Genomic DNA, 57,671 nt, shown 5'->3' with positions numbered 1-57,671 from the left:
ACGAAAACTCTATCTTGCCTGTGTGCGAGGCACGGGCATGAAAAGTCAGGAACGGATTGGCGGCGATGCCGGGGAAGAACTCGGCTTCAAATATGACATTGCCATCATATGTGCAGCGGAAGCTCTTGATGATGTCTGTTGGAATGATCTCCCCTTTGGAATCGCGGCGATAGCCCGTTTCCATAGGGTGCTGGATCATCGCCTTGAGCTCGATGACCTCACCTTCGAAGGCTGTATCCGGGGCTGAAATGCGGATCATTACAGCTGCGCCTCCTTAACCGATAATGCACGCCGCGAGTGTGACATATGTGCTGCCTGTGCCGGACCAGAGCGTGCCATCGTTCATCTCGGCGACGACGCGAAGGGTCTGGGTGCCTGCCATCCGGACGCGTGTCGAAATCTCGGCGCGCCCGGTATGTGGCCCCAGATGGAACCTCGCGATTGTGGCGATGGGATTACGCGGTGAGAGAACGACAATTTGTTCGACGAAGCTTTCATCCGTCATGGGACTATCTACGGTTATGCCAACCGGAACCGAATTCCCGTTTTCAGCGATCGGGGGCAGGGTGACAGTCACCTTGCCTTTGTTGATTGGCCGATCCCCGAAAATGTCGTGGATCGCCTGGTCGGCGTCTTCCGGTGTTGCGGATGCCAACGGAGAAAGCGCGGACGCGATCGACACAATACCAGTTGAAGCCAGGAAGGCGCGACGTGTCCAGCGGTATGTCGTAGGTGCATGATCGTCGTGTGGCATCAGTTTGTCTGCAATTCCAGAAACGCAACAATGTCTTCGATCTGTTGAGCGCTGAGGGCAGGAGCCCCCTGATATTCATGATCAACCTGACGGAGGCCGCCTGTGCGATAATAGGATGGCATCACAGTGTCTGGCCAAATGCCTTGGGCGTCAACAATGCGATAACGGATCTGTCCGACGGACAGGCGCGCGCCGATGCCAGTGAGCACAGGGCCGACATTTCCCTGGAATTCCGCATCCAGGCGGGCCACCTGGTGGCACAGAACACAGTGCCCTGCTTCGCGTGAAGTGAATATCTGTTCCCCCCGAACAGGATCACCCTGCTTACCGTTCAATGGTTCGATGATTGCATCACCTGATATCTCGACAGGCCCAGCCAGACGGTCCTCCGAAGCCTGCCCACAGGCGGATAGAAAGATGAGAAAGAGCAATGCCGAAGAACGCGCTATTTTCATCCGAAAGTCTGTTTGGTGATTGTACGGAACCAGGTCTTGGCCTGCAGTGCTTCATTCTCACGAACAATGGGATCAGCATTGAGAGGACTCAAGCCGCCCGCACCTTCCACCGAGTGCAAAGAACCACCGTCATTTGTGTAGACGCCCGTGATCGACACGGCTTTCCTGTCGGAGATGTACGAGTAGCAAGTGTTCGTCAGGGTGGTGGGTTCAACTGCTTCTCCCGAGAGGGCTCTGGCAATTTGCATCGCGCATACCTTGGCTTGCAGGTTCGCCGAGAAAGCAGACTTCGGCATTGGCGAAGCAATGGTAGCGTCGCCGATGACGTGAATGTCGGGTTGGAGCGTGGAACGGAAATCAATCGGATCAATCGGACACCATCCCGTCATGTCTGCGACGCCAGCACGATGAGCGATGACGCCGGCGTGCTGTGGCGGGATCACATTGGCGACGTCAGCGCTGACGTCTTCAAATTCTGTCGATAGGGTGCGGGAAGAGGGGGACACGGCAATGACCCGGCCAAACTCATTTGCTCCGTAGCGTTCGATAAGGCCGGGATAGAGGCTGGACCAGGCGTCCTCAAACAAGGGCTGCTTTGAAAATTTCTCCTGGGCATCCAGGATGATGAGTTTTGACTTCGGCTTATGGGTCTTGAGATAGTGCGCGATCAAGCTGGCGCGTTCATACGGACCCGGCGGGCAACGGAATGGCGCAGGCGGGACGGACATGACCACCACGCCGCCATCCTTCATGTCCTGGATTTGTTGCTGCAGCAGTCTGGTTTGGGGGCCAGCTTTCCAGGCATGCGGCAAGACCTCCGCCGCGGCTTCGTCGTAGCCATCGATCGCGTTCCATCTGAAATCAATTCCGGGCGACAGGATCAATTTGTCATAAGTCAGCGCGCGGCCGGATTCGACTGTGACGGTCCGGCTCACCGGATCTACATCGGTCGCGCGTTCCTGAACAAATTCGATTCCCTCGGCCTTTAGGCTGTCGTAGCTGAAACGTTGGGCCGAGAGATCGCGCAGGCCCGCAACGACGAGGTTGCTGAACGGGCAGGCATAGTATTCGGGATTCGCTTCAATGAGCGTAATGGCGGCTTCCGGAAGCAGTCGCTTCAGAAACCGGGCGGCCGTGGCACCGCCGAAGCCTCCGCCAATGATGACGAGACGTGCCCGGACCTGCGCATGGGCTGCCAAAGGTAATGCGGCCAGCAGACCCGTTCCCGACAGGGTAAGGAGCAGGTCGCGACGGTTCGGAACAAGGGTAGTCATTCCGAAACACCTTCGGCCAGATAGGCGCTGATCGTCTCAATATCGGCTTCTGAATACCCTCTCATCATCCGATGCATGACGCTTCCACCGTCGGCATCGGAACGATAGCGCAGCAATGCTTCGCGGAGTTCCGCCGATGAGCGGCCTTCAAGACTGGTAATCGCTCCGCCAGTGGGACCGTGACAGCCCGAGCACGCGACAGAAAGCACTGCCGCGGAACTCGTATCCGCCATCGGACTGAGTTCGATCGAATCTGTTTCGACCGGTGTCGAACCGCATGCGCCCACGAACAGGGCAATGATCGTCAGCGCGCCAAGCTGCCGTGTCATGACTATCTCAGTGCCTGATCCTTGATCGGAAGTTGCCGGATGCGCTTTCCGGTGGCGGCAAAAATGGCGTTCAGAACTGCAGGAGGTGCAACAGCGATGGTTGGCTCACCCACGCCACCCCAGAAACCACCGGAGGGCATCACGAGCGTTTCCACTTCAGGCATCTCGGCGATCCGCATCGAATTGTAGGTATTGAAATTCTTCTGCTGCGTTTCACCGTCTTCGAATGTGATTTCCTGATGCAGCATGGCGGAAAGGCCGTAAACGAACGACCCTGCGACCTGAGCATCGATCTGCTGCGGGTTGACGCCGTAGCCTGGGTCAGTAGCGGCAACGATTCGGTGCATTTTCAGCTCACCGTCATCGCCGACTGTCACTTCTGCACAAGCAGCCGTGTAGCTCCCGAAGGAGTAGAAGCAGCAAAGGCCGCGGGAGAGCCCGTCATCGGCGCCCCATCCGGACTTGTCCGCAACAGCCTGCAGGACAGTTGCCATTTTCGGACTGTCCTTCAGGTGCGCCAGACGGAACTCCAGCGGATCCCGGCCGGCCGCATGGGCAAGCTCGTCCATGAAGCATTCCAGATAGATGGCGTTCTGGTTCGCATTCACCCCGCGCCAGAAACCGGGCCGGACAGGCGGGTTACGCATCGCGTGGTCAACCAGCAGGTTAGGGAAAGTGTACTTGATCGTCTGGTCTTCGACGCGCGCATCCACACCGGATGGAAGCAATCCCTGGAACACGATCATGTCGGCACCATCCGTCAAGGCTTGCGGCATGATGCCGGCAAGGATGGACTGACCGGAAATGCGAATTTTCAGGCCAGTCAAATTGCCGTCGGCATCCAGCGCGCCCTGGCAGTAAGCCTTGGTGATCGGGTGAAAGAAGCCCTGTTCCATGTCCTCTTCGCGAGACCAGAGCAGTTTGATCGGTGTACCTGGCATTTGCTTGGCAATCTTCACCGCCTGAGAAATATAGTCCGAGGCCCCCTTGCGGCCAAAACCGCCACCCAGCAATTGTTTGTAAACCTCACAATTCTGGATAGGCAGATCCGCGGCTTCGGATGTAGCGGCCAATGCGGCTTCACCATTCTGCGTGGGGCACCAGACCTCACACTTCTCTGGCGTCCAGACGGCAATGGCATTCATCGGCTCCATGCAGGCATGGTTCTGATGGGGTGCATTGTATTTTGCTTCAATTACCTGCGCGGCATTGGAAAAAGCGGCATCCACGTCGCCCGCCTGATTGCCGACAAAAGTCTCGCTGGCCGTCAGGCCAGCATCGAGATCTGCTTCGAATGCAGAGCTTGAAAAGTTGGAGCCTTCGCCATCTTCCCATTCGATAGGAAGAGCATCCAGGGCTGTCTTGGCCTGCCACCAATAGTCTGCAACGACGGCTACGGACGTGTCGTCTACCTGGACGACCGCTTTGACGCCCGGCATGGAGCTGACGGCTTCTGCATCGAACGATTTGAGTGATCCGCCACGTTTCGGTGCGGCTTTCACTGCGGCGTTCAGCATGCCGTCCATTTTCATGTCGGTCGTGTACTGTTGCTTGCCGGTGACTTTGTCCACCGTATCCAGCCGCTGAACCGATTGCCCGACAATCTTCCATTCGGACGGGTCTTTCAGCGTCACGCTCTCGGGGGCCGGCAGTTCTGCGGCGTCGGCAACGACTTCTCCGAAGCGCAGAGTCTTGCCGGATGGACTGTGTGTGATGATGCTCTTTGCTGCGGAGCATTCTTCGACTGGCACACCCCAACGATTTGCAGCCGCCTGCACCAGCATCATACGAGCGGCGGCGCCGCCTTCCCGGACATAGTCATGGCTGGTGCGGATACCCCGGCTGCCACCCGTAAGGAAGTCGCCCCATACGCGGTCACGGGCAAGGTTTTGACCAGGCGTGGGGTATTCCGTTTTCACATAGTCCCAATCGCATTCCAATTCCTCGGCGACCAATTGCGCGAGGCCGGTCAGCGTACCCTGACCCATTTCAGAGCGGGCGATGCGAACGGTGACGATATCATCGGTTCCGATATGGACCCATGCATTCACTTCCGGTGGCGGTGGGCCAGCTTCTGCCGGAGCGTCTTTTCCGCCCGGTCCACAAGCAGCAAGAATGCCGATGGTTAGGCCGGTGGCTCCGGTTCCGACAATAAATCCGCGACGGGAAAGACCTGGTACAGTAGTCATTTTTTTCAGTCCTCCTCAGGCTTTCTTCGTCTTGGCAAGGTGAATGCCTTTGCGGACGCGGGTGAACGTTCCGCACCGGCAAATATTTGTGATCGTAGCGTCGATGTCTTCATCCGTGGCATCTGGATTGTCGTTCAGCAGACCGGCGGCGGCCATGATCATGCCCGGCTGGCAGAAGCCGCACTGAGGCACATCAAGCTCGACCCAGGCTTGCTGGACCGGATGACTGCCATCTTCTGACAGGCCTTCGATTGTGGTGATCTCCTCGTCACCCGCAAGCGCGCCTACTGGATAAACACAGGACCGGACGGCCTGACCGTCGATATGGATCGTGCAGGCGCCGCATTCGGCGATGCCGCAACCGTATTTCGTGCCGGTAAGCCCGAGTTGTTCGCGAATGACCCAGAGCAGAGGCGTTGAATCATCAACATCAACTGTCATCACCTGCCCATTGACCTTGAGTGTTGCCATTTGAATGCTCCGAGTTTTCGAGATAGTTCCGCTAGGTGAACACTATTCCAATCACGAACGTATTGCACGCCCCGGTGCTTTTTATTTTTTGGGTGCTGGCCATAAAGGCTGAATGCAGGGTTTGGATTGAGTGGCTTTTGGGGCCTTACCAAAACTCCAACTCGTGATTCCTGCAAAATGCATAAAGTTTTAGAGGCGAAACGCCTGTCTCGAATCACAGGCGATTTTCGTGGGCTTCATCACGATACGAGCCAGGGGTTTTTCCTGCCCATCGTTTGAACGCTCGGGTGAAGGCGCTTTGCTCGGAAAATCCGGTCAGGAAAGCGACCTGGGCGATCGAGTATCGGGTGTCGGTCAGAAACTTTTCGGCGAGTTGCCAGCGCGCCTCGTCAACGAGAGACTGAAATGTGTGCCCCTGATCGGCGAGGCGGCGCTGAAGGGTCCGGGCGCTCATACCCATTCCCGATGCGATATCTGCCAGCGTGGGAATCCCTTCGCTCAGCGTATTGGCGATCTGGACGATGACCTGACGATCCAGTGCTTCCTCATGATCATCATCGAGCATGGTCTCCTCAATATGGGACGTCAGAAAGCGCCAGATACTCTCATCCCCAACGGTATTTTTCCGATCGAGGCGCTCCTCTGGCAAAACGATCGCATCAATTTCCGCACCGAACGTCACGGGGCATCTGAAGTAGGCCTCCAGCGCCTCCAGGGATCCCGCAGGTTCAGGGTGACGAAACTGGACTGCGTGGGGTTTGTTTTCCGGGAAAGTCGTTTCCCGGCACATGGCGACATAGGTTCCCAAGGTGCCTTCAGTTGATAGATACATGCCCAGCCGCTTGGGTTCGAGCCGCTGGTGGGTCCACATGCTGAAACCGTCCTTTTCGACAAGCCGAAAAGTGGCTGTTGTGTTGTAAGCGCGCGCGTACCGGTCCATCCGCTGAAAGGAACGGCGCAGCGTCGGAGCACACTTCCAGGCGAGGCCTACAGCGCCGAAATCAGCGCAGGTCATCGCTGCAGATGTGCGAAGGTGAAAGCTGATGTCCGGTGCTTCCGCCGCCGCAATGGTTTCGAGCAGCGCATAATACTGGGTGTCAAGAACCACCGTATTTGGGTTCGATGCTTCTTCTTCGGTTATGCCCATGCCCGCGAACAGCTCCGCTCGATCAAGCGACTCTGGCGCCTGATCGATCATCTTCTTCACAAACATTGACGCGACGTAGGTCATGTCCCCCAAGTCTCTCATTCGCCGGCTGTGTGATCCCCCGATCCGATCACGATACCTTCCAATAGGCAGTTTTTCGCGAGGCTCAACCCCTCATTCGTCCGGTCTGCGCTGTATTTCTGTCCGACGCGACGCCAACGGACTTCTGGCAAGTTTGAAAGTGACCACCAATATTCTGTGTGAATGCGCCACGCGCGTATTAGGTTCGTGTGGAGACTAAAAGTGTATCGCCCAATTCACTTGCGTTCTGTCTGCGGCAGTGATTTTTTGTATGTCTCGATACGTTGTTTGAGTGTTGGCCGACCCTTTCCGGTTGCGGTGGTATTCAAAATGTAGGCGTAGCCCAGACCGGCAGACGGCAGCAGGGCATTCGTAGGAAGTGCTTCGGTGGCCCAGGAAAGCATGGCGCCTGTCGCGCTGTGGGTCAGGCTGCGCTCCAGCCATTCAATTGATTCTGCCTGATCGAGATAGCCTTCATTCTGGGCTTGCAGAAGAATGGTGCGCCACGCGGCGCGAGTTTCAGCCTGGCGTTCGGGTGGCACAATGCTGGCGTCGCTCTTGCCGCTTGTGTCAAGGAGCGCCCGCCAAAGGGGGCGATAGAATTCCGGGTCTTGCGTATAATAGCTGACAGCAAGTTCGTGCGCAGCAAACACCAGATCGAGCGGGTTCCTGGCTTTCAGTGAAGCAAATCTCTCGATGAAGTTCTGCCGGTCTTCCAGAACGGCCAGGACGACGGCTTGCTTCGATCCAAAAAGATTATAGGCGGTCGCGATGCTTACGCCTGCGCGGCTGGCGATCAGCCGCATTGAAGGATTGGTATCACCTGTCTCCCGAATGAGGTCGCGCACAGCGCGCACAATCCTTTGGCGGCGTTCTTCTTTCGCGCGCTCACGGCGTCCTATGTCCGGTAGTGTTGCGGTGCTTGTCATGATGCGAGATGCTCATCCTGCTTGAGACGGATGATATCGGCTTGGGGGTCGATTTGAAGCGCCGACAGCATGTCGGCTCTCTCCGGACCAGGCGGTGGTGGGTATGCTGTCGCGTTTGCTTTTTTTCCGCGAGCCCAAAAGTAGAGCACTTTTGCAAGATTACCTGGTTTGCCAAGCCACTTATCCGGATGTTCCAGCATGTGGAATCCCCGCATCGCTTCGCGCAACAGGCGGGTATCGGATCGAAGGGCAATCCGCACGCCGTCTTCCGCGAAACTCTCAAGCACGCGCGAACGGACTGATTGTGCCGCATCAGGCATCAGGTTCCGTTGAGCCCGCCGTATCGCGCTCCGGTCCTGTTTTCGTTGGTTGAGGTAATAGGGGCGGAGGTCACTCTGGATGTGCTCATGATATGCAATGGCGCGTTTGGTCGGGTCAGCGGACTCTTCGAGCGTCTGGCGAAGCAGCTGTGCACTGACTGCAGCGAAGGAGCAGCCCCGGCCGTAGAGCGGGTTTGTCCGGACCAATGTGTCGCCGAGCGGAAAATAACCGAGCGCGGCAGGCTTTCCGTCTACAACCGTATCGCGCCAGCGATTGTTCAGGTCCCCCATGCCGAAGACTTTGCTGGTCGCCTCAGACCGGTCCTCGTTGGTCCATGGCCGAAGGCCCGGCAGCATTAGTGTGATGCGGTGGAATATATCCGGGTTGAGGATGTTTTTCCGCAACTCCATCTCGATTTCCGGCAGAGCGATGGTAATGGAGAAGTTTCCGTTGTCTCCGGGGAAGACGCCAAACTTCAGATAACCCAGATCCCCGGAGGCGGGTGGGTTCGATTTGCGATCCGGTTCGGCGCAGCCAGGCAGAAGGCGGTAGTGCCGGGTAAAGTAGAGGATCCCGGCGGTTTCACTTTCTTCACGTATGTTCGCGCCTTCTTGCATCAGCTGTTCCATGGTGAAGCCGCCCTTGCCAGAGGCGTCAACAACAAGCTCTGCCTCGATGGAAGTCTGCGTGTCGTCCTGTTCGCCCTCGACGCCGCTGACTGTGAAGACCCCATCAGCGCCTTTCGCAGTGATGAGTTTACGGACGAAGAATCCGGTCCGCACTTCTACATTCGGCAGAGATTCGACGTATCTGCGGATAACCATTTCCAGCGTTGTGCGCCGGCTGGTGATGATCGTCAGATCACTGTCTTCAGGCTGTGGCCGGTAATTTTGTTGCTGCTGCTCGGTGAGCATCATATCGAAAGTGAGCTCACGAACACCATGAGTCATGAGACTGTCCAGCAAGGCCGGATGCTCATCCTTCAGAATGGTGCGAAGACGGGCCAGGAAGGCGTGGCTCTGCCGGACATGACCGACACCGGTTCTTTTCCAGGTGCGAAACAGGTCGTCGGGTTCAATCTTTCCGATAGGACCGTCCCTTTCGAGCACAAGGATGTCGCGTCCCGTTGGCTGAAGCATCAGCGCAGTACAAAGTCCGCCGATCCCCGCGCCGATTACAATGACTTTTTCGGTCATGTCTGCTTCACTTTCCGGTGTCCACGCTTTTCAGGAACGCCAATATCTGGGCATTGACCTCGTCGGGGGCTTCTTGTTGCGTCCAGTGCCCGATGCCTTCGATCATATGATTGATGCGAAGATCCTTCACGAAGTGCGGCATCATCTTGATGGCCTCGGCCGCCATCATCACCACCCCGTCATTCGTGCCGGCCACGAACATGGCGGGTTGGTGGATCTCTGTCGGCGCACCGTCGGTCATTTCCCATGTCAGGTCATGATTGCGGTAGTAGTTGATTGGACCACGCATAGTGGAGTTGGCAAACTCATTTGTGTAGAAATCAAGATCCGCTTCAGTCAGCCATAGGGGCAGTGTTTTCGGGTCAGGCAGGCCGGACAGCAGATCGTCATCTTCCGCTTTCTGTGGAAGTGCGGTCAGGTCCGTTTCCCCACCAGCCATGCAAAGGAACTTGCGGAGGCTGGTCTTCAGGTCTGCTTCGAATTCCGCTTCAGCGACACCGGGTTCCTGGAAATAAAGCTGATAGAAGAACTGGCCTTTGAACATCTCCCGCATCAAAGGCATCGGCTGTACGGGAGAGCGTGGCATGAATGGCACCGATAGTCCGCCAACGGCGCGTACTTTGTCGGGGTGAAACAGAGCAGTCGCCCAGGCAGTCGGAGCACCCCAGTCATGACCGATCACGATGGCCTCATCATATCCGAGCGCGGGGATGAGGCCGATGATGTCATTTACTACCTCAACCTGATTATAGGCGGTAATCTCTTCAGGCTTGTCGCTTTTGCCATAACCCCGCATGTCCGGAGCGACGACGTGATACCCAGCGGTTGCAAGGGGTTCGAATTGGTGGCGCCAGGAATACCAGGACTCGGGAAACCCGTGCAGAAGCAGGACAAGAGGGCCTTCACCTGCTTCTGCAATATTCAGATTTATGCCGTTCGTCCCAACGCGCCTTCGCGTGACGCCGGGCCGGCTCATGCTGCCTCCATCGGATGTGTGTCAACCTGAGCACCGGGAAGGATAGCACCACGGGTGTCCTGATAACCATCGTCCGCAGACCAGGCGATGCCTCCGCCGACGATGACCGTGTCTACTCCGTGGGATTCGCGGACATAGCGGCTGCCGTCGCCTGGCACGTCCTGAACGTAGATCTCTTCTCCCCGGTCGATTGCGTCCGGATCGAAAATGACAATGTCAGCAACGTAGCCCGTTTGAAGCACGCCGCGGTCCGGAATGCCCCAGATGGCTGCCGTATCGTGGGTAACTTTCTTGACTGCCTCTTCGATGCTCATCGCCTTCAGATCACGAACGAAATGACCGAAAAGGTAACCCGTATCGCCATAGGTCGAGAATGAGAGGATGTGCGCCCCTCCATCGCTCGCGCCAATGTGGACGCGAGGATGTTTCAGCATGCTGGAGACTTTGTCGTCCGAATTGTGCCCCATGCTTGCGGCGATGAAATGCGCATCGAGATCTTCCTCAAGTGATAGGTCGATCATCGCGTCAATTGGAGTCGTTCCCCGCATTTCGGCGATTTCGGCCAGTGTCTTGCCGACATATTTCTGGTTGTCTGCCGTGTTTACGTGACGGAGCCGCAGAAGCGGCCACATATTGCCCTGCTGCGCAGCTTCGGTGACCAGCTTCTTGCGAGTTTCCGCGTCACGGAATGCCGCCATGATCTGATCGTGCGTACCAAAGCGCATGACCCCATACCAGCTCGGCAGGCGGATGAAGAGCAGACTTGGCACAGCGAAGCAGAAGCTGATGTCGATCGGTCGCGTCTGTACCTGCGGCCAGACGCGCGCACCGCGCGCGAACTGTTCGTCCACCCGGCGGATGACCTTGTCGACGGCATCCATATTGTCGGCGTTCACAAAGAGGGGCGAGAAGGTCGTCGGAATGCCATACTTCAGGGAAAGCTCTGCCAGCTGGTCCAGTCGCGCGATCGTCAGGTCCGGATCGTAGAATTCCGGAACGATCTGGAGCACGCGGCCATACTCTCCGAGAACGCTGGCCAATGCATCAACTTCACCGGCATCGGCATGGCGGCTCGGGACCGGCTGCAATTTTTCGTCCATGTCAACATAACTGGTCGACAGTCCGATGGCGCCGGCGTCCAGGCATTCACGCAGGACAGACTGCATGTCGGCAATTTCTGCGTCGGTTGCCGTGCGCTCCATCGCTGCGTCACCCATCACCCACAGGCGCAGGACGCTGTGTCCGACCAGGGGGGCAACGTTGATGGCAAGCCCCTTGCGAATACGTGTGATGTATTCGGAAAAGGTTTCCCAGTCCCAGACGACGCCCTCTTCAAAGGCTTTGAGCGGCATCTCTTCGATCTGGTTGAACATGCCGACCAGTTTCATCCGATGTTCGGCCTTGAGCGGTGCGAGGGACAGTGAGCAATTCCCCGGTACGATGGTTGTCACGCCATGAGAAAGTGCAGGCTTCGCAAAGCCATCCCACAATAGCTGGGCATCAAAATGCGTGTGCGGATCGATGAATCCCGGGGCCACGATCCGTCCATCGGCGTCAATTTCCTTTGCTGCTGCGTTCGAGATACGGCCGATCTTTTCGATCTTGCTCCCGCGCACAGCAATATCGGCCTTGTAGGCTGGTAGCCCGGACCCATCGACGACCGTACCGTTCCTGATGATCAGGTCATACATGTCAACTATCTCCCATTTATTCGTTTGTTGTGTTGTCTGCGTATCGTTCTGAAGAGGCGATGAGGGCATCACGCACGAGCACCCAGTCGGCTCCGATGAGATCATCCGGTCTCTCGGCCTGGCAGCTCGAGAGCAGGGCGCGAGCGGCGAACTCGTCGAGCGTCACCTGCGTCCGGCCGCCATTGGCGTATTCCAGTGTCACCAGAAGTTCCGCTTCACCATCATGGGCAGCGGCAATGTGCACTTCCCGGATCTTGGCGGTGTTCATGCATCGCTCATGGGTGGTTCGACGAAGATGACATCGCTCGGCAAGATGGGGTTGCCCGACTTGGGGCCGCCAACCGCGCCCGATGAGCGCATGAAAACATGCAGGTTCCAGCTTTGCAGGCTGGACACGCCCTCTTCAGTCTTCATGTCCGAAAGTTCGCGACTGGCAATACTTTGCCATGTGTCGCCGGCAGCCGGCAAAATGGACTTGCGGACTCTTGAAAGCTGACTGGTTGGCATGTCGTTGTCTCCCTTTTCGATAAAACTAGAACATGTTCCAATATTTTCAGCAAGCGCCGGATAAGCCCCGATAGGTGTGACGTCGGGGTAGCTCAGATCTCGGTCCGGATATCGGTCAGAGCATTCTGAGAGAGGCGGTCGTTCAATGTTTGTGTTCAGAACGAAAATGGCCATGCCATTCCCTCGAGAATTGGCATGGCCACAATAAGATTATGAGGCAGCGGACAGCTGCTTATGGGAGCTTAGACTTCTGCCGCCATGTGGGCGGCTTGGTTGATAGCCCGCTTCGCATCGAGTTCCGCGGCCTCGAAAGCGCCTCCGACAAGTGCTATATTGTCCGTTGCGCCTTCGAACTCGCTGTACACATCTCGCAGAGGCTCCTGTCCGGCGCACAGGATGATTGTGTCGACTTCCAGTGTCTTGGGTTGTCCGTCGATCAGGCAGTGCAGGCCTTTGTCGTCGATCCGTTCATATGTGACTCCCGGTATCATCTGAACGCCCTTGCGATTGAGCGTCAGGCGGTGTGTCCAACCAGTTGTCTTGCCAAGTCCTCGGCCAACAGCCGTGTTCTTGCGCTGCAGCAGCCAGACTTCCCGCGGAGATTCTTCGACGATCGGCTCAACGCCGGTCACGCCGCCTCGCGGGTGGTTCTTGAAGTCGATGCCCCATTCTTTCGCAAACTTTTCGATGTCGAGCGCCGATGATTTGCCAACATGCGTGATGAGCTCGGCGACGTCGAAGCCGATACCGCCAGCGCCGATAATCGCAACGCGCTTTCCGATAGGCTTGTTGCCCATGATCGCGTCGATGTAGCCGATAACACTTGGGTGATCGATGCCTTCAATCGCTGGCGTTCTCGGGCTGATGCCGGTTGCGAAGATGATTTCGTCATAGCCGCCCGACTTGAGGAAGTTGGAATCGACACGCTTCCCAAGTTTCACATTGACGCCGGTCACTTCGAGCTGCCGCTTGAAGTACCGTAGCGTTTCGTAAAACTCCTCTTTACCCGGAATGCTTTTCGCAAGATTGAATTGGCCGCCGATTTCGGTGGATTGGTCAAACAGGTCGACTTCGTGTCCGCGTTCCGCTGCAATTGTAGAATAGGCGAGACCCGCTGGGCCTGCGCCGACAACGGCAATGCGCTTCGGTGCATTGGTGGGTTTGTACTCCAGTTGGGTCTCGTGACATGCGCGGGGATTGACCAGACAGCTGACTTCCTGGTTTCCGCCAAACGTGTGATCCAGGCACGCCTGGTTGCAGGCGATGCAGGTATTGATCTCGTCTTCCCGTCCTTCAGCCGCCTTCTTCATGAATTGGGAGTCGGCGAGCATCGGGCGAGCCATGGAGACCAGATCGGCATCCCCGCGTTCCAGAACAGCCTCTGCAACATCCGGCATATTGATACGATTGCTCGTAATGACTGGAACGTTGACCGCTTTTTTAAGGCGCCCCGTCACGCTGGTGAATGCTGCGCGGGGAACCATCGTGGCAATGGTTGGGACAGCTGACTCATGCCAGGTAAAATGCGTGGAGATGATGGAAACTCCCGCTTTTTCCAGTTCGTGGGCGAGTTCCACGATCTCTTCCCACGACATACCACCTTGCAGCATGTCCATGGCAGCTATGCGGAAGATGATAATGAAGTCTTCGCCAACGGCCGCTCGGGCCCGGCGCACCACTTCCAGCGGAAAGCGCATGCGGTTTTCGAATGAACCGCCCCAGCGATCCGTGCGAAGGTTGGTTTTCTGGACCAGGAAGGTCGACAGCAGGTATCCGGCGGATCCGATGATTTCAACGCCGTCATAGCCGGCGTCCTTCGCGCACTTGGCGCAGTTGGCGAAATCGGAGAGCTGCTTTTCTATGCCTTCTTCGTCAAGTTCGTTGGGAACGAAGCGCGCGATCCTTGACCTAACGGGTGAGGGGGCGACGCATTTGTCGTGCGGCGCGAGTGGACCGGAATGCAGGATCTGCATACATATCCGCGCGTCTGGCGCGGCCTCATGAACGGCATCCGTAATGACCCGGTGCCGGGCGACTTCCTCGGCGTTTGTGAGTTTCGCGCCCAGTCCACCTTCTTCGTTCGGGGAAATTCCGCCTGTAATGATCAGGCCGATCCCACCGCGTGCCCGTTCTGCGAAAAACTCAGCCATGCGGATGTGACCATCCTCCTGTTCCTCAAGACCGGTATGCATCGATCCCATGATCGCACGGTTCTTGATTGTCGTTTTTCCGACCTGAAGCGGAGAAAAGAGGTGGGGATACTTGGTTGTCGCAATGGTCATCGGGATCTTCGTGGCTCTTTGGCGCTTCTCGCGAATGCGGGCATTTGTCGTTTCGTTTCCGAGGGTGAAGTTACGGGGTGTCTGGTTGGTTCCACAAGCTTTTTTCCGCGTACTTGGGACCAAATATGGGGTGACTTTTGCTTGCCCTTGGGGAATGCTGGTTTGTTGGTTTCCAGCGCGAGATCGTAGGCCTACGGAGCGTCATTCCGCAACGAAAGGCCTTGCGCTGAAGTGCTTCTCCACCTCAGAGTCTGCAGGAGGAAACACGGAGGCCAGACACCATGAAGTCAGATTATCAGGCGCTCATTCTGGAGCAGAAAGACCAGGTCCTTAATATCAAGATGAACCGGCCTGATCGGCTGAATGCCTTGAACCCTCAAATGGTGTCGGAGCTGCGAGAGGTTTTTCAATCCCTCTATTTCGACCGGTCCGTTCGCGTCGTCGTGCTGGAAGGCGCTGGCCGGGCGTTCTGTGCAGGTCTGGATCTCAAGGACTCTTCCGAGAATCGCGGGAGACGCAGCGTCGAGCAGGGCCTCGACAATCAACGCTCCATTGCCGAGATCTACGTCGCAATGCGCCGATGTCCGCAGCCGATTGTCAGCCTTGTTCAGGGCGCTGCGAGCGGCGGCGGATTCGCGCTGGCGCTGGCGTCCGATATCCGGATCCTGTCAGAAGATGCGCGCATGAATGCGGCCTTCATCCGGATTGGCCTCTCTTCCTGCGACATGGGCGTGTCGTACTTCCTGCCGCGTATGGTCGGGATGTCGCTGGCAAGCGAGTACATGCTGACCGGGCGTTTCATTTCGGCGCAGCGCGCAATGGATATTGGTCTGGCTAACCGGGTCGTTCACGGCAGTGAGATGCGTAAAGAAGCGGACGGCTTTGTGGAAGACATGCTTCACGCAACACCGCTCGGACTGCGTCTCACTAAAGACGGTCTGAATATTGCGGTCGATGTGGCAGGTCTTGAAGCTGCAATGGCCATTGAAGATCGTAATCAGATCCTGACCGCCAACGATCCCAATTTCGCGGAAGGCATTGCGGCGTTCTTCGAAAAGCGGAAGCCAAACTACTCCTGATAGGGAGCACCGGGAATAGAAAGAGGATGCCTTGGCGGCATGGCTTGACCTGCGCCGGGTGGACTTGGACACTCCGGATATTCGTAAAACCGGGAGGGTAAATTGAACCTCGACTTCTCCGACGAGCAGAAGCAATTGCGCGATCAGGTGCGCCGCTTCCTGAGCGAAAAATGTCCACCTGAAGCCGTTCGGGCTATTCTTGAGGGTGATGAGCGTTACGATAAATCGCTCTACGCCGGACTTGCCGAGATGGGTCTGCTCGGCGCTGCCATTCCCGAGGAGTATGGCGGCGTTGGTCTGGGCCATCTTGAACTGTGCGTCGTCGCGGAAGAACTTGGCCGGGTACTCGCCCCCGTGCCGGTATCATCTTCAATCTATCTCGCGGCAGAGTTTCTTCTGCTGGCAGGTTCCGAGAACCAGAAGTCAGAATGGCTGCCAAAACTGGCGTCTGGTGAAGCTGTCGGGACTTTCGCCCTGGTCGAAGGCCAGGGACGCGTTCGACCAGACAAGATTGCTGCGAGTGTAAAAGGCGGAAAACTCTCCGGCGCCAAAATGCCGGTTGCCGATGGGTTTGACGCGGACTTCGCTATTGTTGCCGCACGAGATGAGGCAGGTGGCATTTCACTGTATCTTGCCTCTCTTGCAGGTGACGGCGTTACGCGTGAGGTGCTCGAGACAATTGACCCGACCCGTGGCCAGGCACGCATCACATTCGAAAACGTGTCTGTTGAGCCGTTGGGTGCGACGGGTGATGGCTGGTACATCGCGACGCAAGTGATCGATCGTGCTGCGGTCCTGATGGCGTTCGAGCAATTGGGCGGCGCTGACCGGGCTCTGGAAATGGCGCGCGATTATGCGCTGGAGCGTATGGCTTTCGGACGCCCGATCGGCTCTTTCCAGGCGATCAAGCACATGCTGGCGGACATGTATGTGTCTGCCACGCTGGCGCGTTCCAACTGCTACTATGGTGCCTGGGCGCTCGGCTCGAGCCCGGCGGAGCTGCCTGTCGCGGCAGCCACGGCGCGGGTCTCGGCAACAACGGCTTTCCAGCATTGCTCCAAGAATAACATTCAGGTGCATGGCGGCATGGGCTTCACCTGGGCGTTTGATTGCCACCTCTTTTACCGGCGGTCCAATGGTCTGGCGCTGGCCCTCGGATCGCTCTCCACGTGGGAAAGCGAACTGATTGAGCGCATGAGCGCTGGCAACGCCGAAACAGCAGCTTAAGGAAAGGGCAGGGACATGGATTTCGAAGACACACCCGAAGAAGCAGCTTTCCGAAAGGAAGTACGGGCCTGGATCGACGCCAATGCGCCGAAGCATCTGGAAGCTGAACTGCGCCGCGCCAATTTTGGTTCCAGCGGCGTGGTCAGCGAAGACCCGATTGCCGCTGGCAAGGCCTGGCAGAAGAAAAAAGCCGAAGCAGGCTGGGCCTGTCTCCACTGGCCGAAGGAATATGGCGGTGCTGCCCGCACACCGATTGAGCGTGTGATCTGGGGACAGGAAGAAGGGCCTTACGCTGCCCTGTCGGGGCCGTTCACCATCGGTCACGGCATGTGTGGGCCGACGGTCATGGCCTGGGCGACGGAAGAGCAGAAGCGCGAGCGCCTGCCGCCACTCGCCAGCGGCGAGGAGATCTGGTGCCAGCTCTTCTCGGAGCCGGCCGGCGGTTCTGATCTGGCGGGCCTTCGTACCCGTGCGGTGAAAGCCGATGACGGATCGGGTGACTGGATCATCAATGGTCAGAAAATCTGGACCAGTGGGGCACAGAATTCTGACTGGGGGCTTCTGATTACCCGGACAGATCCGGACGTGCCGAAGCACAAAGGTCTGACGATGTTCTTCCTGTCGATGAGGACGCCGGGCGTTGAGGTCGTGCCGATCAAACAGGCAAATGGTGCCTCCGGTTTCAATGAGGTCTATTTCACAGATGTTCGCATTCCAGACACGCAGCGCCTCGGCGCTGTGGGGCAGGGATGGGAAGTTTCGTTGACCACACTGATGAACGAGCGCCTATCCATCGGTTCCGGCATGTCTGCTGGCTTCCCGGAACTGTTCCGGTTCTGCATGGAGGCGGAAGTGGATGGACGCCCGGCGGTTGAGGATTCATCCGTTCGGTCGAAACTCGCTCAATTCGCTGTGCGTCAGAGTGGTCTTAAATATACCGGCATGCGTGCCATCACGGCGCTGTCGAAAGGCGAGACGCCAGGACCGGAGAACTCGATCGGCAAGCTAGTTGCGGGTGCGACGATGCAGGACCTTTCGATCTATGCGCTGGATCTTCAGGGACAGGCAGGCGTTCTATGGGATGAGAGTAGTCCTCAGAATGGACGCTTCCAATCCATGCTTATGCGATCGCCCGCGACCCGTATCGAGGGCGGATCAGACGAAATCCTGCGCAACATTATCGGGGAACGTGTGCTCGGCCTGCCCGGTGACATTCGCGTCGACAAAAATGTTCCGTTCAAGGAAATACCGACAAGTGGGAAACGTAAGTAATGGAATATCCTCTTCCAAACGCTTCGACGGATCTGTCAGGGCAAACTGCGCTTGTGACTGGCGCATCGTCCGGGCTTGGTCTTCGTTTTGCCAAGGTCCTTGCGAAGTGCGGGGCCAAGGTCGCGCTGGCTGCCAGGCGTCTCGACCGTCTGGAGGCGCTGGCTGACGAAATACGGAAAGATGGTGGAGACGCCGTCGCCATCGAGATGGACGCGACCGATGCGGATCAGATGATCGCAAGCGTCGCGAAGGCTGAGGCCGAACTCGGGCTCGTAACAATACTTGTCAACAATGCCGGCATTCCGGATGCACAGCGTGCGCACAAGATGGAAATCGATCTGATCGATCGTGTGCTCGATATCAACGTGCGTGCCCCATTCGTCCTTAGCTGCGAAGTCGCCCGGCGATTGATGGCTGCGGGACATCCGGGACGTATCGTCAATATCGCGTCTTCTGCAGCTTATAGCTATCGCGGGGAAGGTGCAGCGCTTTATTCCGTGTCGAAAGCAGCTGTTGTCCGGATAACGGAGACGCTTTCGGTCGAATGGGCGCGCAACAACATCAACGTCAATGCGATTGCACCGGGCGCCTTTGAATCAGAAATGATGGATGGAATGTTGAGCCGGATGGGCGATATCGCCCAGCATTTTCCGCGTAAGCGGATCGGCAACCCTGCCCAACTCGACTCGACATTGCTCTATCTTGTGAGCCCGGCGTCAGATGCTGTGACTGGTACGTGCATTCGCGTCGATGACGGACAAGGCGCCCGGTAATCGGCGCCTTTTAGGGCTGGCAAGACAAAACACTTTCCAAAGCCTATCACTTTGGAAAGTGTTCCATGAAAGCGATCACAAGTGCGGCGGAGTTCCTGGCTGCGAGATGCTCGAATGCCCGGATCTCATTTTGCGTGGCTGTTCCGCCACCGGCAAGGTCCGAGACGCTGCGAAACGCGATAAACGGGACATCATTTGAATAGGCGACCATCGCGATGGCAGCGGTCTCCATTTCTATGACCTGTGCGTCAAAAGTTTCATGGAGATAATTCCGGTAATCGGCATTATCCATGAATACAGAGCCAGAAACACCGGACCCACCAAAGTGGAAGCTGGGTTCGGTGGGTAAACAAAGATTGTCTGTGTCACAACGTTTGAGCTCCGCTTTTGCCGAGGCTGTACTGGCAATCGCAAGCAGATCGGAATTTACTTCAAACCAGAGTCTGGGGGCGGGCGTGGGGTCGTTGGTGGTTGTGACCCGAACACCGCGTGTTCCGATGAAGCCGTAGGGCGGAACTAAAGGGCGGACCCCCGGAAAAGGCGCGGTAAAAACACCGGGCACCGTTTCCCGTAAATAAGTGGTTTCATCATACTTTGCCCATCGCGCGGGAACGATGACATCGCCAATCGACAGGCTCGGGTCCGCGCCTCCAGCAACACCGCTGACCACGATATCCGTGATATTGAAATCATCGAGAAGTCTCTGGGTGTTCATCGTCGCGTTGACGACGCTGACGCCGGTCATGAACAGCACCACTGGCTGGCCGCCCAACTCGCCGGTCCAATATGAGACGCCGTGAATTTGGTATTCTTCCGCACCCTCGAGGGAAGGAAGGAGGACGGAGAATTCGGGGGCATATGCCGTGGCGACCGCAATTCTGGGCCGTTCATCGAATAGGCACGCGCCGTATGCTGCTTCGTCAGTGCACGGCTGGAAGGCTGTTCCTGGTGGAGGCATTGTGCAGGCGCTGGAAAATGCCGCCATCATACACAGCAACAGAGGCGTCAGCGCGCGAAGAAGTATCCGTTGCATGCTATGCGGCCGCCTTTCCGGTCAGACTGAATCCAGGAACACAAACTTCATCAGGAAAGCCGCAGCGAGTACGAGTGCTCCCGGGCCGACTTCTTTCCATTTGCCTGCGCCGACTTTCAGTAGAACATAAGCAATGATGCCCAATCCGATGCCGTTCGCGATGGAATAGGTGAGGGGCATCGCGACGGCGGTGATGACTGCGGGCATGAACGAGGTCGGTTCCTGCCAGTCCACATGGGTAAGACCTCCAACCATCAGGCACCCCACATAAACCAGGGCTGGCATGGTCGCGTAAGGTTGGATTGCCGCTGCTAGGGGCGCAAAGAACAAGGCAAGGCAGAAAAGTCCCGCCACCGTGAGAGCTGTCAGTCCAGTCCGGCCACCCGCTTTTACGCCAGCGATGCTTTCAATATAGCTGGTAGCGGACGACGTTCCCAGCGCGGCGCCAACAACTGTTGCCGTGCTGTCGGCGACCAGAGCGCGTCGGAGGTTTGTAACGTGTCCTTTCTCGTCCAGCAGACCGGCCCGATGTGCCACAGATACGAGTGTTCCGGCAGTATCGAACATGTCGACAAACAGGAACGAGATCACAACGACGGCAATTCCGATTTCCAGTGCCTGGGACCAGTCCATGGCAAACAGAGTCGGCTCAATCGAAGGCGGTATCGATAACAGTCCTGGTGGCGGCGAAGCTCCAACAATGACACCGATCAAGGTTGTTGTGAGGATGCCAATCAAGATTCCGCCAGGCACTTTGCGTGCTTCAAGAACGCCGATCAGTATGAAGCAAAAGATCGCCAGCAGGGCGGGCGTCTGAGAGAGGTCACCGAGCCCCACAATCGTGGCCGGATGAGAGACAACGATACCGACACCCGTAAGCCCGATGATGATCAGGAACAGGCCAATGCCTGCGGAGATGGCCATCTTCATCTCCAGCGGAATGGCGTTGATGATCCACTCGCGAATTGGCAGCAGACTTAAAGCAACAAAAATGACACCCGACAGAAAAACCGCTGCAAGCGCCACCTGCCAGGAAAGCCCCATACCAATGACGACACCATAGGTGAAATATGCATTGAGCCCCATACCGGGTGCAATCGCGATGGGGTAGTTGGCGTAGAGCCCCATGATGGCGGAGCCGATGGCCGCAGAAAGGCAAGTCGCGACGAACACCGCCCCTCTGTCCATTCCGGCGTTTGCCAGAATATCCGGGTTCACAAAGATGATGTAGGACATAGCCAGGAAGGTCGTGATGCCAGCGACGATTTCCGTCCGGGCCGTGGTGCCCCGGTTTTCCAGATCAAAAAGCTTGTTGAGCATGAAGGGGCAGCGACTCCGAGCGGTACAATCCGCAGACTTGGCATCCTTGCGGCGGCGTCAAGCCTCATCTCCCGAATACAGGTGCGCTGGGGCAATCTGAGCATTGAATGATCGTCCCGGACCATCCATGCGATATGGAGGGCCGGAGGCGTTCGTCAGGGGGCTGGGACAGGTGGGGTGGAGCAGGAATTGACGGGGAGGCAAAACCGCCCCGCCCCATCCACAGGGAGACCTCAGAACTCCCAGCTCAGTTTTGCTCTCACCCAGCGTGGCTTGCCGTAGTACTCCTCGATCATGCCAATCCAGTCGGAGAGGTCGAAGGTCTGCACGAGATATTCCTCGTTGAACACGTTCTCCACTGAGACGCCGAACTTCCAGTTCGCATCGGCTGGCAGCCAGGTCGCAGAGATGTTGGCGACGGTATAGCCATCTTCCGTCGTTGCCGGCGTTACGTTGAGACCGAAATAGTGTTCGGACTGGTACTGCGCATCCGCTTGCAAGGCGAGGTCGCCAGCGGAACCGACCGGAAATTCATACCGGATGAGGCCGTTGATGTTCCACTCCGGTGAGTTCACCGAAGTCAGAGTCATACCTTCGAAGCCGAGCACGTCCGTCACCGCGATGTCGGCATATCCGATACCCAGTTGAGTTGTCAGACCGTCAATTGGTGCCGCCTGGATTTCAACTTCGGCGCCTTTGTTCTCTGCCTGCGCATTGATGGTGGCACTGCCCAGACTGCCCGGGAAGTTCGTGTAGGCTTGGTAGTTGCCGTAGTCGTAGAAATAAGCGGCACCGTTGATGCGTAGCTTCCCTGGGATCGCATCCCACTTCGCACCAATCTCGTAGGCGTCCAGTTCTTCAGGCTCATAGGAGAGAAGTTCCGGAGACGTCAGCAGTGGATCCTGTGGGTCGTAAGGCGGTTGGCTGAAGCCACCGGATTTAACGCCGCGATTGTAGCTGATATAGGTTAGCAAGTCTTCCGTAGGCTGCCAGTTGGCCTGTAGGCGCCACGACCACATGTCGAAGTCACGCTCAGCCGGATCGAAGGTCGAGTAGGTGTAGACCACGCTTGTGCGCGGATCGAGGCCGCTGGTCGCATTTTCGTCGAAGTGTACGTCTTCCCGGGCAGAGATGAAGTCTCGCTTCTCCTGAATATAGCGAAGGCCACCGATGAAGGTGAAATTCTTCCAGGCATATTCGCCTTGCGCAAAGATCGATGCAGACTTGGTGGAAGATTCCGACGGCGTTCGGTCGCCATTCGCGAGCGTCGGGTCGGTCATCACCGTAGTTTCGTCGATGCCATTGTCAGGATCAGTGTAAAGAAGTGGCGCGATGCCTCCGGTCGAGTCCTTACTCTGTAGATCCATGTAGTAGAGGCCTGCCACGAAATCGACTGGTCCGATTTGCGTTGCTGCGCGCAGTTCTTGTGAGAACTGTTCCGCGTCGTTGGTCTGGAAGTATTCGTAAGCGCGGACAGGCGTTGCGTCCGTGTCCTCGATGTAGTCACGGAAGTTGGTCTGGTAGTCTGTGATCGATGTGATCTTCCAGTCACCGACATCCCAGTTGATCGTGGCGGTGTAGCCTTCGGTATCAGAAATGTTGTGCCCGCGCGTATCATAGTCGCCAGCCCAGACATCATTGTCAGTGTCTTCGTAGTTGCCGAGGAGTTCGTTCAGTACGCCCGGAGTATACTGGCCACCACCATTCACAGCGGAATTGTATTCAAAGAAACCAGTGCGGATTTCCTGACCACCGACCCGGGCATTCAGTAGGATGCTGAGGCTGTCAGTCGGTTCCATAAGAAGCTGGAAGCGGATGCCGTAGTCATCGTTGTTATTGAGCTTTTGCTCCGGGTGTTCGCGGTTGGTGATGTAACCGGTCGAAGTGTGCTGGGCCGCTGAAATACGCGCAAAGATCCAGTCATTGATTGGTATATTGATGCCGCCTTCCATCATCAGGTCGTCATACTCACCGTATGAGACGCTGCCGAAGCCGCCGAATTCTCTTTGCGGTTTGACTGTGGTGTATTGGACCAGACCACCCGTGGCATTCCGGCCGAAAAGTGTGCCCTGGGGACCACGCAGAACCTCCGCCTGGTCGATGTCGAATAGCAGAAAGCCGGTTGCAGACATCTGGCTGATGTAGACTTCGTCGACATAGACAGCGACAGGGCTTTCAACATTCGTTGACAGGTCGTTGTTGGCAACGCCGCGAATGGCAAAGGAGTAGCTGCCCTCGCCGTTTGGCTGCACCGAAACGACACCGGGGGAGAAGGCTGCGATATCCTGAGCGTTGGTGTAGCCCAGCGCTTCCAGCTGGTCGCCATTCAGAGCCGTGATGGCGATACCGACATCCTGTGGATCCTGTTCGCGTTTTTGCGCGGTCACAGTCACCTTCTCGAACATCAGGTTTTCGCCCGCTGGTTCGTCGTCCGCATGCGCAACGGGTGCGAAAGCCAACGACATTGCCAATGACAAACTTGAAGTTCCGAGGAGCAGTTTACCGGCTCGCGGCAGAGATATCCGCTTAAACATACCAATTACTTCATCACGCATGTCTATCTTCCCAATTTTGAACAAAACTTTCCTGTGCCCCTCCGCGATGCGAAGGCGCCTGCTCAGATACTCGCTCCCTTTTTGTTATTGGCTCTTCAGTCTGCCCCAGACTGAGTACCGTCTATTTTCCAGCCTCCGTTGGCTGGACAATGATGTTCATGACCGATCCCGCCGGATCAGGGCCATGGATAATCAGCAACCGGATCACCGGACTCGATTAGTTGGTTCACGACGTCTCGCCGGTATTCGACGATATTGGTGACAGGTGTCTCGCGAAGCTCTGCGAGTTCTTCTACCGTGAACCTTGGTGTGTCAGACGCGTCTTCACCCGCCCACTCGTCAATGACGTAGTTCAGGACATCGGCGAGCTGTTCATTTGACAGCCTCGATCCCACAATACCCGGCACGTGAGCGATATACACTCTACCGTCCGGATTTCGGGCGAGGGGCGCGATGAAACCGGGGAATGGTGGAATGCCGGCTTCTGGCGCTCCCTTGCCATCCACCCGGTGGCATCCCGAACATTTCAGCATATAGAGAGATTTCGGCGACGTCATTTTACGGACGACCTTGTCATGGTCGTCGAGACCGTAGGACGCTTGTGGTTCGGCTGACGTGACCAATGGCATGGTCACGCCCAACAGCGTTGCGATGCTGATGCCGGTAAAGAGCGTCCGAAGGGTCATTATTCGGCAACTCCGACCACGAGAGCGACCGTACAGTGGTAGCCCTTGTTTGCGTTGGACATGCACCAGTTGATGTCGTTGTGGAGGCCCATTGAATATGCCGGCCGTTCGCCTTCACTGCGGAGGCAGAACTGGGCGCCGGAGAACGCCGTCTTGCCGCAGCAATCATAGTATGAAATCAGATAGTCCCGCTTGTCGCCGGGGTTGTGGCATGTGCCAACCCAGGAGACCAGCGAGGCTTCGGCGCCGACCGGGCAGCTTGATTTACTGCCGCCGGCTGTCGTGCAGAGAAAACCGTCCAGCGCGCAGTAGCGCCAGTAGTCGCAGCTCTTATCGTCAAAGGTCCCATCCCCAGCAGCTGGTGTAGCGCCCCAGGCCCGGTCGAATGGCAGGGCCGAAAAGGCCGCACCGCCGACCATTACGCCGCCCATTTTGGCGAGCGCGCTGCGGCGTCCGAACTGCCGGGCGCTGCGCCGGGCGGTGTTTTCAACGAAGCCGCTGAGGGCGTCCTGAATCCGTTCAATGACTTTCAACACTTTTATCTCTCCTGAATTTTCATCGTCTGTTTCAATGCGATCCGTTTTTTAGCTACTTGTGTCCGGGCATTAACCTGCCTCCCGGATCGATTTCAGCTGCTGGAATGAGGCCACGCCCGCATCCAGAGCGTTGAACAGGCTGTCCAGTTGCTCCCTGTTGTTGATCAGGCCTTTCGCCTGCACGATGCCAGCCTGGTCGACGAGGACTGCGAAAGGCAGGCGTTGAACCCGGTAGGCCATGCCAAGGTCAGTCGACAGCACATAAGGAAAACTCGACAGCTTCTGACGATTGATGAAGTCGATATGCTTATCCTGACTGCCGTCGCTGGCGAGGACGACATCGAGCCATGCCTTCTCCGCGGACTGGATACCGGCAAGCGCGGGCAGCAGCTGTTTGCAGACGGGGCAGGTAGGCGACAGAAAGAAGACCAGCATGGCTTTCGCGCCAGATGCGCCGACCCGGACGGTGCCACCCGTCAGGCTCCGCAGCGGGAACACAGGGCTTGCTTCGCCGACCTGAGGGCCGGCCTGATCCATCAGGGCCCCGACTGGAGCCACCCGTTCATAAAGAACACCGATCTGGCGGAGCATGACCCACATCATCAGAGCCATGGCAACAACAATCAGCCAGAGTGCGGCAACCGCGAAACTTAGAATGCTGACCATCACGAAGTACTCCATGTCGTTGCGGGGCCTGGCATGCCCTCATTTATCCGCCGGGCATTTGCCAGCATCGCTTCCGCAGTCATCCAGAGAAGCAGGAGAAGTGTGGCTATCCCAAGCGAAGTTGCATCCATTGCAAGGTTTGGGGTGGTCGGAATGATGAGGCCTGTCGCGGTCGGTACGATAAAGGCAACGAGACCGATGTTCCGTGAGACCAGCGCCCAGCTGATGGGTTCCGGCGCTCCGCCGCATCCGCAATCCACCAGATACTGGCCACGTGCCAGGCTGATTGCCATCACAATCGCGTATCCGGTCAGCAATGTGCCGGCGAGCGCTGCTCCGGTCTGCCGCGTGGAAGGCATGATCAGGAGAATCGCCGCTGCCAGCTCGACCAACGGAACGAAAAATGCCGCATTGCTGAGGGAACCTTCTGGCAATAGCCCATAATCCGCCAGAATGCCCTGGAAGCGATACCGGTCTCCCAGCTTGTGCAGGGCAGCCCGCACGAGCAGCAACGCCAGGAAGAAGGCGAAGGTTGTCTGCATGAGAAGGAGCATGTTTTGCGACATGCCTATTTCACCACCAGATAACCGGCGTCCTGGATCTGAAGCGTATTTGTGTATTTCGCTGCGAACTTGGCTGTCGGGTCGATTTCATAGCGGTAGATCGATCCGCCATGCCCATCGACACCGAACAGAAGGGGGGCTTCTGCATCGTCAGTGACGGCGATATGGGTCATGTACTCCACGTGGGAACGGTAGAGCACCTTCTTTTCTTTCATGTCGATGGCCCAGACTTCCGCGGCGCCATCCTTGTGACTGCCGTCCGTGGCGTCCGGGTGCATCGGGACAAACATGATGCCGTTCGGTTTGTTGTAGGCGAGGACTTCATAGCCGCCGGGTGCCCAGTTTCCCTCGATACCGTCAGTATACGACCATCTGTCGACCACTGTCGCTTTCTTGCCTTTGTCGGAGACAGTCACGAACGTGCCGCCAAAAGTTGAGAAAACGAGGTCGCCATCGATGCGCTGTGAATGAACGAACAGCGGGTCCGTATCGACGTTGAATATCGGGTCGCTGTAGGCTTGGCTCTTCAGCTTGCCTTTGGAATTCAATTCGACTGTCAGCATGGAGCCGTCGCCGCAAAGGCTAGAGAACTTCAGGCCCTTTTCGGCGAGATAGATGCCCCAGCAGCCCGGGTTCGGGATTTCAGAGGCGACTTCGCCGGTCTTCATGTTGACCACAGTGACCGATGTCGCGGGGGTTGCATTATGCACAAGGCCCCATTTCCCGTCTGCGCTGATCGCCATACCCGGTTGCTGGGCCATGGTCTGGGCGAATTGCGGTGGAATTTCGACTTCCTGGGTGGTTTCCAGCGTTTTGACGTCGAATTGCTGGAGGTAGGCTTTGACCGGCCCATAGGTAATGCGTTCAGGGAACGCCGACGCCGTATATCCAACTGCAGCATCTGGGCCGAGGAAGAATTGGGAGGTCATGCCCGTGGCGAAATTGCCTTTATAGCTGAGATCTTCCGCAGACAGAATAGAGATGGCCCCGGCGCCAATCCACGAAGGCGAAACCACGAACACGTTTGGGCCCGGGGCGATCTCTGTTTCAGTGATCAGTTCTTCCGGTTCGATCGGGGCAGGGATGGCGGCCTCTTGAGCGTTTGCCCATGAAGCAGATAGTGACAAGGCGACCAACGATGCGCCGAACCAGTGTTTAGTCATGTGAACTTCCTCGTCAAAGCGTCAAAAAAATGCTCTTGCCCCGGAAGTCGTCCCCATCCCTGATTTTCTGTAGCGCTGAACCTGGCCGGCTCCCGAGCCACTCTTTGTAACACAATTGTTATTTGGATGGATCAGATGCGATCCAGATTTTTTTTGATCAAAATCCTGAGTGTATGGGAAGACGCCCACACATCGCGCAGGATCCTTGTCGCAATGAATGTTTTCGTGCGGATCGGCGTGTGACCGGCTCACTTACACCTAAAAATAGCAGGCAATACCCCGTAAAGTGAGGGGGATTGCCTTACGACCGAACAGTGGCGCTCGCTGATCGTGCAACGAATATCCAGGAAGGCAGGTTGGCACCCTTGTGTGTGCAAAGGGACTGTGCACACACCTTCGCATTTTTCATATCCGGTTCAGGAAATGGCGGGTATTCAAACACAATAGACCGGCGGCCACATAATTCGATCAGCAGGGAAACAGACTGAAATGAACGCTCCTTTCGCAAGCACGAAATTGATTCTGGCTGCAGCAATGGGCGCTTTGTTCATCGGTTCCGCTGGTGCAGACGAGACATCTGAAGGCGAGCTTCTCTTCAAACGCCAATGCGCCGTCTGCCATTCGGTTGTTCCTGGACAGACCCTCATGGGGCCGAGCCTCGCAGGAATTGTCGGTCGTCCGGCAGGGGCGGTGGATGGATTCCGCTATTCGCCAGCCATGAAAGAAGCCGGCTTCGATTGGACCGCCGAAGATATCGACGCCTTTATAGAGTCACCCCGTAAAAAAGTGCACGGTACGAACATGGCATATCCGGGCGAAAGAAAATCCGAACGCCGAGCCGCCATCATTGATTACCTGTCCACGCTTAAAGCGGGCGACTGAACCGGATAGTTGAGTTTAGTTCACGCCGCGGTCCTTGCCTTGCCAATATGGTGCGCGGAGGTCCTTTTTCAGGATCTTCCCGGAGGCATTGCGGGGCAGGGCTTCGATGAACTCCACGCTTTTGGGAGCCTTGAAGGCCGCAATCCGGTCACGTGCGAACTTCAGGATTGAGTCCGGGTCAGGTTGTGCACCAGGCTTCAGGGCAACAACGGCCTTGACGGCTTCGCCCCATTTCTCGTCCGGAACACCGATGATGGCGACCTCCGCGACGTCCGGGTGACCGTAAACGGCGTTCTCAACTTCAGCCGGGTAGATATTCTCGCCGCCCGAGATGATCATGTCTTTCACGCGGTCGTGGATATAGAGATAGCCATCCTCATCCAGGTATCCTGCGTCGCCAGTGTGCAGCCAGCCATCGCCGGCAATCGTGTTGCGGGTTGCCTCATCCAGGTTCCAATAACCCTTCATATTGGCGCGAGACCGGGTGACGACTTCACCGACTGTGTGGGGCGGCAACACATTGCCTTCATCGTCCTCGATCCGGATTTCCACGCCGGGCATTGGAATGCCGGCCGCGCGCATGCGCTGGTTACCTGCCGGATCATGATCTTCGGGCGGCAGGTAGACGATCGTGCCGCAGGTCTCTGTCATGCCGTATTGCTGGCAGAAGCCGCATCCAAACACGTCCATACACTCGCGCAGCAGATCGAGTGGGATCGGGGAGGCGCCATACAGAATGTATTTCAGTCGGGAATAATCGACCTGGCGGGCATTCGGTTGCCGGACGACGATCTGTAGCGCTGCCGGAACCATAAACATTTTCGAGATCCGGTCCTGTTCGATGAAGTCGAGGACTTTGAACGGATCGAATTCGCGCGCGATGACGCCCTTGGCGCCATTGAAAAGGCCAACGATGCCCCAGCCCGTCCCGCCAATGTGCCCGACAGGCATGGCGACGAGGCTGACGTCGTCAGGGCCCCATTGGTTCCAGGGAAGATCCGTATCAGCCGCTTCCCGCCGACCACCGAGCAGGTTGTCGTGGCTCAGCATGGCACCTTTGGGGCGGCCGGTTGTGCCAGAGGTATAGAGTTGAAGCGCGACGGCGTTCGGCGAGATCTCAATTTCCGGATCGTTATCGCCTTGGGCATCGCGCCAGCTGACAAACCCTTCCGGGCCGCCGTCTTCCATAAGGATGACCTTCGGCGGCTTTTCGAGCTCGGTTAGCGCCGTCTGCACCTGTTCGACCACTTCGGGGCCGACAAACAGGAGCGAGCCCTGCCCGTCCTGGATGATGTAGGCCATTTCCGCCGGCGCAAGACGCCAGCCTATCGGCAGGGTGACAGCGCCCATCTTAGCGGCACCGAACAGGAGTTCAAAATAGAGGTCGCTGTTCTTGCCCACATAGGCAACGCGTTCACCGGCCCTTACCCCCGATGCCAGCAAGGCATTTGCGACCTTGTTGGTGTTTTTGTTGAAGGCGGCGTAGGTCGTGTCGCGGCCTTCAAAGCTTAGGGCGATCGCATCCGGACGTTCCTGTGCGTGATAGCGCGCGATGTCGCCCAAAGTCGGCATCTTGTCGAAATCGGCTTTGGTCAGTGCCCGGTCGTTGCTCATGAGATCCTCTGTGAAACTCGCCGGTTCCTCCCGGCAATATTTTTTATGGTGTTGGCGTCATTATATATCTGAATGCTAATCTTCCAAAAAAGAAGCCACGCCCCCGGGTAAACCCGGAGACGCGGCCCGTTTGAGGAAGAACTCAGAACTTGTAGCTGAGGGTTGCCCCGTAAGTGCGGGGACGGCCAGCGAAGCGAAGGATCACGTTCGCGTTCGATGTGATCTGCTGCCAGTAATACTCGTCCGTCAGGTTCTGGCCCCAGATCGAGAACTCCCAGCTGTCGTTCAGCGAATAGATGCCGATCGTTCCGTTCAGGACACCATACGAGTCGATATCATAGAGCGGGTTGGCCGGGTCACCGGCTGTCGAGTCACTTTGCCAGCGGCCGCTGAGTGCGCCCCGCAAGCCCAGTTCGGTCGTGATCGGCTTGTCATAGATCAGCGACAGGCTGGCCGTTGTTTCCGGGCTGTAGAGGAACGGATCACCTTGAATGTTCGTCGGCAGGCCGGCCGCATCAGTCGTGTCGAAGCTGCCGTATTCCGTGTGTAGCAGGGTCAGGCCACCCACAGCGGTCAGTTCTCTCGAAAGCAACCAGGTGAGCTCGGCATCGAGGCCGTAGGCTTCGCCTTCCGGAGCATTCTGAAGGCGAGCGAGCGCCCGGTAGATCGGATCCGGGAAGAATGCATTCACCTGCTTGTCCGTGTAGTCATAATAGAACACGGACGCGTTGGCCTGCATGCGTTGATCGAAGAGGCTGGCCTTCACGCCCAGCTCGTAGGCGAGGAGGTCTTCCTGCGTGGCCGGAGCGTTCTGCTCGGATTTGGACGCCGCGTTGACTGGCGTGGAGGCCGACTTGTAGCCCTGAGATACAGACGCGAAGAACAGGGTGTTCGGAAGCTTGTCTGGGGTCCAATTTGCGACAACCCGCCAGGACACGTTGTCTTCCTTCGTATCAGAAACGACTTCGCCAAAGGAATTGGTGGCCTGATCGTACGTGTTGCAGGAATTTTCCAGCAATGGCGCAGGCGGCGCCTGCAGCCCATACAGAAGCGTGAAGAACACCCGGTTGAACACGTTGACGTTGGGCTGCATTGAGCCGTTCACATCGCCCGAGCAACCGACATAGTCCTGATTGTCTTCGGTGTAGCGAAGGCCGGTCGTCACGGAGAGTTCCGGTGTGATCTCCCAATCCGCATTCGCAAAGATGCTCCAGGTCGTCGATTCAAAATCACCTGTATCGTAATAGGTCTGGAACGACGTCAGGAGGTCAGCCGCAGAGTAAGGCAGTCCTGATTCCGGATCGACGTTCACCAAGCTCACAAGAGGTGCAACCGAAGCCGGAAAGCCGAGCTGGGTTGGATCGACCGTCAGCAGGTAGGCTGCTGTGCTGACGAAATTGGAGTTCGCATTGTCCCGCAGCAGTGTTCGGTTGCCGTCCTTGATTTCGTCCTTGCCGTAATAACCGCCAACCAGCCAGTTGACCTTTCCGGTTTCGCCTTCGAGACGAAGCTCCTGACTGAAGGATTTGATGTCACCGCTGACGTCCTGCAGCAGGATCTGGTAGGGTACACCAGACCAGTCGAGAACCGCTTCCCGCTCAAGCTTGTTGTAGCCGGTCAGCGAGACAAGGCGCATGTCATTGTCGAACGTGTAGCTGACACCGAGCTTCAGCGCGTCGAAGGTCGAATCTTCCTCAGTCGGTCCATCAATCCCTTGGCCAGGTCCGATATCCGCCGAGCGAAGCGCGTAAGGCGCCCAGTCCGCCTGCTCAGCACTATTGAGATTGATATTGGCGAGATAGTCGGCGAGCCCCGGTTCATTGAATGCCGATGTCGCGGTCATGTTCGCCGGATCGGTCGGAGGCGTGAAGGCAAAGCCCTGGCCGGCAATCGTGTCGGACTTGTTGATCCAGCCATTGTAGGAGAGATCGATTTCAAGGTCGTCGGTCGGCTGGATGGCCAGAGCGGCCCGGAAGCCAAGCTTGTCGATCGTGCCGCGGTCTTCGCCCCGTGTGACGGATTCCTGCCAGCCCTTGTCGCTGTTTTCGCTACGTATGGCGAAACGCGCCTGGACGTTTTCCGAAATCGGCAGGTTCACCATGCCTTCTAGGTTCCAGGTGTCATAGTTGCCGACATCTGCAGATACACTGGCCTGGAACTCGTCGACTGGCTTGTTCGTGACCACGTTGATCAGACCAGCTGTGGTGTTCCGGCCAAAGAGCGTACCCTGTGGACCTTTAAGGACCTCGATGCGCTCGATATCGAACATTGGTCCTGAGTTCATGAATGGATAGGGGTAGGCAACTTCGTCGACATACGTACCGACGGTCGAGGTCGCGGAGACGTTGATCGTGTTGAAGCCGATGCCGCGAAGCGTGTAGGTCGGGACGCCCTGGTAGCTTTGGGACACAGAGAAGCTCGGGACGAGGGTCTGGAGATCGTCAACATCGTTGACCCTCAGAATGTCGAGCTGTTCGCCGCCGAAGGCCTGAATAGACATCGGGACGTCATTTGCCGATTCTTCGCGGCGCTGGGCCGTCACGGTGATCGACCCGAGTTTCATGGAATTGTCCTGTTCGGCATCAGCCTCAGGCGCAGCGGTGTCGGCTTCCTGGGCGATTGCCGGCAGGTTGATGGCGATCGCAGTCAGCGAGACGCCCAGACACATGGATTTCAAGATAGTAGTTCGACGATTCACAATTTCCTCCCGATACCCCCTTAAGTGGGAGCTTGGTGGGAAAGTCCCCGGAAACGCCCTGCCGATACAAGCTATCAAGGTTGATAGGGTGACCTAGAGGCGTAGCACCGCCTTGGCCATGATGTTGCGCTGAACCTCGTTGGAGCCGCCGTAGATCGATCCCGCGCGGTTGTTCAGATACTTCGCCGTCGCGACAACAAGCGCCTCGGTGCCGACCGGTTCGAGATTGGAATCGGGATGCCAGGTGGCCGGTTCGTAGACGTTCGAATAAATGCCGGAGGCTTCGACCGCCAGCTCATCGATCCGTTGCATCATTTCTGTCCGCTGGACTTTTAGCATGGAGGCCGCAGGCCCCGGCGGGCGCCCGGCGCTGAGCGAGGCCACGATGCGCTGTTCCGTGACCCGGATTGCGTCGAGCAGGATGGATGCCTGTTCCAGCTTGGCCACAAGGCTCGCCTCGATCAAACCATCCTTGAGTATGGCTTCGCGGAGGCGTTTCAGCCCGGCTTCCAGCCCTGCGGAGGATCCGCCGCTGCGCTCGAATTCCAGAAGGTACTTGGCGACGGTCCAGCCATCGTTTTCTTCGCCGAGCCGATTGACCACCGGAACGCGAACGTCTTCGAAGAAAACCTGATTCAGCTCATGCTCTCCAGCCAGCGAAATGATTGGATCGACAGTGATCCCCGGCGTCTTCATTTCGAGCAGCAGGAAAGTGATGCCTTGCTGAGGCTTTCCGTCGAAACGCGTCCGGGCGAGGCAGAACATCCGGTTGGCGTGATGGGCATGCGTGGTCCAGATCTTCGACCCGTTGAGCACATAGTCATCGCCGTCGCGCTCGGCTTTCAACATGAGGGAGGCAAGGTCAGAGCCTGACTGTGGTTCGGAATAACCCTGGCACCAGTAATCTTCGCCAGCGAGGATACGCGGCAGATAGAAGTTTTTCTGTTCCGGCGTGCCATATCCGATGATGCAGGGGCCCACCATGTTGAGCCCCATCGGTGCCAGTGGCGGGGCACCCGCAATCGCGCTTTCCGATGCAAAGATATAGCGTTGCATCTCCGTCCAGCCGGGACCGCCATACTCCTTTGGCCAGTGCGGTGCGGCCCAGCCCTTTGCATGCAGTTTTTTCTGCCATGGAAGGGTAAATTCGGGTTCAACAAAGACGCTTGTCGCTTTTCGACCGGCTGCCACAAGGGAAGGAGTCAGGTTGTCGCGAAGGAACCCTCGCACTTGCTCGCGGAACGCGATATCTTCCTTAGATAGCTCAAGATTCATGACGCACCTCCCTGCAAGCCGAGAGGCTAGCGACTTCAGGCCCTGTCCATCAAGCTACCAGAACCAATAGGTTATGAATTCCACATCACGCTCCGATACCGGATCCGGCGAAATGACGTCAGACTTGCATGAAATGGCGGTGGAGTTGGTGAGTGCCGGGAAGCGCGCCGGGCTTCCCTATATGGCCGCAGCTGCGGATGTGAGCGACCCGTCTCCCATATCCGACTCCGATGGTCGGCCATATGCGGAAACGCTTTTCAAGTGGTTCGATCCAGATCTGGATTACTGGAATGACAGGACGTTTGCCTTGCGATCCGGATTCATCCACGCATCCCGGATTTGTTCTGAGCCGATGTATTTTGATGGCAAATCCCTGAACAGCTGGCGCCCCAATCGGGCGCTGGAAGTGTTCAACAATAACGCTGAATACGAATTCTTTGGCGTTACCAATGCGATTGTCTGCCCTTGTTACATGCCCTTTGGCGTCATTGGGGCCATTACCTGGGTAACGAACGAGGATATTTCGGGTATCAAGAGCATATTCATGGAGCACGCACCCAGCCTTCACCTGAAGACACTCAAATTTCTGTCAGCTTACCGGGAGATCGTTTCGCACACCAGGCTGACGGAAGTCGTGGACCTGACCCGACGCGAGGTGCAGTGCCTGAAGTGGGCGGCGCTTGGCAAAACGGATAATGAAATCAGCAAGATTGTGGGCGTGTCTGTCCCGACGGTGCGTTTCCATCTCACCAATGCAGGTCGAAAGCTCGGCGTGTCCGGACGGGCCCAAGCCGTCCGTATAGCGACTAATATGGGATATATCGGCCGCGGCGCCCAATAATAACTTGTGGCTTACAAGGCGTGGTTGTCGAGTTCGCCGATGTCCAGAACTGGGGCGGCTTCGATATTTTGCGCATCCAGCAAGCTGGTCACTTGCTCAAGAGAAGCGATGAGCATGGCCTGTTGCCAGTCTGGCAAGGCGTCGAACCGCGACGAAAATGTTTCGTGTAGCGGGTCCGGCGCGTTGGCCAGCGCGGCCTTGCCGGCGTCGAGCAGGCGCAACCAGACGCGGCGTTTGTCTTCATCGCATCTGCGGCGAGAGATGAGGCCACGTGCCTCGAGCTTGTCGATCAGGCTGCTGATGGTCGCGTGTTTCAATTGGGTGGCCTCGGCGAGATAGCCCGCTGAAACTTCGGGATACTCCGTGAGTATACGCAGCACGCTCAGCTGTGACGGGGTCAATCCTGCCGTCCGGGCGAGGCGCTTTGAGGCCATCTCTGTTACGCGCTGTATCCGGCGCAGGGCAATCAGGGCGTCTTCAGATCGTTTGCTCAATATCTTGAACCTAAGCTGGCGCGAGGTCTGGCCCCAACGCGGACTTCAGAGGTTGAAGATGTGCCTCATAAGGGCGCCATTGTTCAAGCCCGCCTTTGTTAATCGGGCGCCTGACCTGTTCGGAACTCGCCGTCCGGACCGCTCTTTCCGTCTGGTGGAAGTTCACGCAGCGCTCATCGAAAGGCAGGCCGCAATAATCCAGCAAGCGGCGGACTTGTCCTTCGAGGTCATCCAGGACGTCTTCATGCTGTACGCGCAGGATGCGCCCCGGCGGAAGCACAGCGTCCCAGTGGTCCATAAGGTCGACATAGGCCCGGTAATATTCACCGATATCTTCCAGGCTGTAGGTGAATTCCTGCCCTTCGGCGAAGAGTTGCTTGAAGCCGGACCAGCAGCAGTCCATCGGATTGCGCCGCGCATCAATGATCTTCGCGTTGGGCAGGATCAGGTGGATCAGCCCGATATGCCTGAAATTGTTCGGCATCTTGTCGGTGAAGTAAGCGGCGTCTTGTCGGTGGATCCGGGTGTTTTCGATGTATTCCTCACCCAGGGCGCTCAGCTCCTCGACGGTCATGTCATGGAGGATACGGGGGTAACGGTCCCGGTCGGTTATCTGGCTGCGGCCGCGCAGACGGTGGGCCAGAGAGAGAATGTTGGGCAATTCCAGCGTGCCGTCGACTTCCGGGTGAGACGCGAGGATCTGTTCGATCAGTGTCGAACCCGCGCGGGGCAGGCCGACGATGAAGATCGGATCCGGGGCGGGGCAGCCCTTTCCGCCCTGGTTTTCGAACAAGGCGGCCGAGCAGTGCGTTTTCTGCGCATTGAGCTCGGCCTGCATCTGTTCGGTCGTGTAGCGGATCGTCTGGTGTTTCAGTGCATTGCCGCTGGCATAAGCGGCAAAAGCGGCATCATAGTTCTTCTGATCCTCCCGCGCCTTGCCGAGGGCAAAAGCGATGTGGATACGCGACATGTGATCAAGGTCAGGCGAAGCGGCCTGCGCTTCCATGGCGGAGAGCTGGTCGTTGGTGAAATGATAGGTCTTCAGGTTGGCGAGCCCGTACCACGCATCACCGTGGCCGGGGGCGACTTCGGTTGCGCGCCGATAAGATGCGATGGCGTCGTCCGTGCGTCCATAGGTCTTCAGGGCATGACCGCGCGACACAAGCGTCGCGGGATCATCCGGCAGGACCTTCAAGACACGGTCGAAATACGCCAGCGCTGTTTCATAGTCCCCAGCCTGCATGCTCTCGATGGCGTAGTGGGATTGAAAGACCGGATTGTCCGGATCGCGGGACATCAGGAAATTGGCCTGTTCCAGCGCAGCAGCGAATTTCTGCCGTTTGCGCAATACCTGGATGTAATCAAGTCGGAGCTGAATGTTTTCCGGATCCAGCTCGACCGCGCTCTCCAGAAGAAAATCGGCATCCTCCTGAACCCCGAGGCGTGAGCCGATGTCGGCGAGCAGGCGCATGCCTTCAACATGCGTGGGATTGCGCTGCAGGAAGGCACGCGCGATTTCCTCTGCCCGGAAGATACGGCCTTCATGGATGTGGTCGGTCACCGCCAGCAGTTCGCGTGGCAGGGACTGAAGCCGTTGTGCCTGGGCGAGCGCATTGTTGGCTGCGCCGGAATTGCCAGCCGCAGCGTGCAGTTCCGCCATGGCCTTCCAGCTGGCAATGAGGGACGGGTTGTAACGTGTGGCGCGCTCGAACGCTGTCAGCGCGCCGGCATTGTCCCCCAGTTTGCGCCGGAGATGACCTTCTTCCTGCCAGGCGCGGCCGTAATCCGGTGCAGCTGTTTTCAGTTCGGCGAGGCGGGCGAAGGCGTCGTCATGCCGGTTTTCATAACGTGCGCAGACCGCAGCCATATAGAGGGCGTCCCGGTGCTGTGGCTGCTGCGCCAGAACATCTGCGGCAATCTTCGATGCGGTCCGGAAGTCGCCGGACTGGATCGATATTTGCGCCTGCTGCAGGGCAGCATCTGGTGTGGCCACTTCTGTCATCGCGTCTGGGTATTCCTCAATAAGAAAACAGCGCCCTGAACCTGTCAGGGCGCTGCTTCAGGTTCAAGTCTCGGGCTGTCCTAGTAGTCGTAGGAGAACCGGAAGCCGATCGTCCGCGGCCGCATCGGTGTAATGCGCTCGCGGTCGTAGACGAAGCTGCCACTGAGAGCCGCATATTCGTTCGTCAGATTGGACGCGAACAATTCGGCGGTCCAGTTGTCACCTGTGACGCCAGCTGTCGCGCCGAGCGTGGTGTAACCGTCAAGTTTCATCTTGTTGATCTCGATCACGTCAGTGAAGGAGTCATCCGAGATCACGACTTGCGGCATAACGTGCGCGCGCAGGTTCTGACCCGCGATCTGCTGTTCCAGATCCCACTCATAACGGACACGAAGGTTGCCCTGGTAGGACGGCGCGAAGGCTAGGTCGGATCCTTTGACCACATCATTGGTCGGAACCAGAACTTCCGTGATTTCCGTATCCAGGAAAGAGAAGGCACCTGCAACGGTCAGGCCGTCAATGGATGCCGGGGCCCAGGTGAAGTCACCTTCAATGCCCTGGATCTCGGCGTTCGCCGCGTTGTCGGAGAAGAACAGGTTCACGATCGACGGATCGAAGATCGTGGTCTGCAGGCCGTCGACTTCGACAAAGAATGCCGACCCATTGAAGCGCAGCGAGTTGTCGAAGAGCTCTGTTTTCCAGCCGATTTCATAGTTCTTCACTTCATCGGTATCGACGGCGTAAGGCACGACGTATCCGCCGGGCCCTGCAGTGCCGCCCGGACGGTTCAGCAGACCAGCCCGGAAGCCTTCCGAATAGGTGGCGTAGAACAGCAGGTCTGCGGTCGGGGTCCATTCACCCGTAACCTTGTAGATGAAGCCATCCGTTGCCGCCTTGTCGGGCGCACCTGTCGGGCCATTCGGGCCGTAGATGTAGGAAATGTTGGTACCGAAGACCTGTTGGTCGCTCTCGGTGTAGAGGTTGTAGAAGGACGAGTTGGCGCTGCCTTCCAGATCGACTTCCACATCATAGTAACGGGCACCGAGGGTCAGCGAGAACTGGTCGGTGATATCGAAGCTGGATTCCCCGAAGATACCGAACTGTTTGTCAGTCCGCTTTACGTCGTTGCGAAAGATCACGCCTTCCGGGAATGGGCCCGGCTGGCTGTAGTAGCCAGGTGCGGCGCTACCGATGGCGCCGGTGACGTCCGTGTTGGTCAGTGGGTAGTTCGGGGCAAAGCCGATCGTACCATCCGTGTAGGCAACCTGGGTCGACCCCGGGTAGACAAAGTCGTTGCGCTCAGCCAGTTCAAGGTCGCTGAAGAAACCGCCGAACGTGGCGCGCCAGCGATACTGTTCCGGCGTGTTGAAGCGAAGTTCGTGGGTCTGTACCTTGGTTTCGCTGTGCGACGTCACATAAAGGTCTGGAGCGTAGCAGGTGCCCGTCGGGGCGCCGGCCGGATAGGTGACCGAGTAGTCGCAGATATAGTAGGGCAGGTACTGGCCGACGAAGAGGTAGTCGGAATAATCGACGATCTGATCCGTCGTACGTTCCGTATACGCACCGGTGTAGAGAGCTTCCAGCGCACCAAGGCGGCCGTTCACCGTCCAGGCGGTATTGTGGAACTTGTCCTCGGTGCTTTCCGGGGTGAAGCGGACGATATCGTAATCGTCCAGTTCCGGATCGGCTGAGAACACGCCTTCTGCATCGATCTGCTGCTGCGAATGCTGGAGCAGGATGTCCCAGTCTTCGTTGATCTCGTAGAGGCCGCTCAGGCGGAAGCCCTGATAAGTCACGTCGTTGATGTCGTTTTCAGCAATCGTGCCATTGTTGGCAGGGATGAAGGTCACGCCGGACAGGTCAGCACCGGCCTGGAAGCCTTCACGCTGCGCGCTCACCGGAACACCGTTTGCCCTGACCGTGCCAGCCGGACGGAAGCGGCCGGATTCTTCTGCCGTCAGGACGCCACCGACATTGTCGATGTAGCCGCCTTGCGTATCGGAGTAAACGACGCCGCGAATCGCCAGCTTGTCATTGACCGGGAGGTTGATCATCGCTTCAACGCTGTTGCTCATCTCACCGCCGTCGGTGAAAGAGGTCGACGCGTTGAAGCCGGCATCGAAGCCGTTCAGCGACGGCTTGTTGGTGATCATGCGAACGGTACCAGCCTGCGAGCTTGCGCCAAAGAGCGTGCCCTGCGGACCGGAAAGAACTTCCACGCGCTCAATGTCGGCAGCGTAGACGTCCAGGTTGCGGCCCGGCTGAGCCAGCGGCTGTTCGTCGAGATAGAAACTGACATTCGGTGCAAGACCCGCGACACCGGCAACTGTCAGGTTCGGCGTCGTCGAGGCGAGGCCGCGGATGTAGATCGTGTTCTGGCCGGGGCCAGCGCCGCCTGCGGTCACGCCCGGCAGCTGGATCAGATAGTCGTTGAAGCTTTTCACGCCGAGCGCTTCCAGCTCCTGCTGGCCAAGAGCGGTCACGGCGACAGGAATGCTTTGGGCGCTTTCTGCGCGCTTGGTGGCGGTCACGGTGACAGCCTGAAGGCGCTTCACTTTCGCAGCCGGCTGTGCCGGTGCGTTTTCCTGTGCTTGCGCATGCGATACGACGAGGCCGGCGATCGCCATCAGCGACGCGCCGTACTTTAACTTCTTCATATTCTTCCCCTTGGGTCAGCTCCAGCCGTCGCACGCACAACGAACGGGCGCGCGGCATGAGAATCGTGGCTGCTCGATGCGTCTGGGCTACTTGTTTATTTCGATAATCTAAAGGGCTGCGGCTGCTTTATCCCGGGGATTGGCTGAAAACTGTTACATAGAGTCCACATTACGCCTCCAATGGCGGGCGAAACCTGCAGTGCAATCATTTGACTATCGACGTAATTACGGCAATAGCCGCATATGGCTCAAGATTTCGACCCAAGCGCATCCGGCGCTGAAGCGCCCGAGGCAGAACTCCCCGAAGACGAAATCCTCTTTGTTTACGAGACTGACTATGAAGTCGGTCAGGACAATGTCGAAATCGCCGGATTGGACGTCCACAATCCGGTGTTCTTCCTGAGCGCCGGTTTGATCGTCCTTTTTGCGGCGATGAGCCTGATTTTTCCCGCCGCGGCGACCCACTATCTCACAGCAGCGAAAACCTGGACGCTCCAGCGCGCGGATTGGCTTTTTGCTATCACGCCGGTGATTGTGTTCGCCTTTGCGCTCTACCTTACCTTCAGCCCACTGGGCCGGATCCGGCTTGGGGGCGCCGCTGCCGAGCCTGAATTCAGGACGCATTCCTGGGTGGCGATGTTGTTTGCGGCAGGTGTTGGGGTAGGCTTCATGTTTTATGGTGCCGCCGAACCCCTGGCCTATTACACGGACTGGTACGGCACGCCGTTGAACGTCCCTCCGGAAACACCGGCGGCCGAGCGGCTCGCGTTCAGCGCAACCATCTTCCACTGGGGCCTCGCGCCGTGGGCCATTTACGCGATCGTCGGTCTGGCGCTCGGATTTTTTGCCCACAACAAAGGGCTGCCGCTCAGCATCCGGTCGGCCTGCTACCATGTGTTCGGCGAGCGCGTCTGGGGATGGCCAGGCCATATCATTGATATGTTTGCCGTGGTTTCGACCGTGTTCGGTCTCGCCACAACGATTGGAATCGGGGCGACCCAGGCGACCAGCGGTCTCGCTTACCTGTTCGGGTTTGAACCGAACCGCTACGTGCAGATTGGCTTGATTGCCTTCATGACGGGGCTCGCAGTCATTTCGGTCCTGCGCGGGATGGACGGCGGGGTGAAGTTCCTCAGCAACGTCAATATGAGCATTGCGTTCGGCCTTCTGATCTTCGTGGTCATCGCCGGGCCGACAATTCTCATCTTCACCGGCTTCGGCGAGAATTTGTTGGCTTACATCACTGATACGCCAGCTCTTACAAACTGGGTGGATCGCCCGGATATCGTCTGGTTCCACGACTGGACCATATTCTATTGGGCCTGGTGGATATCCTGGTCACCCTTCGTCGGCATGTTCATTGCGCGGATTTCCAAAGGCCGAACTGTGCGGGAATATTTCGCCGTTGTCCTGCTGGCCCCGTTTACGATCTGCGTGATCTGGTTCACGGCGTTCGGTGAGACGGCGCTGATGCTCAATCAATCCGGCGCAGGTGAACTCGCCGATGGCATGAGCAGTGCGTCGCTTGTTCTGTTTCAGATGCTGGAAGATCTTCCGTTTGCGGAGATCACGTCCGTCGTCGCAATTTTCCTGCTTGTCGTCTTCATCGTGACATCGGCGGATTCCGGTGCCCTTGTCGTTGATACGATCACCAGCGGCGGCAAGACCGATGCGCCGGTTGCGCAGCGCGTCTTCTGGGCGTGCATGCTCGGCCTGACCGCCTCTGCCCTTTTGTATGGCGGCGGAACAGATGTGCTTCAGTCCCTTCAGGCGGGCACCATCACCGCGGCGTTGCCCTTCACGTTTATTCTGCTGGCCTGCTGTTTCAGTTTGTATCTCGGCCTGAGAGACGAATTGCGGGCCATGAAGGCATTCGAAGCTGAAAACTCCGAAGAGGCCTGACGAGACCCCTGGTTGCCGATGAGCCCGCAAGCGCGCAGATCATGCTACCTTCATTAATGTTGCCATGCTGGAAAAAAAATCTATGTTTCTACTTGTGGGAGTCAAGTAGAGGATCAGTAGATGGCGACCAGCTCGCCTGGCCGATTCCAGGAATTGTTGCTGGAAGGAATGTGTGACAGCGAGAGCTTGCCAGAGGCTTTAGCGTGGCTGACGGAGTATTGCGGCGCCGGGACAGCGCAGCTGATTGCCGTGAGCGATTCAAACTTGATCCTCGACTCGGCCATCTTCGGGTCTGTCGATTTCGAGCTTTTCAAAAAGGAAGCCGAATACCTCACCGAAAATCCTCGGAAAAAGGTTTTCGACACCATGCCGGCCGGGCGAATCTTTCATGATGCGGATCTGGTGGACGCCGAAACGGTTCGGACGCATCCTGTTTATCAGGAGTTCCTAATCCCGGCTCGAATTGGCCAGTTCTCCGGAGCGATCCTGTCGAGAGGTGATGAGCATATCGTCGGACTTGCGATTGCGCGCCCATACGAGGAAGGACCATTCGAAAAAGACGTCCTCGAAAAGTTTGCCAATATTGTCCAGAGCGCCTTGCCGGTCGTGCAGCTGGCGGAACAAGTCGTGGACACACGGGCGTCCTCCTTGTTGGATCTATTCGGTCCGCAAGCGCACGTCGCGATCCTCGACAAAGAAGGTGTCCTGCTCCGGTATTCAGAGCAATTCGAGAAACTGCTGTCGTCAGGCCTGCTCCGCCGAGATCATTTTGGCCGCCTCGATACGTTGTCCGATGAAGTGAATTTATCGCTTGCCGCTGCCTTGAGGGGAACGAATGGCCAGGCTGGCGGGCGCTTTTCCTTCACCCGGCTGCGTCCCGAGCGAACTTTTATCTGCACAGTTACGCCCGTGCCGCCCCTGAAAAACTTTGGCGGAAGGTCAGGCCACGCCATTCTCGTGCTGGACCCGCTGCTCGAGCCCAAGAGGCTGGACCGGTATCTGCTTCGACAGGCTTTCGTTCTCACGGACGCCGAGTGCGATGTATGTGAACGCCTTTATGCGGGTGATACCCTTGCGGAGATTGCCGAAGGGAGAGAGGTTGCAATCAGCACGATCAAGTCCCTTCTTAAGTCGATACTCATGAAAACCGGCACACGGCGTCAGGCAGAAATCGTCATCAAACTGTCTCGGTTCGCATTCGATTACCATGACTGAGCGTGGCGCAACCGCCGCACCATTCATCCTCTGAAAGAAAATCTTGTCTGCCGGAGCGCGCATCCCCCAAATGAGGGATGACACTTCCACGACATTAACGCTTTGTTACCCGCATAGGCGAGGGAAACAATCCTGACTGGCCGGGGACATGAGCCGCCAGGATTTGGGTCTCTCAAACAAGAGGTCTGGGTTGGGGATGTCATGGAAAGGAGGTGTGCTGATGGACGTTTCCGTGTGGAAGGCGATCCTCAGTCGGGTGGTTGCACTACTTTGCGCACTTCCGCTCCTTTCCATGGCGGCGCACGCAAGTCTGCCGGCAGACCGGATCGGGGATGAAGTGGGACTCCAGATAGATGACTTTATCGGTACAGTGCGGATCGTACGCAGCGATCAGAGTGCGATCAGCGTTGTATCCATTACAGAAGGTGCATCAGACTTTGGCCGGGTGATCATGGACGAAAGTGTGACAACTGGCCTGCGAATTCGCGGCATGCCTGCGCCTATCGCCATGAACTGCGTCCGGACGAATGGCAATCTGTTGATTTCATTCCAAGACGGTGCCACGCACCCGATTACGGATTTTCCTTCCATCGTGGTTTCGGTTCCTGAAACGGCGGATGTCAAGCTGGTACTACGTGCGGGGGATGCCGAAGTTTCCGAAACGGAAAATCTGGAAATCCTTGCCGGCGGTTGCTCCAACGTCGTCGCGAAAAGTGTGAAAGACACGCTCCGCCTGACGACCATGGGTGCCGCGCGGTTCAGTGTCGAACATGCGCGGCGGGCGGACATAGATGCGAGCAATGGCGGCCTAATCAGGGTTACCAATGTCGGTCGCCTGCTGAGTGCATGCCTGGGACGAACGTCGAAACTGAACTCGGAGAAGGTGGCAGGTGCTGCGCAAGTGTTCATGTCCGGAACCAGCCGGGCGACCCTGGCAGATGTCGACTTGTCCGAATTGACCGCTGAACTAGACGGCGCGTCCCAGCTGGATGTGAACGGCGTTGCCTCAACGTCACGGATCGCGATCGGGGCTGCGGCGAGAGCGTATGTAAATGACGGGGTCACGCTTGGAGAGATCAACCTGACACGTGCCGGGCGGCTTATCGTTGATGGAGAACGTTGGAAAGGACCGGTAAATGACTAGGTCGACAACAGGTAATTCGCTCATGAAGATCCGTGGGCAGACTTTGTTCCTTCCGGCGCTGATGCTGGTGGCCATATGGATGAACGCACCGTCCGCGTCCGCGCAGGAGTTGGTGTATACGCCGGTGAATCCCTCTTTCGGCGGCAATCCCTTCAATTCGGCCCATCTGTTGGGCGTAGCCAACGCACAGGATGACACCGAGCCGCCACAGAGCGCGTCGTCCAGCGATCCTCAGGCCGACCTGTTTATCCGCCAGCTGCAGAGCCGGTTGTTGTCCGGTCTCGCTTCGGAAGTCGCGAATGCCATTTTCGGAGATAATCCACAGGACTACGGGCGGGTCGTGTTCGGCGACCAGACGGTGGAATTTCAGCGGGGGCTGGATTCCATCACATTGACCATTTTCGACGCCACAACCGGTACGACTACCGAGATTGTCGTTCCGATTTTCACCACCGGCGGCTGATCGTAAATGTGCGGGGAGTAGATTGTCGATGCGTAGTTTCAAGGCGGTCACGGCGCCTGTGTTTGCACTGGCCATGGTGCTGGCGTCCTGTGGCACACCACCGAAGGTGAAGACGAAAATGGCCGAGCCGGTGGTCAATCCGAGGACGCAAACCGAATATGCTTTGCTCTGGCTGCCGAAGCCATCGGAGCAGATTCCGGTGGCCGTCTATGGCGTGAGCGACGAAACGGGCGCATTCAAGCCAAGCGATACTGTGCAGACGCTCTCACGGGCGGTGACGCAGGGTGCGACCCCCATCCTTATCAAGGCTTTACAGGATGCCGGCGACCAGAGCTGGTTCAAGGTCGTCGAACGGGAAAAGCTGGATAACCTTTTGAAGGAGCGCCAGATCATACTCGAAATGCGCCAGCGGTATCTCGGTGAATCTGCGAAAGACTCCATGGCGTTGCCAGCGCTTTTGTTCGCGGGCACCCTGATCGAGGGCGCGATCACGGGATATGACACAAATACCCAGACGGGTGGAGCAGGGGCGCGATACCTCGGCATCGGAATGGATACACAGTACCGGGAGGATGCCGTCTCGGTTTACCTGCGCGCGGTGAGCGTGAAGACGGGTGAAGTGCTCATCTCGGTCTCAACCGAGCAGCGGGTCGCCTCCGTCGCTTGGCATGCCAACGCCTTCAAATACGTCGCCTACCGCGAATTGCTCGAAGCTGAGGCGGGGATCACGCTAAACCAGCCCCGACATCTGGCGGTTCGGCAGGCGTTGGAGAAGGCGGTCTACGGGATGATCATCGAGGGCGTGAAATCGGGCCTGTGGAGCTTCGAAGATCCGGAGCAGGGGCAAGCTGCGCTGGACTTCTATGATGCAAACTATCGCACGGAATTTCCCAAAGGTGCGCTGAAGAGCGTTCCGAAGGAATTGCTGCAAGGAGAGCCGGATTGGCAGGGTAAGTGACGTTTCGTTCAGGCCGGATCACGGGGGCGACCACCCTGTAAGTGATCTTGCCCGAACCATAAAGGATGAACCGGCGCGATGCGCCAGGGTGGGGAGAGGCCGACTTCAAGTTGGCGCTCGGACCGGTCTCTCCCCGGGGGGCAGCCAATCGGCTGCTCCCGATTGAATACTGCCAGTTGGGCTGGCGGGCAACTCGGGAGGTGCGTGGATGTTACCACGTGGAAGACAATCCAAGTCCGGCCAACAGAGGCCATCCGGCGGATTTCGGCCTGCGGTCATACTGACCGGTTGCGCAATTGTTTGCGGAGGCGCTTTGCCAGCATCGGCGGAGCAGGGGCAGAAACAGTCCTTCGCCAACATCGAACAAATCTCCGATGTCCTTGCGCGGACCCGCCTCGCCCAGGCACGGCTTGCGCAATCCGGCGCAGGCAATCAGGTGAAGATCGTTCAGGACGGCCGGGACCTGGTTGTTGATGCCTATGTGCAAGGTCAGATGAACCGGGCCAGTGACAGGGCCAACACCATCACCCAGACCGGAGATGGAGCTGTTGCTGAGGTGAGTCTCATTGGAGACGAGAACACATTCTCCATATCCCAAAGTGCGGCCGACGGACCTGGGCAAAACAAGGCGTATGTCACGGTCAAAGGCAATTTCAACGATTCAACTATTCGGCAGACGAACGATTTCGGTCCGACCTTCGGCAACACCTCAATGCTCGTCCAGACGGGGAACGGCAATTCCGGCACGATCGCGCAGACAGTCGCGCCAGGTACGCTTGCTGCCGCCGAAAATTTTGCCGCCATCACCCAAACGGGTGACGACAACTCCGCCCTCATTGAACAAACTGGTGCAGATAATAGCGCCACCATTGAGCAGGACGGGCACGATAATAGGGGCGCGATTCTCCAGGATGGAGAGGGGCTTTCCGCGATATTGGTTCAGACCGGTACCGCGCTTGAGTATACGATTAACCAGACGGGGTGCGTCATATCGTCAGGCTGCGGAGCAGTCAGTGTGACGCAAAGCGGACCATGACGCATCGTGTCTGGGGGAGACATGCCTTAGGCTGTATCACGGCGGGGCGTGGCAGAAGCCATGTGGGGGGACAGGATGTATCTTCCAGATTGGCCTTAAAGACGCCGGTTCGAGAACGAACTGGCAGGCAGATTGTGCAATGACAAGGAGATACCTCATGCGCAAGAAACTACTCGCAACTGTCGCAATCGCGGCAGTCTGTTTCGGAGGTCCTGCGTTAGCCGAAGAGGCGATCGTCAATCAGAGCGGTGCTGGCAACACAGCAGACGTCGACCAGACGCTGGATGCCGACCTGGTAACGACCGGGCTGGTAAGCAATGAAAACGTCGCGACGGTGGACCAGACGGGGGACCTGAATGACGCGACGGTTCGTCAGGGGCATACGCCTCCTGGAATTGATGATTTTGCCATCGCTGTAAACGAAGCCGATATCGATCAGGTGAGCGAGGTGGGCTCGGCTGTCGGGAACGTGGCGGATGTGACCCAGTTCTCTGACATCAGTGCCGGCGCTGCGCCGAATCTGACGGATGTAGATCAGTATACCGCGGGCGTCGTTTCCCAGACAGCGATCGTAACGCAAGTGGGGGGACAAGGTAACTCCGCCACTGTGGCGCAGGGGCAGGACTTTGATGCGGACGAAGGAGGGGAAGTCGCTTCCGTCGCGCAGACAGGCTCTGACAACTTGGCCACGGTAACACAGGGCGGCACGGTCGATTATGCGACCGTCACCCAGGCTGGTCTATCCAACAACGCCGACGTAGATCAGGAAGGTGAAGGTGGAGTTGCATCGATCGAGCAGACAGGGAACGACAATAGCTCTGTTCTGAGCCAGGACGGTATCGGCGCTTATGCCGACAACGTTCAGACAGGTAATGACAACTCGTCGCTCATCACCCAGGTCGACGATTCGCCGAACGGCTCCATCGGTATCGACAACGCCTACAATGCTGATCCGGAATCGACCGTCCTGCAATATGGCGATGACAACGCCTCACAGGTGGTTCAGTCGAACCTCGGCGGAGGCTTCAACCAAGTGGCTAACGTCACCCAGAACGGCAATGCCAACATATCAGACGTTGCGCAGACGGGTACCGGCCCCAATTTCACCGGCACGCTTCGTACAATCGTGAATCAAACCGGTGGTTCCGACTCGAGTGTGGCCCAGACCGCTACCGGTGGTGACGCCAAGAACGTCTTCGCGACGGTCAACCAGTCTGGTGCGTCCATTTCCGAAGTTACCCAGACAGCTGACGGATTGCGGGCAGCTGGTATCTCCGCGAATGTTACCCAGGATGGTGGTTCGACTTCCTACGTGACCCAGACCGTCGACAACCCATCGACCACCTGGGGAGGCTCTGTCATTTCGGGCGATGTGTCCGCCGTGGTCAATCAGAACGGTGGCTCCACTGCGAACGTGACCCAGGCCATCTACGGCAACGGGTCGACCGGTATTTCAGCAGATGTCACACAGGACAACGGCGCAATCGCCAATGTCACGCAGACAATGAACGGGGACGGTGAAAGCAATATGGCGGCCATCGTGAATCAGGATGGTGCCAGCACGACCAATGTGACGCAGACCTTCAATGAAGATAACACGAAGGACTTCATGGCGACGGTCAATCAGTTCGGAGACGGAAACCTGGTCAATGTCAATCAGTATGACAATGTGCCTGAAGCCGGCATCCAGGCTGATTTCAGTGTGACGGCGGATGTCTACCAGGATGGTGGCGGAAACTCTGCGGACGTGACCCAGGAAGGCCGAGTCTGGCAGGACAACACGTTGAACGCTTATGTTACGCAGGTCGGTGATGACAACCAGGCTGAGGTAACCCAGACTGGCAAGTCCAATACCGGTACGATCGATCAGATTGGCGGAGCTTCGTTCAACATGGCGAGCATTGACCAGTCGGGTTATGGTAACGGCGCTCAGATCACGCAAACCGGCTACTATAACACGGCGGATGTGCTGCAGCGGTCGGGGCGCGATAGCGCAACGATCACGCAGAGCGGAAACGGAAACGATGCCGACATCCAGCAGACCGGATCGAGTGCAAACTTCAGCCGGGACCGGGTTGCTGAAATCACTCAGTCGGGTGACGATAATGACGCCTTGGTCCAGCAGACGGTAAACGAACTGTCTCAAGCGACCATTGTGCAGTCGACGGATGGCAACGACGCAACCATCATTCAGGCAGGTGCAAGCAACACCGCAGGCATCTATCAGACGGTTGCCGGCGGTGGCATAGCATCGATCACGCAGAACGGTGCTGGCAATATGGCCACGATCAACCAGTAGTACGGATCACCCCGGGCCGGTTTCCGGTCCGGGGCCTCCATTTCTCCAGGGTGCATCGGAAGCGCAAATGAGAAGAGGAACGGGTAACGTGAAAACAGGGCGATTGGCTTTCCAGGCTGCGTCGCTATCCGTTGCTTTTTGCCTGGCGGGCTGCAGTACTGAGATCAGTCCTCAGGAATTGCTTGGCATGGTTCCCCTCAACCAACAGCCTGAAGAACCTCCGCCTCCGGTACCGGCAGCCGTCCGGCAGGAACCGGAAAAGAACAGCGACAGAATCCAGGCGGTTCAGGTCGATCAGCGTCCGGACGTCAAACAAACTGAATCACGTATCAGCCAGATACCTTCCGCTCCGGATACAGACGCCATTCTCCAGTCCGCAATTGTTGTGGATGACCCTTGTCTTGGCGATCTGGAGAACAGCGAGCAATGCCGCTCGAACCTCAAACCCAACTCCACCGGTGCCGATGCAGCAGGGGACAGCAGTATGACCCTGACAGTCGTGGCGCCGGATACAGGGCTGAAAGGCACCTTCGATGCGAGCCGGGCAGTGGATGAAATTGGCCGTGGCAGGATCGTGTCGCAAGGGGCACAGTCCGCTGGCAGTGATTTTCTTTCAGGCGCAGCGACACCGCAAATTGAACCTCCCCTACCAGGCCTTCCAATATCCGACCTTCCGCCTGGTTCTGTGATCATCCAGCCGCAATGAAGAACAATGCTTTGTTGGTCTGCGGCTGTGCCCGCGCACATTCACCACCAATTTTCTCCACATTTGACCATTATGCGCTCAACTCGCGGTCAGACGAATTTTCGTGTGAAGATCGCGTGACAAGCGCGTTAACATTTCTTACGTTACGTCATTGGGGAATATGGGTTGATGACGGGAATAGCTGCAAGATCTGAATCTGAGCCGGACCCAACGCCCGAAACGGTGCGTGTGATCGGTCGCGTCAAATGGTTCGACAGCGTCAAGGGCTACGGCTTCATCGTGGCGGAATCGACCTCGGATGCGAGTCTGACGGGCGATGTGATGATTCATATCACTTGCCTGCGCTCCTATGGCGAAACCTATGCCGATGAAGGCGCCCGTATTGTCTGCAATGCAATGCGGACAGAGCGCGGTTGGCAAACCGCCAGCATCATCGAGATGGAGCGCCCCAAGGCCGTTGTGGCCCGGGAGTTGGGCGTTCAGCCGGACTATGAACCGGTGATACTGAAATGGTTCAATCGTGGCCGCGGCTACGGTTTTGTACAGCGGGAAGGTAAGGATGTGGACATCTTTGTTCACGCCGTTGTCCTGCGGAAAGCCGGGTATGAAGAGATCGAACCCGGCACACCGCTTGAAGCCATTATCGAAGACGGCGCCAAGGGCGAGCACGTCACCAGCCTGAAGCCGCGCGAATAGCATTTTCCAACCGCCACGAATGCTTGCCGCTGGTCAGGCGGGCGGCTAAACCAAGGCGCATGAAACGCTTTCTCGTCAGCGGCATGGCCGCCATCGCCCTCGTCCTTTCTGCGCCGGCTGCGTTGGCCGAGCTGGAAGCCAGCCCGCTGACCATCGAATCCGCGAACGGCGCCCACACCTTCACCGTGGAAATCGCTGATGAACCGGAGGAAATCACCACCGGCCTCATGAACCGCAAAAGCATGGACGCCGATGCCGGCATGCTGTTCGATTTCGGCCAGCCGCGCGAAGCGGCCATGTGGATGAAGAACACGCTGATCCCGCTAGATATGCTGTTCATGGACCCGAACGGGAAAATCATCGCGATCGCACGCGAAACGGTGCCGGGCTCGCTGCGGACGATCTCGCCGGGCGTGCCGGTGAAGTCGGTGCTGGAGCTGAACGGCGGTCGCGCGGCCGAGCTGGGCATCGAGCCGGGCGATGAAGTAGTTCACCCAATTTTCGGCAATACGGACGAATGAGCGACGGCAACGCGCTCAGACCACCGCCGCCTGGCTTTGCCACGCGTCCCACGCGCGGCAAGTTCTCCATCCATAACGGACCGTCCTATCTGGCGACCGGCGAGGGAGACCTGCGCAGCGGCATCTGGGTGCTGGACCGGCACTGTAACGGCATGGGGTTCATGCATGGCGGCATGATCTGCGCCTTCGCAGACAGTGCGCTCGCCTGGGCGGTGTGGTCAGCGACCGAGCGCATGTCCGTCACCATAAAACTGACCATGGAATTCATGGGCATCGTGCCGGAAGGGACGTGGCTGGAAGCCCACCCGCAGGTGAAGGGCGTGGACGGTGATCTTGTTCACGTCATGGCCGACATGAAGATTGAAGATGGCACGCTCGTGGCACGGGCCGATGCGGTCTTCCGGTCCCTGCGGCGCCGGAAGACCTGATTGCCGGTCAGGCGCTGATGCCGAGCTCAGAGAGCGCGAACGCCTTGATGGATTTGTAGTCCGCCTTGCCATTCACGGCGCGGCCCAGATCATCCTTGAAGAGGATGCGCTTGGGTGCCTTGTAGTGGGCGAGCTTGGTTTTCACGAATTCCCGCAGAGACGCTTCGTCAGCCTGTCCATCCAGTGCGACCACCGCGGTGATGGCCTGGCCCCATTTGTCATCAGGCACGCCGACCACGAGCGCATCCTTCACGGCGTCATGCGCCTTCAGTGCTTCCTCGACCTCTTCGGGATAGACTTTCTCACCGGCCGTGTTGATGCAGTTGGAACCGCGACCGAGCAGCGTGATCGTGCCATCCGTCTCCACAGTGCACCAGTCACCAGGCACCGAGTAACGCTCTCCATTGATCATCTTGAACGTCTTTTCGGACTTCTCCGGATCCTTGTAGTAGCCGAGCGGCACAGCGCCACCGCGGGCAATGAAGCCGGCTTCGCCGCTGCCCGGCACGACTTCGCGGCCGTCTTCGGTGAACACTTTGCACTTCGAGCCGATTTCGAATTTTGACGTCTTCACTTCGCCATCCGCCGTCATCACGGAGGAGCCGAAACCAACCGCTTCAGAGGCGCCGAAACTGTCGGTCAGGGCGGCATTCGGCATGTGGCGCAGCAGGCCGCGCTTGACCTCAGTGCTCCACATCACCCCGGAGGAGATGATGCCCACGACGGAGTCGAGCTTGTGCTTGCCGGGATTGGCGTCGAGATAAGCCAGCATCGGCTTGCCGAAGGCGTCGCCCACGATAGCCATGTTGGTCACGCCCTCACGCTCGACCGTTTCGAAAAGGTTCTCCGGATCGAAATGCTTGTTTTCGGTCAGGGTCACAATGGTGCCACCGCCCATCATCGAGCCCATGGCTGTGAACAGGCCTGTACCATGCATAAGAGGGCAGGCGGGCACGTTGCGCACATGGCGGCCCAGTGCCTGCGCAGCCATCACCTGCTCGTCCATGTTTTTCGGCACGGGCAGGCCGGCAGCCTCCGCGCCCTCCATGCCTGCGCTGCGCCAGATCTGGTGGGACCACATCACACCTTTCGGCATGCCGGTCGTGCCGCCGGTGTAGAGGAACAGCAAGTCGTCGCCGGAGCGCGGAATACCCAGTGGGGAGGGATCACCCGTGGTTGCGAGTTCTTCATAAGCGACAGCGAAGTCCGCTGTCTTACCGCCGCCAACCTGCACCCAGGCGACCACGTTCGGCAGGCGCGGCTGCACTTTCTCCACCTGGTCCATGAATTCGACATCGAAGAACACGACGGTCGAGTCGGAATTGTCGAAGATGTAGAACAGCTCGTCTTCGAGATAGCGGTAATTGACGTTCACATGCGTCAGCCGGCCTTTGAAACAGGCGGCGAGGCCTTCCATGTATTCCGGCTGGTTACGCATGTAGAAGCCGGCCTTGTCGCCGACTTTCGCGCCGCGGGCCAGCAGGTTGCGGGCCAGGCGGTTCGATCGGGCCGTCATGTCAGGCCACGAAATGCGGCGCTCGCCATGGATCAGCGCCATGTCTTCCGGCCCGAGGGCGGCGCCCACTGCATCCAGAATATCGCCAAGGTTCCAGAAATTAAGCTCGGTCATGGGTTTCCTCCGTGTTCTGCCCCTCAGCAGGTCACCTTCAGGCGAAGGCGCCGCCGGTCTTATTGCCGGCTTGCCGGGGCAGATTCCTGGAAGATCGTATCAGTGCCGTTGCGGTCATCAATGGCCAAAACAAAGACGGCCCTCCGATTTCGGAGGGCCGTCCCAAGGTCATTCCGCGAGGGAATGGGCAGATTGGCTTAGAAGCCCATGCCGCCCATGCCACCCATACCGCCCATGTCAGGCATGCCGCCGCCGGCGCCTTCCTTCTTCGGAGCTTCGGCAATGGAGGCTTCCGTCGTGATCAGCAGGCCTGCCACGGAGGCAGCGTTCTGCAGAGCCGAGCGGACAACTTTCACCGGGTCGATGACGCCCATGGCGACCAGGTCGCCATACTCTTCGGTCTGGGCGTTGAAGCCGTGCGAGCGGGTCTTGTTCTGCAGGATCGTGTTCACGACCACAGAGCCTTCGACACCAGCGTTTTCGGCGATCTGACGGACCGGGGCTTCGAGCGCCTTGCGGACGATGTCGATGCCGGCCTTCTCGTCGTCATTGTCGCCAACGACGTCGATGTTCTTGGAGGCGCGGAGCAGGGCCGTACCACCACCCGGGACGATGCCTTCTTCGACAGCGGCGCGGGTTGCGTTCAGGGCGTCGTCGACGCGGTCCTTACGCTCTTTCACTTCGACTTCGGTTGCGCCGCCGACCTTGATCACGGCAACACCGCCAGCCAGCTTGGCCAGGCGTTCCTGCAGTTTCTCACGGTCATAGTCGGACGAGGTGTCGTCGATTTGCTTGCGGATCTGGGACACGCGGGCTTCGATGTCTTTCTTCTTACCGGCGCCGTCGACGATGGTCGTGTTGTCCTTGTCGATGGAAACGCGCTTGGCTTTGCCCAGCATGTCCATCGAGATGTTTTCCAGCTTGATACCGAGGTCTTCGGAAATGACCTGGCCGCCGGTGAGGACAGCGATGTCCTGCAGCATGGCCTTGCGGCGGTCGCCGAAGCCCGGAGCTTTCACGGCAGCGATCTTCAGGCCGCCACGCAGCTTGTTGACCACCAGCGTTGCCAGCGCTTCGCCATCGACGTCTTCAGCGATGATCAGGAGCGGCTTCTGCGACTGAACAACCTGCTCCAGGATCGGCAGCATCGGCTGCAGGCTGGACAGTTTTGACTCGTGCAGCAGGATGAGCGCGTCGTCGAGTTCGGCGATCATCTTGTCCGGGTTGGTGATGAAGTACGGCGACAGGTAGCCGCGGTCGAACTGCATGCCTTCGACGACGTCGAGTTCGGTTTCCAGCGACTTGGCTTCTTCAACCGTAATGACGCCTTCATTGCCGACTTTCGCCATGGCTTCAGCGATCATCGCGCCGATTTCGGTCTCGCCGTTGGCGGAGATGGTGCCGACCTGGGCGATCTCTTCGTTGGTTTTCACCTTTTTGGAGTGGTGTGCGAGGTCTTTGACGACTTCGGCAGCTGCCTTGTCGATGCCGCGCTTCAGGTCCATCGGGTTCATGCCGGCGGCGACGCGCTTCATGCCTTCGCGGACGATGGCCTGGGCCAGGACCGTAGCGGTCGTGGTGCCGTCGCCAGCGACGTCGTTGGCCTTGGAGGCGACTTCGCGCAGCATCTGTGCGCCCATATTCTCGAGCTTGTCTTCCAGCTCGATCTCTTTTGCGACGGTGACGCCGTCCTTCGTGGTGCGCGGGGCGCCGAAGGATTTCTCGATCACAACGTTACGGCCTTTCGGGCCGAGGGTGACCTTCACGGCGTTGGCCAGCGTATCGACGCCCTTGAGCATCTTTTCGCGGGCGTCAGCGCCAAAAACTACGTGTTTTGCAGCCATTTCGAGTTTCCTCTTTGAATTTGCTGTTTTTCTGGAAAGCGGTCAGGGGCGGAGATTACTTCTCCAGCACACCCATGATGTCGCTCTCCTTCATGATGAGCAGGTCTTCGCCGTCGATTTTGACTTCGGTGCCGGACCATTTGCCGAATAGGACGCGGTCGCCCTTTTTCACGTCCAGCGCGATGACTTTTCCGTCGTCACCGACAGCACCTTTACCAACTGCAACGACTTCACCTTCCTGCGGCTTTTCTTTTGCCGTGTCGGGGATGATGATGCCGCCCTTGGTCTTTTCCTCTTCCTTGACGCGGCGTACGACGACGCGATCGTGCAGGGGACGAAGTTTCATGGCTTTTGCCCTCTAGTCTTCAGATTGCGAGTTTGAATTGATCTCACGGGAGCCAGCGACCGGTAAAGGCGAATTAGCACTCACCCATACCGACTGCTAGCGGTGGCTCGGACGTAGGGCGCGGACTGGGTAGCGTCAACTGGATAATTGCAAAATTTTTTTGCCATTCCTGGCCAGCTCAGCCGGTGGCCATGCGCCGTGGAAGGGGTACCGGTTTCAACGAGAGGGTGAGGGCCGATCAGGCGTCATCAACCTGTTGCCAGAGTCTGAAGCCCTGTCGCCAAATTTGCGTCCCCGCTTTGTCGGGGTGGTAGCCATTATGTGTAATAACCATCGCACATCCCGGCAGGATACCGGGCGCAAGGCTAGGAGACGGCAGCGAATGAGCTCGTACGCACGTGATATCAAGGATTCTCTGACGTTCTTCGTCTTTGTTGCAACGACGGCGCTCTGTCTGTCGTTCACCTTCTCCGTCTTTGTTTACCAGATGGGCGTGCTGGACGATCCGCAGCGTTTCCTCGTCGCGAACCTCGTTGCGGCGGCCTGTGTGGCCATTCCGACGGCGACCATCGCCTCGCAGCATGAATTCCAGCTGAAGCGCTATCAGCGCCAGCTTGAATCGCTCGCATCGACCGATCCGCTGACCGGCCTCCTGAACCGCCGCTTCTTCCGCATTTCGGCTGAAGACGAGATGCATCGCCAGCGCCGCGCGGGCGGCATGGCCGCAATTGTCCTGTTCGACCTCGACCAGTTCAAGCAGATCAATGACCGTCATGGCCATCAGGCTGGCGACGCGATGCTGAAGCGGATTGCCGAGATCGCCTATTCCGAACTTCGCGGACCGTTCGACAAGCTGGGCCGCTGGGGCGGGGAGGAATTCGTGGTGCTGCTGTCCAACGTCAATCGCGATCAGGCCTGGCTCGTTTGTGACCGTCTACGCGAGCGGCTGGAACACGCCGAGATCGAGTATGACGGGAAGACCTTGTCGGTGACCGCCAGCTTCGGTTTCGAAATGCTGACGTCCGACGCATCGCTCGACCGCGTTCTGGAATCGGCGGACCGCGCGCTCTACGTCTCCAAAACGACGGGCCGCAACCGCGTCACCTATGCCGGACCGCGCCTCGCCGCAACGGCCTAACCGGTCCGGGCTGGATTCCCGCCTTTCCGCACGGCATGAATGCGTGAAGGGGAAACGCCATGGAAATCGGCAATACCAGGGACATCGACGCCGCGATCCGCAATGCGCGGCCGCTAAGCCTGCTGGCAAGCCAGAGGCCGGAATTTGCTGATGTCGAGCGGATCTGGGAAACCGAACTCGCGCCGGAGCTCGGCGCACGGGAAGTGATCCGCAGGCAGACAATTTCACGCGCAAAGTCCCGAACCCTCCTCGGTGGACTCGCGGCGCTGCCGGTCGTGATCGTCATGCTGTTCCTGTCGGGGGGATTTGGAATTTTCTTTCCGCTGTCGTTTTTCGTCGGCGTGATCATCGTCGTCGGCATTTCTGGCTTTGACTGGCTGAAGGTCTATTCGATGAAGTCCCAGACCAAGGACCTCATTCTCAAGACCGCCTGCAAGCCGTTCGGTTTCCGGTATGAGACCCTGCACCCGGACCTTTCCGGCATCGAGGATTTCCAGTCGCTCAGAACGCGCGGCAAGGAATTGATGGGAGCCATCAACGGGCCGCAGACTGGAAAAGAGCGCACCGTCTCCACCGTGTTTGGCGACATCCAGGTCACCCTGCATGATACAGCCGGCGCGCCGGCGCCGACCCCGGCCTACCAGGTCCTGAAGGATGCGGCGCTGCTGCCAGGGCATAGCCAGCGAAAGTTCGAGGACCTGATCGAGGGCGAACGGGCAGGCGCCAAGTTCGCGCTTGTCGAAGCGAAGCTCGATACGGGCGGCAAGAACAGCCAGACCGTGTTCCAGGGCATCCTGATCCATATCGAATATCCCCAGCGCTTTTCCGGGCGGACGCTGATGACCCGGTCGGGCTGGTGGAAACGCGGCAAGGGCGCTGGCGACCTGAAAAAAGTGGATCTCATCTCCCGCGAACTGGATGAGGCTTTCACAGTCTATTCCAGCGATCAGGTCGAGGCGCGCGCCTTGCTCTCGCCCGACAGAATGGAACGTCTCATCGCGCTGGAACGCCACTTCTCGGGCGGCAAGCTGCGGGGCCTGTTCGACGGAGGTCACATGACGCTGGCACTCGAAGCAGACAACCAGTTTGAGGCCGGCTCCGTCTTCAAACCACTGGTCGACCCGCGCCGCTTCTCGACCGCCTTGTCGGAACTGGGGCTTGTCTGCGACCTGATCGACGGCTTTCTCACGCGCGAATGGGTACAGGGCCGGATCTGAACCGGGTGATGAATCCGGACAGGCCTGTCCGACAGGGGCAAGCGGTCCGATACGCTGCGGGCGCTGGGGATTCCGCGTGATGTGTGAGCCATATCGCAAGCGTGAATTCCCCGCATAGGCGCTCATGCCAGTCTTCCCGGCATGACAGATCTCAGCGATTTCCTCACCCATACCTGGAAGACCCTTGCCC

51 protein-coding genes (1 of these 51 running past the window's edge) are annotated in these 57,671 nt (G+C 57.9%); 19 read left to right on the top strand and 32 right to left on the bottom strand.

Features of this window, described 5'->3' with window-relative positions; translation table 11 throughout:
• The 15 genes from soxZ to HY26_RS08745 all read right to left on the bottom strand — a co-directional run.
• A protein-coding gene (gene soxZ / locus HY26_RS08815; RefSeq protein ID WP_034768295.1) for a thiosulfate oxidation carrier complex protein SoxZ crosses the window boundary here: on the bottom strand, positions 1 to 259 show its 5' portion. Its footprint begins 56 nt before the window's first position; 259 of the gene's 315 nt are visible here — the first part of the coding sequence; its start codon is at positions 257 to 259; its stop codon lies beyond the left edge, outside the window.
• A gap of 15 nt (positions 260 to 274) precedes the next feature.
• Positions 275 to 754, bottom strand: coding sequence for a thiosulfate oxidation carrier protein SoxY (locus tag HY26_RS08810; RefSeq protein WP_051600181.1), 480 nt, complete (start codon positions 752 to 754; stop codon positions 275 to 277).
• Positions 754 to 1,209: a sulfur oxidation c-type cytochrome SoxX gene (gene soxX, locus HY26_RS08805; protein ID WP_034768297.1), complete on the bottom strand. Its 456-nt coding sequence runs from the start codon at positions 1,207 to 1,209 to the stop codon at positions 754 to 756. The genes HY26_RS08810 and soxX overlap by 1 nt, the downstream gene beginning before the upstream one ends.
• Positions 1,206 to 2,483, bottom strand: coding sequence for an NAD(P)/FAD-dependent oxidoreductase (locus tag HY26_RS08800; RefSeq protein ID WP_112073418.1), 1,278 nt, complete (start codon positions 2,481 to 2,483; stop codon positions 1,206 to 1,208). Before HY26_RS08800 ends, soxX begins: the two co-directional genes overlap by 4 nt.
• Positions 2,480 to 2,812 carry a hypothetical protein gene (locus HY26_RS08795; RefSeq protein ID WP_051600182.1) on the bottom strand — a complete coding sequence of 111 codons (333 nt, stop codon included), beginning with the start codon at positions 2,810 to 2,812 and terminating at the stop codon, positions 2,480 to 2,482. The genes HY26_RS08800 and HY26_RS08795 overlap by 4 nt, the downstream gene beginning before the upstream one ends.
• Before the next feature lie 2 nt (positions 2,813 to 2,814).
• Positions 2,815 to 5,001, bottom strand: a complete 2,187-nt coding sequence (locus tag HY26_RS08790; protein WP_112073417.1) for a molybdopterin cofactor-binding domain-containing protein — start codon at positions 4,999 to 5,001, stop codon at positions 2,815 to 2,817.
• A gap of 15 nt (positions 5,002 to 5,016) precedes the next feature.
• On the bottom strand, positions 5,017 to 5,472 hold the full coding sequence (locus tag HY26_RS08785) for a (2Fe-2S)-binding protein (RefSeq protein ID WP_112073416.1): 456 nt from the start codon (positions 5,470 to 5,472) through the stop codon (positions 5,017 to 5,019).
• Between the two features lie 214 nt (positions 5,473 to 5,686).
• Positions 5,687 to 6,703, bottom strand: coding sequence for an AraC family transcriptional regulator (locus HY26_RS08780; protein WP_034768302.1), 1,017 nt, complete (start codon positions 6,701 to 6,703; stop codon positions 5,687 to 5,689).
• Positions 6,704 to 6,936: 233 nt separating this feature from the next.
• Positions 6,937 to 7,629, bottom strand: a complete 693-nt coding sequence (locus HY26_RS08775; protein WP_112073415.1) for a TetR/AcrR family transcriptional regulator — start codon at positions 7,627 to 7,629, stop codon at positions 6,937 to 6,939.
• Positions 7,626 to 9,146: an NAD(P)/FAD-dependent oxidoreductase gene (locus tag HY26_RS08770; RefSeq protein WP_112073414.1), complete on the bottom strand. Its 1,521-nt coding sequence runs from the start codon at positions 9,144 to 9,146 to the stop codon at positions 7,626 to 7,628. The genes HY26_RS08775 and HY26_RS08770 overlap by 4 nt, the downstream gene beginning before the upstream one ends.
• 7 nt (positions 9,147 to 9,153) lie before the next feature.
• Entirely contained in the window at positions 9,154 to 10,122 is a 969-nt protein-coding gene (locus tag HY26_RS08765) for an alpha/beta fold hydrolase (protein WP_034768305.1), read from the bottom strand.
• Positions 10,119 to 11,813: an amidohydrolase family protein gene (locus HY26_RS08760; RefSeq protein ID WP_233351583.1), complete on the bottom strand. Its 1,695-nt coding sequence runs from the start codon at positions 11,811 to 11,813 to the stop codon at positions 10,119 to 10,121. Before HY26_RS08760 ends, HY26_RS08765 begins: the two co-directional genes overlap by 4 nt.
• A 16-nt stretch (positions 11,814 to 11,829) precedes the next feature.
• Entirely contained in the window at positions 11,830 to 12,081 is a 252-nt protein-coding gene (locus tag HY26_RS08755; protein WP_034768307.1) for a hypothetical protein, read from the bottom strand.
• The gene (locus HY26_RS19225) at positions 12,078 to 12,494 is read right to left on the bottom strand and encodes a hypothetical protein (RefSeq protein ID WP_233348838.1); all 417 of its coding nucleotides are present in this window, start codon (positions 12,492 to 12,494) and stop codon (positions 12,078 to 12,080) included. Before HY26_RS19225 ends, HY26_RS08755 begins: the two co-directional genes overlap by 4 nt.
• 68 nt (positions 12,495 to 12,562) lie before the next feature.
• Entirely contained in the window at positions 12,563 to 14,602 is a 2,040-nt protein-coding gene (locus HY26_RS08745; RefSeq protein ID WP_112073412.1) for an FAD-dependent oxidoreductase, read from the bottom strand.
• A gap of 281 nt (positions 14,603 to 14,883) precedes the next feature.
• Here HY26_RS08745 and HY26_RS08740 point away from each other — a divergent pair, with 281 nt between their 5' ends.
• From HY26_RS08740 to HY26_RS08725, 4 genes are all read left to right on the top strand, one after another.
• Positions 14,884 to 15,681 (top strand): enoyl-CoA hydratase/isomerase family protein, encoded by a 798-nt coding sequence (locus tag HY26_RS08740; RefSeq protein WP_112073411.1) that lies wholly within the window; start codon positions 14,884 to 14,886, stop codon positions 15,679 to 15,681.
• 102 nt (positions 15,682 to 15,783) lie between these two features.
• On the top strand, positions 15,784 to 16,908 hold the full coding sequence (locus HY26_RS08735) for an acyl-CoA dehydrogenase family protein (RefSeq protein ID WP_034768313.1): 1,125 nt from the start codon (positions 15,784 to 15,786) through the stop codon (positions 16,906 to 16,908).
• Positions 16,909 to 16,923: 15 nt separating this feature from the next.
• A complete protein-coding gene (locus tag HY26_RS08730; protein WP_034768314.1) occupies positions 16,924 to 18,180 on the top strand; it encodes an acyl-CoA dehydrogenase family protein in 1,257 nt (418 codons plus the stop codon).
• Positions 18,180 to 18,953, top strand: a complete 774-nt coding sequence (locus HY26_RS08725; protein ID WP_034768316.1) for an SDR family NAD(P)-dependent oxidoreductase — start codon at positions 18,180 to 18,182, stop codon at positions 18,951 to 18,953. The genes HY26_RS08730 and HY26_RS08725 overlap by 1 nt, the downstream gene beginning before the upstream one ends.
• Before the next feature lie 46 nt (positions 18,954 to 18,999).
• Here the strand turns inward: HY26_RS08725 and HY26_RS08720 are convergent, their stop codons facing one another.
• The 8 genes from HY26_RS08720 to HY26_RS08685 form a co-directional block, all read right to left on the bottom strand.
• Positions 19,000 to 19,986, bottom strand: a complete 987-nt coding sequence (locus HY26_RS08720; RefSeq protein ID WP_112073410.1) for a 5'-methylthioadenosine/S-adenosylhomocysteine nucleosidase — start codon at positions 19,984 to 19,986, stop codon at positions 19,000 to 19,002.
• A gap of 21 nt (positions 19,987 to 20,007) precedes the next feature.
• Positions 20,008 to 21,306, bottom strand: a complete 1,299-nt coding sequence (locus tag HY26_RS08715) for an NCS2 family permease (RefSeq protein ID WP_034768318.1) — start codon at positions 21,304 to 21,306, stop codon at positions 20,008 to 20,010.
• 233 nt (positions 21,307 to 21,539) lie between these two features.
• Positions 21,540 to 23,765: a TonB-dependent receptor gene (locus tag HY26_RS08710; RefSeq protein WP_158531459.1), complete on the bottom strand. Its 2,226-nt coding sequence runs from the start codon at positions 23,763 to 23,765 to the stop codon at positions 21,540 to 21,542.
• A 272-nt stretch (positions 23,766 to 24,037) separates the two neighbouring features.
• Complete coding sequence (locus HY26_RS08705) at positions 24,038 to 24,547, bottom strand: cytochrome c (protein WP_051600185.1); 510 nt, start codon at positions 24,545 to 24,547, stop codon at positions 24,038 to 24,040.
• Positions 24,547 to 25,083 (bottom strand): methylamine dehydrogenase light chain, encoded by a 537-nt coding sequence (locus HY26_RS08700; RefSeq protein WP_034768320.1) that lies wholly within the window; start codon positions 25,081 to 25,083, stop codon positions 24,547 to 24,549. Before HY26_RS08700 ends, HY26_RS08705 begins: the two co-directional genes overlap by 1 nt.
• A gap of 69 nt (positions 25,084 to 25,152) precedes the next feature.
• Entirely contained in the window at positions 25,153 to 25,749 is a 597-nt protein-coding gene (locus tag HY26_RS08695) for a redoxin domain-containing protein (protein ID WP_034768469.1), read from the bottom strand.
• The gene (locus HY26_RS08690; protein ID WP_158531458.1) at positions 25,749 to 26,303 is read right to left on the bottom strand and encodes a MauE/DoxX family redox-associated membrane protein; all 555 of its coding nucleotides are present in this window, start codon (positions 26,301 to 26,303) and stop codon (positions 25,749 to 25,751) included. The genes HY26_RS08695 and HY26_RS08690 overlap by 1 nt, the downstream gene beginning before the upstream one ends.
• A gap of 14 nt (positions 26,304 to 26,317) precedes the next feature.
• A complete protein-coding gene (locus tag HY26_RS08685) occupies positions 26,318 to 27,475 on the bottom strand; it encodes an amine dehydrogenase large subunit (RefSeq protein WP_112073408.1) in 1,158 nt (385 codons plus the stop codon).
• Positions 27,476 to 27,991: 516 nt separating this feature from the next.
• Here HY26_RS08685 and HY26_RS08680 point away from each other — a divergent pair.
• Complete coding sequence (locus HY26_RS08680) at positions 27,992 to 28,357, top strand: cytochrome c family protein (RefSeq protein WP_158531457.1); 366 nt, start codon at positions 27,992 to 27,994, stop codon at positions 28,355 to 28,357.
• 15 nt (positions 28,358 to 28,372) lie between these two features.
• Here HY26_RS08680 and HY26_RS08675 read toward each other — a convergent pair whose 3' ends face one another.
• The 3 genes from HY26_RS08675 to HY26_RS08665 all read right to left on the bottom strand — a co-directional run bounded on the left by HY26_RS08675 (position 28,373) and on the right by HY26_RS08665 (position 33,944).
• The gene (locus HY26_RS08675; RefSeq protein WP_199288546.1) at positions 28,373 to 29,971 is read right to left on the bottom strand and encodes a fatty acid--CoA ligase; all 1,599 of its coding nucleotides are present in this window, start codon (positions 29,969 to 29,971) and stop codon (positions 28,373 to 28,375) included.
• Positions 29,972 to 30,113: 142 nt separating this feature from the next.
• The gene (locus HY26_RS08670) at positions 30,114 to 32,669 is read right to left on the bottom strand and encodes a TonB-dependent receptor (protein ID WP_233351582.1); all 2,556 of its coding nucleotides are present in this window, start codon (positions 32,667 to 32,669) and stop codon (positions 30,114 to 30,116) included.
• A 93-nt stretch (positions 32,670 to 32,762) separates the two neighbouring features.
• Positions 32,763 to 33,944, bottom strand: a complete 1,182-nt coding sequence (locus HY26_RS08665) for an acyl-CoA dehydrogenase family protein (protein ID WP_112073405.1) — start codon at positions 33,942 to 33,944, stop codon at positions 32,763 to 32,765.
• Between the two features lie 73 nt (positions 33,945 to 34,017).
• On the opposite strand from HY26_RS08665, the gene HY26_RS08660 reads away from it, so the two are divergent.
• On the top strand, positions 34,018 to 34,785 hold the full coding sequence (locus tag HY26_RS08660) for a helix-turn-helix transcriptional regulator (RefSeq protein WP_233351581.1): 768 nt from the start codon (positions 34,018 to 34,020) through the stop codon (positions 34,783 to 34,785).
• Between the two features lie 11 nt (positions 34,786 to 34,796).
• Here the strand turns inward: HY26_RS08660 and HY26_RS08655 are convergent, their stop codons facing one another.
• From HY26_RS08655 to HY26_RS08645, 3 genes are all read right to left on the bottom strand, one after another.
• Positions 34,797 to 35,279, bottom strand: a complete 483-nt coding sequence (locus tag HY26_RS08655) for a MarR family winged helix-turn-helix transcriptional regulator (RefSeq protein ID WP_233351580.1) — start codon at positions 35,277 to 35,279, stop codon at positions 34,797 to 34,799.
• A gap of 10 nt (positions 35,280 to 35,289) precedes the next feature.
• Positions 35,290 to 37,281 carry a tetratricopeptide repeat-containing sulfotransferase family protein gene (locus HY26_RS08650; protein WP_112073404.1) on the bottom strand — a complete coding sequence of 664 codons (1,992 nt, stop codon included), beginning with the start codon at positions 37,279 to 37,281 and terminating at the stop codon, positions 35,290 to 35,292.
• Positions 37,282 to 37,361: 80 nt separating this feature from the next.
• Positions 37,362 to 39,938, bottom strand: coding sequence for a TonB-dependent receptor (locus tag HY26_RS08645; protein ID WP_112073403.1), 2,577 nt, complete (start codon positions 39,936 to 39,938; stop codon positions 37,362 to 37,364).
• 243 nt (positions 39,939 to 40,181) lie between these two features.
• Here HY26_RS08645 and HY26_RS08640 point away from each other — a divergent pair, with 243 nt between their 5' ends.
• The 11 genes from HY26_RS08640 to HY26_RS08590 all read left to right on the top strand — a co-directional run bounded on the left by HY26_RS08640 (position 40,182) and on the right by HY26_RS08590 (position 51,306).
• Positions 40,182 to 41,840 (top strand): BCCT family transporter, encoded by a 1,659-nt coding sequence (locus HY26_RS08640; RefSeq protein WP_199288545.1) that lies wholly within the window; start codon positions 40,182 to 40,184, stop codon positions 41,838 to 41,840.
• Between the two features lie 120 nt (positions 41,841 to 41,960).
• Positions 41,961 to 43,055, top strand: coding sequence for a helix-turn-helix transcriptional regulator (locus HY26_RS08635; protein WP_112073402.1), 1,095 nt, complete (start codon positions 41,961 to 41,963; stop codon positions 43,053 to 43,055).
• 220 nt (positions 43,056 to 43,275) lie between these two features.
• Positions 43,276 to 44,199 carry a hypothetical protein gene (locus HY26_RS08630; protein ID WP_112073401.1) on the top strand — a complete coding sequence of 308 codons (924 nt, stop codon included), beginning with the start codon at positions 43,276 to 43,278 and terminating at the stop codon, positions 44,197 to 44,199.
• Between the two features lie 22 nt (positions 44,200 to 44,221).
• Entirely contained in the window at positions 44,222 to 44,662 is a 441-nt protein-coding gene (locus tag HY26_RS08625) for a curli assembly protein CsgF (protein WP_233351579.1), read from the top strand.
• A 28-nt stretch (positions 44,663 to 44,690) separates the two neighbouring features.
• Positions 44,691 to 45,620, top strand: coding sequence for a CsgG/HfaB family protein (locus HY26_RS08620; protein WP_051600191.1), 930 nt, complete (start codon positions 44,691 to 44,693; stop codon positions 45,618 to 45,620).
• A 313-nt stretch (positions 45,621 to 45,933) separates the two neighbouring features.
• Entirely contained in the window at positions 45,934 to 46,656 is a 723-nt protein-coding gene (locus tag HY26_RS08615) for a hypothetical protein (RefSeq protein ID WP_158531456.1), read from the top strand.
• Between the two features lie 157 nt (positions 46,657 to 46,813).
• Positions 46,814 to 48,955, top strand: coding sequence for a hypothetical protein (locus HY26_RS08610; protein ID WP_158531455.1), 2,142 nt, complete (start codon positions 46,814 to 46,816; stop codon positions 48,953 to 48,955).
• A gap of 187 nt (positions 48,956 to 49,142) precedes the next feature.
• Positions 49,143 to 49,661, top strand: coding sequence for a hypothetical protein (locus tag HY26_RS08605; RefSeq protein WP_034768337.1), 519 nt, complete (start codon positions 49,143 to 49,145; stop codon positions 49,659 to 49,661).
• Positions 49,662 to 49,829: 168 nt separating this feature from the next.
• Positions 49,830 to 50,357 (top strand): cold-shock protein, encoded by a 528-nt coding sequence (locus HY26_RS08600; protein ID WP_051600194.1) that lies wholly within the window; start codon positions 49,830 to 49,832, stop codon positions 50,355 to 50,357.
• Positions 50,358 to 50,416: 59 nt separating this feature from the next.
• Complete coding sequence (locus HY26_RS08595) at positions 50,417 to 50,878, top strand: DUF192 domain-containing protein (protein WP_034768339.1); 462 nt, start codon at positions 50,417 to 50,419, stop codon at positions 50,876 to 50,878.
• Positions 50,875 to 51,306 carry a PaaI family thioesterase gene (locus HY26_RS08590; RefSeq protein WP_034768341.1) on the top strand — a complete coding sequence of 144 codons (432 nt, stop codon included), beginning with the start codon at positions 50,875 to 50,877 and terminating at the stop codon, positions 51,304 to 51,306. The genes HY26_RS08595 and HY26_RS08590 overlap by 4 nt, the downstream gene beginning before the upstream one ends.
• 7 nt (positions 51,307 to 51,313) lie before the next feature.
• Here the strand turns inward: HY26_RS08590 and HY26_RS08585 are convergent, their stop codons facing one another.
• The 3 genes from HY26_RS08585 to groES form a co-directional block, all read right to left on the bottom strand.
• Entirely contained in the window at positions 51,314 to 52,936 is a 1,623-nt protein-coding gene (locus HY26_RS08585; RefSeq protein WP_034768343.1) for an acyl-CoA synthetase, read from the bottom strand.
• A gap of 197 nt (positions 52,937 to 53,133) precedes the next feature.
• Positions 53,134 to 54,780: a chaperonin GroEL gene (gene groL / locus HY26_RS08580; RefSeq protein ID WP_034768345.1), complete on the bottom strand. Its 1,647-nt coding sequence runs from the start codon at positions 54,778 to 54,780 to the stop codon at positions 53,134 to 53,136.
• A 55-nt stretch (positions 54,781 to 54,835) separates the two neighbouring features.
• Entirely contained in the window at positions 54,836 to 55,126 is a 291-nt protein-coding gene (groES, locus tag HY26_RS08575; protein ID WP_034768346.1) for a co-chaperone GroES, read from the bottom strand.
• Positions 55,127 to 55,508: 382 nt separating this feature from the next.
• Here groES and HY26_RS08570 point away from each other — a divergent pair, with 382 nt between their 5' ends.
• Both HY26_RS08570 and HY26_RS08565 read left to right on the top strand, forming a co-directional pair.
• Positions 55,509 to 56,264 carry a GGDEF domain-containing protein gene (locus tag HY26_RS08570; protein WP_051600195.1) on the top strand — a complete coding sequence of 252 codons (756 nt, stop codon included), beginning with the start codon at positions 55,509 to 55,511 and terminating at the stop codon, positions 56,262 to 56,264.
• A 59-nt stretch (positions 56,265 to 56,323) separates the two neighbouring features.
• Complete coding sequence (locus tag HY26_RS08565) at positions 56,324 to 57,481, top strand: DUF3137 domain-containing protein (protein ID WP_112073398.1); 1,158 nt, start codon at positions 56,324 to 56,326, stop codon at positions 57,479 to 57,481.
• Positions 57,482 to 57,671 lie beyond the last annotated feature (190 nt).

Source organism: Hyphomonas sp. GM-8P (genome assembly GCF_003263315.1).
In the GTDB taxonomy this organism is placed as follows: domain Bacteria; phylum Pseudomonadota; class Alphaproteobacteria; order Caulobacterales; family Hyphomonadaceae; genus Hyphomonas.
Note: the sequence above shows the minus strand (reverse complement) of the source record. Positions and strands in the feature narration are given on the sequence as shown.

Excerpts from the sequence above, each read along its gene's own strand:
- HY26_RS08740 (WP_112073411.1), top strand. The coding sequence starts at position 14,884 with ATGAAGTCAGATTATCAGGCGCTCATTCTGGAGCAGAAAGACCAGGTC.
- HY26_RS08765 (WP_034768305.1), bottom strand. The coding sequence starts at position 10,122 with ATGAGCCGGCCCGGCGTCACGCGAAGGCGCGTTGGGACGAACGGCATA.
- HY26_RS08610 (WP_158531455.1), top strand. The coding sequence starts at position 46,814 with ATGCGCAAGAAACTACTCGCAACTGTCGCAATCGCGGCAGTCTGTTTC.
- HY26_RS08780 (WP_034768302.1), bottom strand. The coding sequence starts at position 6,703 with ATGACCTACGTCGCGTCAATGTTTGTGAAGAAGATGATCGATCAGGCG.
- HY26_RS08605 (WP_034768337.1), top strand. The coding sequence starts at position 49,143 with ATGGTTCCCCTCAACCAACAGCCTGAAGAACCTCCGCCTCCGGTACCG.
- HY26_RS08730 (WP_034768314.1), top strand. The coding sequence starts at position 16,924 with ATGGATTTCGAAGACACACCCGAAGAAGCAGCTTTCCGAAAGGAAGTA.
- HY26_RS08725 (WP_034768316.1), top strand. The coding sequence starts at position 18,180 with ATGGAATATCCTCTTCCAAACGCTTCGACGGATCTGTCAGGGCAAACT.
- HY26_RS08690 (WP_158531458.1), bottom strand. The coding sequence starts at position 26,303 with ATGCTCCTTCTCATGCAGACAACCTTCGCCTTCTTCCTGGCGTTGCTG.
- HY26_RS08745 (WP_112073412.1), bottom strand. The coding sequence starts at position 14,602 with ATGACCATTGCGACAACCAAGTATCCCCACCTCTTTTCTCCGCTTCAG.
- HY26_RS08720 (WP_112073410.1), bottom strand. The coding sequence starts at position 19,986 with ATGCAACGGATACTTCTTCGCGCGCTGACGCCTCTGTTGCTGTGTATG.
- HY26_RS08760 (WP_233351583.1), bottom strand. The coding sequence starts at position 11,813 with ATGTATGACCTGATCATCAGGAACGGTACGGTCGTCGATGGGTCCGGG.
- HY26_RS08665 (WP_112073405.1), bottom strand. The coding sequence starts at position 33,944 with ATGAATCTTGAGCTATCTAAGGAAGATATCGCGTTCCGCGAGCAAGTG.
- HY26_RS08695 (WP_034768469.1), bottom strand. The coding sequence starts at position 25,749 with ATGGTCAGCATTCTAAGTTTCGCGGTTGCCGCACTCTGGCTGATTGTT.
- HY26_RS08785 (WP_112073416.1), bottom strand. The coding sequence starts at position 5,472 with ATGGCAACACTCAAGGTCAATGGGCAGGTGATGACAGTTGATGTTGAT.
- HY26_RS08685 (WP_112073408.1), bottom strand. The coding sequence starts at position 27,475 with ATGACTAAACACTGGTTCGGCGCATCGTTGGTCGCCTTGTCACTATCT.
- HY26_RS08705 (WP_051600185.1), bottom strand. The coding sequence starts at position 24,547 with ATGACCCTTCGGACGCTCTTTACCGGCATCAGCATCGCAACGCTGTTG.
- HY26_RS08565 (WP_112073398.1), top strand. The coding sequence starts at position 56,324 with ATGGAAATCGGCAATACCAGGGACATCGACGCCGCGATCCGCAATGCG.
- groES (WP_034768346.1), bottom strand. The coding sequence starts at position 55,126 with ATGAAACTTCGTCCCCTGCACGATCGCGTCGTCGTACGCCGCGTCAAG.
- HY26_RS08585 (WP_034768343.1), bottom strand. The coding sequence starts at position 52,936 with ATGACCGAGCTTAATTTCTGGAACCTTGGCGATATTCTGGATGCAGTG.
- HY26_RS08795 (WP_051600182.1), bottom strand. The coding sequence starts at position 2,812 with ATGACACGGCAGCTTGGCGCGCTGACGATCATTGCCCTGTTCGTGGGC.
- soxX (WP_034768297.1), bottom strand. The coding sequence starts at position 1,209 with ATGAAAATAGCGCGTTCTTCGGCATTGCTCTTTCTCATCTTTCTATCC.
- HY26_RS08635 (WP_112073402.1), top strand. The coding sequence starts at position 41,961 with ATGGCGACCAGCTCGCCTGGCCGATTCCAGGAATTGTTGCTGGAAGGA.
- HY26_RS08755 (WP_034768307.1), bottom strand. The coding sequence starts at position 12,081 with ATGAACACCGCCAAGATCCGGGAAGTGCACATTGCCGCTGCCCATGAT.
- HY26_RS19225 (WP_233348838.1), bottom strand. The coding sequence starts at position 12,494 with ATGGCCATTTTCGTTCTGAACACAAACATTGAACGACCGCCTCTCTCA.
- HY26_RS08650 (WP_112073404.1), bottom strand. The coding sequence starts at position 37,281 with ATGACAGAAGTGGCCACACCAGATGCTGCCCTGCAGCAGGCGCAAATA.
- HY26_RS08595 (WP_034768339.1), top strand. The coding sequence starts at position 50,417 with ATGAAACGCTTTCTCGTCAGCGGCATGGCCGCCATCGCCCTCGTCCTT.
- HY26_RS08630 (WP_112073401.1), top strand. The coding sequence starts at position 43,276 with ATGGACGTTTCCGTGTGGAAGGCGATCCTCAGTCGGGTGGTTGCACTA.
- HY26_RS08600 (WP_051600194.1), top strand. The coding sequence starts at position 49,830 with ATGACGGGAATAGCTGCAAGATCTGAATCTGAGCCGGACCCAACGCCC.
- HY26_RS08675 (WP_199288546.1), bottom strand. The coding sequence starts at position 29,971 with ATGAGCAACGACCGGGCACTGACCAAAGCCGATTTCGACAAGATGCCG.
- HY26_RS08645 (WP_112073403.1), bottom strand. The coding sequence starts at position 39,938 with ATGAAGAAGTTAAAGTACGGCGCGTCGCTGATGGCGATCGCCGGCCTC.
- HY26_RS08715 (WP_034768318.1), bottom strand. The coding sequence starts at position 21,306 with ATGCTCAACAAGCTTTTTGATCTGGAAAACCGGGGCACCACGGCCCGG.
- HY26_RS08775 (WP_112073415.1), bottom strand. The coding sequence starts at position 7,629 with ATGACAAGCACCGCAACACTACCGGACATAGGACGCCGTGAGCGCGCG.
- HY26_RS08570 (WP_051600195.1), top strand. The coding sequence starts at position 55,509 with ATGAGCTCGTACGCACGTGATATCAAGGATTCTCTGACGTTCTTCGTC.
- HY26_RS08770 (WP_112073414.1), bottom strand. The coding sequence starts at position 9,146 with ATGACCGAAAAAGTCATTGTAATCGGCGCGGGGATCGGCGGACTTTGT.
- HY26_RS08590 (WP_034768341.1), top strand. The coding sequence starts at position 50,875 with ATGAGCGACGGCAACGCGCTCAGACCACCGCCGCCTGGCTTTGCCACG.
- HY26_RS08620 (WP_051600191.1), top strand. The coding sequence starts at position 44,691 with ATGCGTAGTTTCAAGGCGGTCACGGCGCCTGTGTTTGCACTGGCCATG.
- groL (WP_034768345.1), bottom strand. The coding sequence starts at position 54,780 with ATGGCTGCAAAACACGTAGTTTTTGGCGCTGACGCCCGCGAAAAGATG.
- HY26_RS08790 (WP_112073417.1), bottom strand. The coding sequence starts at position 5,001 with ATGACTACTGTACCAGGTCTTTCCCGTCGCGGATTTATTGTCGGAACC.
- HY26_RS08810 (WP_051600181.1), bottom strand. The coding sequence starts at position 754 with ATGCCACACGACGATCATGCACCTACGACATACCGCTGGACACGTCGC.
- HY26_RS08660 (WP_233351581.1), top strand. The coding sequence starts at position 34,018 with ATGAATTCCACATCACGCTCCGATACCGGATCCGGCGAAATGACGTCA.
- HY26_RS08640 (WP_199288545.1), top strand. The coding sequence starts at position 40,182 with ATGGCTCAAGATTTCGACCCAAGCGCATCCGGCGCTGAAGCGCCCGAG.
- HY26_RS08625 (WP_233351579.1), top strand. The coding sequence starts at position 44,222 with ATGAAGATCCGTGGGCAGACTTTGTTCCTTCCGGCGCTGATGCTGGTG.
- HY26_RS08800 (WP_112073418.1), bottom strand. The coding sequence starts at position 2,483 with ATGACTACCCTTGTTCCGAACCGTCGCGACCTGCTCCTTACCCTGTCG.